This window comes from Clostridium estertheticum, assembly GCF_018861295.1.
Taxonomy (GTDB): domain Bacteria; phylum Bacillota; class Clostridia; order Clostridiales; family Clostridiaceae; genus Clostridium_AD; species Clostridium_AD estertheticum_D.
In genome coordinates this window covers 288,357-346,027 of the sequence record NZ_JAHLDM010000002.1, presented here as the reverse complement: position 1 = coordinate 346,027, position 57,671 = coordinate 288,357, and the positions used below count along the sequence as shown (strand labels likewise).

At 32.0% G+C, this 57,671-nt stretch carries 64 protein-coding genes and 1 pseudogene (2 of these 65 cut by a window edge); 63 read left to right on the top strand and 2 right to left on the bottom strand.

From position 1 onward, the window contains the following. The 23 genes and pseudogenes from KPL54_RS04095 to KPL54_RS03990 all read left to right on the top strand — a co-directional run. Window positions 1–1,052 carry the 3' portion of a protein-glutamate methylesterase/protein-glutamine glutaminase gene (locus tag KPL54_RS04095; RefSeq protein WP_216104993.1) on the top strand. Its footprint begins 19 nt before the window's first position, so 1,052 of the gene's 1,071 nt are visible here — the last part of the coding sequence; the start codon falls outside the window, past its left edge; the stop codon is at window positions 1,050–1,052. A gap of 10 nt (window positions 1,053–1,062) precedes the next feature. Then, complete coding sequence (locus tag KPL54_RS04090; protein ID WP_216104991.1) at window positions 1,063–1,827, top strand: CheR family methyltransferase; 765 nt, start codon at window positions 1,063–1,065, stop codon at window positions 1,825–1,827. A gap of 35 nt (window positions 1,828–1,862) precedes the next feature. Continuing rightward, entirely contained in the window at window positions 1,863–3,905 is a 2,043-nt protein-coding gene (locus KPL54_RS04085; protein ID WP_216104989.1) for a chemotaxis protein CheA, read from the top strand. Between the two features lie 12 nt (window positions 3,906–3,917). After that, the gene (locus KPL54_RS04080; protein WP_216104986.1) at window positions 3,918–4,517 is read left to right on the top strand and encodes a chemotaxis protein CheC; all 600 of its coding nucleotides are present in this window, start codon (window positions 3,918–3,920) and stop codon (window positions 4,515–4,517) included. Between the two features lie 16 nt (window positions 4,518–4,533). After that, complete coding sequence (locus KPL54_RS04075) at window positions 4,534–4,893, top strand: response regulator (protein WP_216104984.1); 360 nt, start codon at window positions 4,534–4,536, stop codon at window positions 4,891–4,893. Between the two features lie 12 nt (window positions 4,894–4,905). Then, a complete protein-coding gene (locus KPL54_RS04070; protein WP_216104982.1) occupies window positions 4,906–5,307 on the top strand; it encodes a chemotaxis protein CheW in 402 nt (133 codons plus the stop codon). A gap of 132 nt (window positions 5,308–5,439) precedes the next feature. Continuing rightward, entirely contained in the window at window positions 5,440–6,435 is a 996-nt protein-coding gene (gene fliM, locus KPL54_RS04065; RefSeq protein WP_216104980.1) for a flagellar motor switch protein FliM, read from the top strand. After that, the gene (gene fliY, locus KPL54_RS04060) at window positions 6,428–7,672 is read left to right on the top strand and encodes a flagellar motor switch phosphatase FliY (RefSeq protein WP_216104978.1); all 1,245 of its coding nucleotides are present in this window, start codon (window positions 6,428–6,430) and stop codon (window positions 7,670–7,672) included. The genes fliM and fliY overlap by 8 nt, the downstream gene beginning before the upstream one ends. A gap of 147 nt (window positions 7,673–7,819) precedes the next feature. Then, window positions 7,820–8,092 (top strand): flagellar biosynthesis anti-sigma factor FlgM, encoded by a 273-nt coding sequence (locus KPL54_RS04055; RefSeq protein WP_216104976.1) that lies wholly within the window; start codon window positions 7,820–7,822, stop codon window positions 8,090–8,092. Window positions 8,093–8,094: 2 nt separating this feature from the next. Further along, complete coding sequence (flgN, locus tag KPL54_RS04050) at window positions 8,095–8,505, top strand: flagellar export chaperone FlgN (protein WP_216104974.1); 411 nt, start codon at window positions 8,095–8,097, stop codon at window positions 8,503–8,505. Between the two features lie 14 nt (window positions 8,506–8,519). After that, complete coding sequence (flgK, locus tag KPL54_RS04045; RefSeq protein WP_216104972.1) at window positions 8,520–10,292, top strand: flagellar hook-associated protein FlgK; 1,773 nt, start codon at window positions 8,520–8,522, stop codon at window positions 10,290–10,292. Between the two features lie 36 nt (window positions 10,293–10,328). Continuing rightward, the gene (gene flgL, locus KPL54_RS04040) at window positions 10,329–11,267 is read left to right on the top strand and encodes a flagellar hook-associated protein FlgL (protein ID WP_216104970.1); all 939 of its coding nucleotides are present in this window, start codon (window positions 10,329–10,331) and stop codon (window positions 11,265–11,267) included. Between the two features lie 87 nt (window positions 11,268–11,354). Further along, window positions 11,355–11,789 (top strand): flagellar assembly protein FliW, encoded by a 435-nt coding sequence (gene fliW / locus KPL54_RS04035; RefSeq protein WP_216104968.1) that lies wholly within the window; start codon window positions 11,355–11,357, stop codon window positions 11,787–11,789. A 42-nt stretch (window positions 11,790–11,831) separates the two neighbouring features. Continuing rightward, window positions 11,832–12,047 (top strand): annotated as a pseudogene (csrA, locus tag KPL54_RS25955) (carbon storage regulator CsrA); the annotation flags it as partial. After that, window positions 12,048–12,407 (top strand): flagellar protein FlaG, encoded by a 360-nt coding sequence (locus tag KPL54_RS25950; RefSeq protein ID WP_309245356.1) that lies wholly within the window; start codon window positions 12,048–12,050, stop codon window positions 12,405–12,407. Window positions 12,408–12,458: 51 nt separating this feature from the next. Further along, window positions 12,459–12,749, top strand: coding sequence for a hypothetical protein (locus tag KPL54_RS04025; protein WP_216104964.1), 291 nt, complete (start codon window positions 12,459–12,461; stop codon window positions 12,747–12,749). 12 nt (window positions 12,750–12,761) lie between these two features. Beyond that, a complete protein-coding gene (fliS, locus tag KPL54_RS04020) occupies window positions 12,762–13,157 on the top strand; it encodes a flagellar export chaperone FliS (protein ID WP_216104962.1) in 396 nt (131 codons plus the stop codon). Between the two features lie 44 nt (window positions 13,158–13,201). Next, complete coding sequence (gene fliD / locus KPL54_RS04015; protein WP_216104960.1) at window positions 13,202–15,277, top strand: flagellar filament capping protein FliD; 2,076 nt, start codon at window positions 13,202–13,204, stop codon at window positions 15,275–15,277. A gap of 76 nt (window positions 15,278–15,353) precedes the next feature. After that, on the top strand, window positions 15,354–15,689 hold the full coding sequence (locus KPL54_RS04010; RefSeq protein ID WP_216104958.1) for a hypothetical protein: 336 nt from the start codon (window positions 15,354–15,356) through the stop codon (window positions 15,687–15,689). Between the two features lie 337 nt (window positions 15,690–16,026). Next, on the top strand, window positions 16,027–17,412 hold the full coding sequence (locus tag KPL54_RS04005; protein WP_216104956.1) for a flagellin N-terminal helical domain-containing protein: 1,386 nt from the start codon (window positions 16,027–16,029) through the stop codon (window positions 17,410–17,412). Window positions 17,413–17,506: 94 nt separating this feature from the next. Beyond that, complete coding sequence (fliB, locus tag KPL54_RS04000) at window positions 17,507–18,748, top strand: flagellin lysine-N-methylase (RefSeq protein WP_216104954.1); 1,242 nt, start codon at window positions 17,507–17,509, stop codon at window positions 18,746–18,748. A 245-nt stretch (window positions 18,749–18,993) separates the two neighbouring features. Next, on the top strand, window positions 18,994–19,434 hold the full coding sequence (locus tag KPL54_RS03995; protein ID WP_216104952.1) for a YjfB family protein: 441 nt from the start codon (window positions 18,994–18,996) through the stop codon (window positions 19,432–19,434). A 364-nt stretch (window positions 19,435–19,798) separates the two neighbouring features. Beyond that, window positions 19,799–20,620 carry a flagellin gene (locus KPL54_RS03990; RefSeq protein ID WP_216104950.1) on the top strand — a complete coding sequence of 274 codons (822 nt, stop codon included), beginning with the start codon at window positions 19,799–19,801 and terminating at the stop codon, window positions 20,618–20,620. A 454-nt stretch (window positions 20,621–21,074) separates the two neighbouring features. On the opposite strand, the gene KPL54_RS03985 is transcribed toward KPL54_RS03990, so the two are convergent. Continuing rightward, on the bottom strand, window positions 21,075–21,887 hold the full coding sequence (locus KPL54_RS03985) for a flagellin N-terminal helical domain-containing protein (RefSeq protein ID WP_216104948.1): 813 nt from the start codon (window positions 21,885–21,887) through the stop codon (window positions 21,075–21,077). 202 nt (window positions 21,888–22,089) lie between these two features. On the opposite strand from KPL54_RS03985, the gene KPL54_RS26430 reads away from it, so the two are divergent. The 39 genes from KPL54_RS26430 to KPL54_RS03800 all read left to right on the top strand — a co-directional run bounded on the left by KPL54_RS26430 (window position 22,090) and on the right by KPL54_RS03800 (window position 54,691). Then, window positions 22,090–22,212, top strand: a complete 123-nt coding sequence (locus KPL54_RS26430) for a hypothetical protein (RefSeq protein WP_268037634.1) — start codon at window positions 22,090–22,092, stop codon at window positions 22,210–22,212. A 295-nt stretch (window positions 22,213–22,507) separates the two neighbouring features. Further along, window positions 22,508–22,849, top strand: a complete 342-nt coding sequence (locus KPL54_RS03980) for a hypothetical protein (protein WP_216104946.1) — start codon at window positions 22,508–22,510, stop codon at window positions 22,847–22,849. A gap of 151 nt (window positions 22,850–23,000) precedes the next feature. Next, complete coding sequence (locus KPL54_RS03975; RefSeq protein WP_216104944.1) at window positions 23,001–23,864, top strand: flagellin N-terminal helical domain-containing protein; 864 nt, start codon at window positions 23,001–23,003, stop codon at window positions 23,862–23,864. 170 nt (window positions 23,865–24,034) lie between these two features. Continuing rightward, entirely contained in the window at window positions 24,035–26,116 is a 2,082-nt protein-coding gene (locus tag KPL54_RS03970; protein ID WP_216104943.1) for a hypothetical protein, read from the top strand. A 109-nt stretch (window positions 26,117–26,225) separates the two neighbouring features. After that, window positions 26,226–26,507 carry a hypothetical protein gene (locus KPL54_RS03965; RefSeq protein WP_216104941.1) on the top strand — a complete coding sequence of 94 codons (282 nt, stop codon included), beginning with the start codon at window positions 26,226–26,228 and terminating at the stop codon, window positions 26,505–26,507. A gap of 509 nt (window positions 26,508–27,016) precedes the next feature. Continuing rightward, entirely contained in the window at window positions 27,017–27,274 is a 258-nt protein-coding gene (locus KPL54_RS03960) for a hypothetical protein (RefSeq protein ID WP_216104939.1), read from the top strand. Further along, entirely contained in the window at window positions 27,249–27,449 is a 201-nt protein-coding gene (locus KPL54_RS03955; protein WP_216104937.1) for a hypothetical protein, read from the top strand. The genes KPL54_RS03960 and KPL54_RS03955 overlap by 26 nt, the downstream gene beginning before the upstream one ends. Before the next feature lie 181 nt (window positions 27,450–27,630). After that, window positions 27,631–28,506, top strand: a complete 876-nt coding sequence (locus KPL54_RS03950; RefSeq protein ID WP_216104935.1) for an Rpn family recombination-promoting nuclease/putative transposase — start codon at window positions 27,631–27,633, stop codon at window positions 28,504–28,506. 229 nt (window positions 28,507–28,735) lie between these two features. Beyond that, window positions 28,736–29,281, top strand: coding sequence for a transposase (locus KPL54_RS03945; RefSeq protein ID WP_216104933.1), 546 nt, complete (start codon window positions 28,736–28,738; stop codon window positions 29,279–29,281). Window positions 29,282–29,897: 616 nt separating this feature from the next. Then, a complete protein-coding gene (flgB, locus tag KPL54_RS03940; protein ID WP_375372977.1) occupies window positions 29,898–30,302 on the top strand; it encodes a flagellar basal body rod protein FlgB in 405 nt (134 codons plus the stop codon). A 4-nt stretch (window positions 30,303–30,306) separates the two neighbouring features. After that, window positions 30,307–30,741: a flagellar basal body rod protein FlgC gene (flgC, locus tag KPL54_RS03935; RefSeq protein WP_216104931.1), complete on the top strand. Its 435-nt coding sequence runs from the start codon at window positions 30,307–30,309 to the stop codon at window positions 30,739–30,741. 12 nt (window positions 30,742–30,753) lie between these two features. Continuing rightward, window positions 30,754–31,059: a flagellar hook-basal body complex protein FliE gene (fliE, locus tag KPL54_RS03930; RefSeq protein ID WP_171296798.1), complete on the top strand. Its 306-nt coding sequence runs from the start codon at window positions 30,754–30,756 to the stop codon at window positions 31,057–31,059. 15 nt (window positions 31,060–31,074) lie between these two features. Next, entirely contained in the window at window positions 31,075–32,631 is a 1,557-nt protein-coding gene (gene fliF, locus KPL54_RS03925; RefSeq protein ID WP_216104929.1) for a flagellar basal-body MS-ring/collar protein FliF, read from the top strand. 6 nt (window positions 32,632–32,637) lie between these two features. Further along, window positions 32,638–33,651 carry a flagellar motor switch protein FliG gene (gene fliG, locus KPL54_RS03920; protein ID WP_216104927.1) on the top strand — a complete coding sequence of 338 codons (1,014 nt, stop codon included), beginning with the start codon at window positions 32,638–32,640 and terminating at the stop codon, window positions 33,649–33,651. Beyond that, complete coding sequence (locus KPL54_RS03915; protein WP_216104925.1) at window positions 33,641–34,387, top strand: FliH/SctL family protein; 747 nt, start codon at window positions 33,641–33,643, stop codon at window positions 34,385–34,387. Before fliG ends, KPL54_RS03915 begins: the two co-directional genes overlap by 11 nt. 17 nt (window positions 34,388–34,404) lie before the next feature. Further along, window positions 34,405–35,712 carry a flagellar protein export ATPase FliI gene (fliI, locus tag KPL54_RS03910; protein WP_216104923.1) on the top strand — a complete coding sequence of 436 codons (1,308 nt, stop codon included), beginning with the start codon at window positions 34,405–34,407 and terminating at the stop codon, window positions 35,710–35,712. 49 nt (window positions 35,713–35,761) lie between these two features. Further along, window positions 35,762–36,214, top strand: coding sequence for a flagellar export protein FliJ (fliJ, locus tag KPL54_RS03905; protein ID WP_216104921.1), 453 nt, complete (start codon window positions 35,762–35,764; stop codon window positions 36,212–36,214). A gap of 56 nt (window positions 36,215–36,270) precedes the next feature. After that, window positions 36,271–38,067, top strand: a complete 1,797-nt coding sequence (locus tag KPL54_RS26705; RefSeq protein ID WP_216104918.1) for a flagellar hook-length control protein FliK — start codon at window positions 36,271–36,273, stop codon at window positions 38,065–38,067. Window positions 38,068–38,108: 41 nt separating this feature from the next. Further along, the gene (locus KPL54_RS03895) at window positions 38,109–38,795 is read left to right on the top strand and encodes a flagellar hook capping FlgD N-terminal domain-containing protein (RefSeq protein WP_216104916.1); all 687 of its coding nucleotides are present in this window, start codon (window positions 38,109–38,111) and stop codon (window positions 38,793–38,795) included. A 33-nt stretch (window positions 38,796–38,828) separates the two neighbouring features. Next, window positions 38,829–39,251: a TIGR02530 family flagellar biosynthesis protein gene (locus KPL54_RS03890; RefSeq protein WP_216104914.1), complete on the top strand. Its 423-nt coding sequence runs from the start codon at window positions 38,829–38,831 to the stop codon at window positions 39,249–39,251. 75 nt (window positions 39,252–39,326) lie between these two features. Further along, window positions 39,327–40,328 (top strand): flagellar hook-basal body complex protein, encoded by a 1,002-nt coding sequence (locus KPL54_RS03885; RefSeq protein WP_216104912.1) that lies wholly within the window; start codon window positions 39,327–39,329, stop codon window positions 40,326–40,328. A 27-nt stretch (window positions 40,329–40,355) separates the two neighbouring features. Further along, window positions 40,356–40,547, top strand: coding sequence for a flagellar FlbD family protein (locus tag KPL54_RS03880; RefSeq protein ID WP_216104905.1), 192 nt, complete (start codon window positions 40,356–40,358; stop codon window positions 40,545–40,547). Window positions 40,548–40,558: 11 nt separating this feature from the next. Further along, a complete protein-coding gene (locus KPL54_RS03875) occupies window positions 40,559–41,371 on the top strand; it encodes a motility protein A (RefSeq protein ID WP_216104903.1) in 813 nt (270 codons plus the stop codon). Next, complete coding sequence (locus KPL54_RS03870; protein ID WP_216104901.1) at window positions 41,364–42,098, top strand: flagellar motor protein MotB; 735 nt, start codon at window positions 41,364–41,366, stop codon at window positions 42,096–42,098. Before KPL54_RS03875 ends, KPL54_RS03870 begins: the two co-directional genes overlap by 8 nt. Beyond that, window positions 42,095–42,556 carry a flagellar basal body-associated FliL family protein gene (locus KPL54_RS03865; RefSeq protein WP_216104899.1) on the top strand — a complete coding sequence of 154 codons (462 nt, stop codon included), beginning with the start codon at window positions 42,095–42,097 and terminating at the stop codon, window positions 42,554–42,556. Before KPL54_RS03870 ends, KPL54_RS03865 begins: the two co-directional genes overlap by 4 nt. 8 nt (window positions 42,557–42,564) lie before the next feature. Next, window positions 42,565–42,945 carry a flagellar biosynthetic protein FliO gene (locus KPL54_RS03860; protein ID WP_216104897.1) on the top strand — a complete coding sequence of 127 codons (381 nt, stop codon included), beginning with the start codon at window positions 42,565–42,567 and terminating at the stop codon, window positions 42,943–42,945. Continuing rightward, the gene (gene fliP / locus KPL54_RS03855) at window positions 42,929–43,753 is read left to right on the top strand and encodes a flagellar type III secretion system pore protein FliP (protein ID WP_216104895.1); all 825 of its coding nucleotides are present in this window, start codon (window positions 42,929–42,931) and stop codon (window positions 43,751–43,753) included. The genes KPL54_RS03860 and fliP overlap by 17 nt, the downstream gene beginning before the upstream one ends. A gap of 10 nt (window positions 43,754–43,763) precedes the next feature. Continuing rightward, window positions 43,764–44,033 (top strand): flagellar biosynthesis protein FliQ, encoded by a 270-nt coding sequence (gene fliQ, locus KPL54_RS03850; RefSeq protein ID WP_171296813.1) that lies wholly within the window; start codon window positions 43,764–43,766, stop codon window positions 44,031–44,033. 11 nt (window positions 44,034–44,044) lie between these two features. After that, entirely contained in the window at window positions 44,045–45,880 is a 1,836-nt protein-coding gene (locus KPL54_RS03845) for a fused FliR family export protein/FlhB family type III secretion system protein (RefSeq protein WP_375372976.1), read from the top strand. A 15-nt stretch (window positions 45,881–45,895) separates the two neighbouring features. Further along, window positions 45,896–47,962: a flagellar biosynthesis protein FlhA gene (gene flhA / locus KPL54_RS03840; RefSeq protein WP_375372975.1), complete on the top strand. Its 2,067-nt coding sequence runs from the start codon at window positions 45,896–45,898 to the stop codon at window positions 47,960–47,962. After that, on the top strand, window positions 47,959–49,197 hold the full coding sequence (gene flhF, locus KPL54_RS03835; protein ID WP_216104891.1) for a flagellar biosynthesis protein FlhF: 1,239 nt from the start codon (window positions 47,959–47,961) through the stop codon (window positions 49,195–49,197). Before flhA ends, flhF begins: the two co-directional genes overlap by 4 nt. Beyond that, complete coding sequence (locus tag KPL54_RS03830) at window positions 49,191–50,051, top strand: MinD/ParA family protein (RefSeq protein ID WP_216104889.1); 861 nt, start codon at window positions 49,191–49,193, stop codon at window positions 50,049–50,051. Before flhF ends, KPL54_RS03830 begins: the two co-directional genes overlap by 7 nt. 13 nt (window positions 50,052–50,064) lie before the next feature. Further along, a complete protein-coding gene (locus KPL54_RS03825; protein ID WP_216104886.1) occupies window positions 50,065–50,709 on the top strand; it encodes a flagellar brake protein in 645 nt (214 codons plus the stop codon). Window positions 50,710–50,721: 12 nt separating this feature from the next. After that, window positions 50,722–51,450, top strand: a complete 729-nt coding sequence (locus KPL54_RS03820; protein WP_071613424.1) for a FliA/WhiG family RNA polymerase sigma factor — start codon at window positions 50,722–50,724, stop codon at window positions 51,448–51,450. A gap of 51 nt (window positions 51,451–51,501) precedes the next feature. Further along, window positions 51,502–51,996 (top strand): DUF6115 domain-containing protein, encoded by a 495-nt coding sequence (locus tag KPL54_RS03815; protein ID WP_216104884.1) that lies wholly within the window; start codon window positions 51,502–51,504, stop codon window positions 51,994–51,996. 62 nt (window positions 51,997–52,058) lie between these two features. Continuing rightward, window positions 52,059–52,193 carry a hypothetical protein gene (locus tag KPL54_RS26425; RefSeq protein ID WP_264174848.1) on the top strand — a complete coding sequence of 45 codons (135 nt, stop codon included), beginning with the start codon at window positions 52,059–52,061 and terminating at the stop codon, window positions 52,191–52,193. Next, the gene (locus tag KPL54_RS03810; protein ID WP_216104882.1) at window positions 52,190–52,972 is read left to right on the top strand and encodes a flagellar hook-basal body complex protein; all 783 of its coding nucleotides are present in this window, start codon (window positions 52,190–52,192) and stop codon (window positions 52,970–52,972) included. Before KPL54_RS26425 ends, KPL54_RS03810 begins: the two co-directional genes overlap by 4 nt. A gap of 28 nt (window positions 52,973–53,000) precedes the next feature. Further along, complete coding sequence (locus KPL54_RS03805; RefSeq protein ID WP_216104880.1) at window positions 53,001–53,786, top strand: flagellar hook-basal body complex protein; 786 nt, start codon at window positions 53,001–53,003, stop codon at window positions 53,784–53,786. Between the two features lie 143 nt (window positions 53,787–53,929). Further along, window positions 53,930–54,691, top strand: a complete 762-nt coding sequence (locus KPL54_RS03800) for a hypothetical protein (RefSeq protein WP_216104878.1) — start codon at window positions 53,930–53,932, stop codon at window positions 54,689–54,691. A 73-nt stretch (window positions 54,692–54,764) separates the two neighbouring features. Here KPL54_RS03800 and KPL54_RS03795 read toward each other — a convergent pair whose 3' ends face one another. After that, window positions 54,765–56,408, bottom strand: a complete 1,644-nt coding sequence (locus KPL54_RS03795) for a putative manganese-dependent inorganic diphosphatase (RefSeq protein ID WP_216104877.1) — start codon at window positions 56,406–56,408, stop codon at window positions 54,765–54,767. Window positions 56,409–56,698: 290 nt separating this feature from the next. On the opposite strand from KPL54_RS03795, the gene KPL54_RS03790 reads away from it, so the two are divergent. Next, window positions 56,699–57,671, top strand: the 5' end (the start) of a protein-coding gene (locus tag KPL54_RS03790) for a calcium-translocating P-type ATPase, SERCA-type (protein ID WP_216105027.1). The gene runs 1,622 nt beyond the window's last position; the window shows 973 of its 2,595 coding nt (coding positions 1–973); its start codon is at window positions 56,699–56,701; its stop codon lies off the right edge, out of view.

Sequence of the window (57,671 nt, the reverse complement as noted above, 5' to 3'; positions counted from 1 at the left end):
TTTTTGTAGTAGATGATTCAGCATTAATGAGAAAAATAATTTCAGATATGATTAATGCTGAAACAGAAATGGAAGTTATAGGCACAGCAAGAAATGGCGAAGAAATATTATCAAAAATAGAACGCTTGGTACCTGACGTAATAACTTTGGATATTGAAATGCCTCATATGGATGGTATAACGACGCTGAAGAAATTAAAAATAGCTAACAGGAATGTACAAGCTATAATGCTTAGCAGTAGCTCTGAGGCTAGTACAGAGTTAACTATGCAGTGCCTTGCACTAGGCGCCTTTGATTTTATTGCAAAACCCTCTGGGGCAATATCATTAGATATAAATAAAGTTAAAGATGAATTGGTTCAAAAAATAAAATTAGCTTATATGCAAAGTGAAAGCAGAACTACTATGGCCTTTGAAAAAAAAAATAATATAAATAAAGTAGTATCTAAGAATACTATAGAGAGACCGTTAAAGGTAGCAGCTGCAAGTATTGAGGCTGTAGTTATTGGAGCATCTACTGGTGGTCCCAAAGCATTATATAAAGTAATAACAGTATTGCCCGATAATATAGGAGTACCAGTTTTAGTAGTGCAACATATGCCAACTGGTTTTACAAAGGCTTTTGCACAGAGGCTTAATTTAAATAGTAAATTAAAAGTTGTTGAAGCCTCTGATGGTGATTTAATCCAAAAAAATGTAGTTTATATTGCGCCTGGTGGATATCATATGGAGGTAGGCCGTGATAAGAAAATACATTTAAATACTGAACCAACTATCTGGGGGGTTAGGCCTGCGGTAGATAAGCTCTTTATATCAGCAACAGCAGTCTATGGTTCTCGGCTTTTAAGCGTTATACTTACTGGGATGGGACGTGATGGTGCAAAAGGTACCGCAGCTATTAAAGACAATGGCGGAATTACTATGGCAGAACATGAATCTACCTGCACCATATATGGCATGCCAAAGGCTGCTTTTGAGACTGGTAAAGTCGATGAAGTCGTACCGCTAGAAAATATTGCGCAGGAAATAAATAAGGTTGTAATGGGGAGATGAGCAAACGCTAATGGATTTAATAGATTTTCAACATTGGGTCTTAAAAGAATATAGTATAGATTTGTCAGCGTATAAATCTAATCAATTGCACAGACGAATTTTGAGCTTAATGTCAAGAGTGGGAGTTAATTCTGTAGAGGAGTATATTGGTTTACTTAAAAAAGATCCTGCTCAAAAACAGAAGTTTTTAGATTTTATAACAATAAATGTAACAGAATTTTTTAGAAATCCTGAAATATTTGATGAACTTTCCAAAAAAATTAAGTCAGAACTCCCATATAACTCAGGACTTAAAATTTGGAGCGCAGCATGTTCTATTGGAGCTGAGCCTTATTCATTAGCTATGATTGTAGATAATTTAAATTCTAGCGGAAATCATAAAATTATAGCTACAGACATTGATAGTACAATACTTCAAAAAGCGAAAAATGGAGAGTATGTTTATTCAGAAGTTAAAAATGTTCCCAAACAATTTATGGACAAATATTTTGTAGTTAATGGGGACAAATACATAATTAGTCCTCAAATTAAAAAAATGGTTGAATTTAAGAAACATGATCTTATTTTAGATAGTTTCGATAAAAATTTTGATTTAGTAGTGTGCAGAAATGTAGTTATTTATTTTAATCAAGATGTTAAGGATAAAATATATAAAAAAATAAGTGATTCATTAAAAAAAGGTGGTTTATTATTTGTAGGTGCCACTGAAAGTATATATAATTATAAAGAGTATGGATTTGAAAAAGCATCCACATTTATCTATAAAAAATTATAGGTGGACAAGCATTAAGAAATAATGAGGGGGATAAAATGGATACATCACAATATATGTCAATGTTCTTAGAAGAGTCTATGGAAAATTTACAAACATTGAATGAGTCGCTTCTTGAGCTCGAACAAAATCCAGAAGATATAGATAAGTTAAATGAAATATTTAGGGTAGCTCATACTATAAAGGGAATGGCAGCAACCATGGGTTTTAGTCAAATGGCTGAATTAACCCACAATATGGAGAATATTTTATCAGAATTTCGTGAGGGTAAACTTAAAGTAACAGAAAAAGTTGTAACTGTTCTATTTAGGTGCCTAGACACTTTAGAAAAAATGGTGAATAATATTTCGGAAGATGTTTCAGAGGAGATTTCAATAGATGAGATATTAAAGGATCTACTTGAAATGGCTGAGATTGGTGAAAATCCAAAAGTCGATGAAAAGAAAATTGAAAATACGCCACAAAGTATTAGTGACGATGATAAAAGCGAGAGAGTAAGTCTTAATGAATATGATATTGATGTTATAAAACAAGCAAAAGAAAAAATGTATAACGCATTTGACGTAAAGATTATAATAAGTGAAAACACTTTACTAAAAGCAGCTAGGGCATTTCTCATTTTTAAGAGCTTAGAAGAATACGGAGAGATAATAAAATCTGTACCAGGCGCTGAGGATTTAGAAGATGAGAATTTTGAATTTGAAATAAATTTAATTTATCTAACTACTAAAGAAAAAGCTGAAGTTACTGATATTTTACTGAATATATCTGAAGTAGAAAAAGCAAATGTGGAAGATGTTGATATTGACAGTACTGCAGCTACTCTATCTGATAAATTAGTGGAAGTTAAAGGGATTGAAAAAGCTCCTGAAGCTAAAACAGAAGTTGTCAAAAGCAAGCCTATGGTAGATGGTAAAAACAAAGACAAGAAGGAAGTTGTAGCTCATAAAAAAGCGCATCAATCTGTTAGAGTTGAACTGGATAGGCTAGATAAATTTATGAATATGGTATCAGAACTTGTAATTCATAGGACAAGACTAGAACAAATAAGTAGCGTTCATAAACTAACTGATTTAAATGAAACTTTAGAACAAGTAGCTAGAGCTACGTCTGAGCTTCAAGATTTGGTAATGAAGATTAGAATGTTGCCACTAGAAGTAGTATTTAATAGATTCCCAAGGATGATTCGCGATATATCAAAAAACCTTAATAAAGATATGGAACTTGTAATTCAAGGACAGGAGACAGAACTTGATAGAACCGTTATTGATGAAATAGGAGAACCATTACTTCATTTGCTTCGTAATGCAGCAGATCACGGTGTTGAGCCTAGTAGCGTGCGAATTGCTAAAGGAAAAAGTCCGGTTGGCACAATTAAGCTTATAGCTTATGCTGAAGGAACTAAAGCAATTATAAAGGTTGAAGACGATGGTGCAGGCCTGGATGTAGAGAGAATAAAGGTAAAAGCAAATGAATCTGGTATAAATACTGAAGGTATGACAGATGCTGATGTAAAAAATTTAATTTTTGCACAAGGGTTTAGTACTAATGACAAAGTAACAGATATATCCGGGCGTGGAGTGGGCATGGATGTTGTTAAAACTAAAATTGCTGCACTAGGTGGAACTGTAGATGCTATAAGTGAGATTGACAAAGGTACATCTTTTATTATAAGATTACCATTGACACTACAAATAATTCAGGCATTACTAGTAAAAGTTGGTAATGAAACTATGGCTATCTCTCTTGGATATATTGATAGAGTAATAGATTATAAAGTAGAGTTAATTAAGAAGACTAATAATAAAGAAGTTATTGTATACAATGATATTGTAATTCCACTTGTAAGAGTAAATGAAAAAATGGAAATAAAGAATATTGAAATTGCAAAGAGGTATATTGTTATTGTAAAAGTTGGAGAAAAAACAGTGGGCCTTTTAGTGGATTCACTTCTAGGACAACAAGAAATTGTAATAAAGCCATTAGGGCAAACATTACACGGATTAAAAGAATATATAGGAGCAACAATTTTAGGAGATGGACTTGTTACATTGATACTTGATGTTGCTGCTTTAGTCTAAGGAGGGCATAATATGGATTATTCTGAGCTTACTACTATGCAGCTTGATGTTCTACAAGAAGTGGGAAATATTGGCGCAGGGAATGCAGCTACTGCTTTATCAGAGTTACTGAATGAAAAAGTAGATATGAGTGTGCCAGCAGTAAACATTATTCCATTTGATGATATCTTTTCAAGTATAGACGTGGAAGTAGTGGTAATTGGTGTTGTTGTGCGAGTACTCGGAGATATACCGGGTAATATATTGTTTACTTTGGAAAAGGATGTTGCTCTAAAAATCATATCAAAACTTGTAGGGGAAGAGCAACAGCAAATAACAGAGCTTGGAAACTCAGCACTCTGTGAGATTGGAAATATTATTTCAAGTTCTTTCATGAATGCAATAGCAGAACTTACAAAACTTGAGGTTAGGCCTTCTGTTCCAGCAGTAGCGCTAGATATGATGGCAGCAATACTCTCAACAACCTTTATTGAATCGGGTCAATTTGACGAGTATATACTTGATTTAGAAACAAACTTTTTACAGGAAAATGAAAAAATAAGAGGGCATTTTTATTATATACCAATGCCCGGATCACTTGAAAAAATATTAAATTCACTAGGTGTAAACTAATTGGAGGTATTATAAAATGGCTAGAGTATTAATTGTTGATGACGCTGCGTTTATGAGAATGATGATAAAAGATATATTGGAAAAAAACGGATTTGAAATTGTAGGAGAAGCAAGTAATGGATTAAAGGGTGTAGAATTATATAAGACAGAAAAACCAGATATTGTTACTATGGATATTACTATGCCTGAAATGGATGGAATAGAGGCCGTTAAAGCGATTAAGGCATTTGATCCAGCAGCAAAAGTAATTATGTGTAGTGCAATGGGCCAACAGACTATGGTTATGGATGCAATAAGAGCTGGTGCAAGAGATTTTATAGTTAAACCATTCCAATCAGATAGAGTACTTGAGGCAATAAAAAAAGTTTTGGGTTAAAGGGGGAGAGTTATGCAAGTAGTTGTATTTAAAGTTAATGAGGAACAGTTTGCAGTTGAAGCATCAAGTGTTCAAAGCATTAATGATATGATGGAAATCACAAATGTGCCTAAATCTGCAGCCTACATAAAGGGACTAATTAATCTAAGAGGTAATATAATTTCCCTTTTAGATATTAATCTCCTTTTAGATATTGAAAAGGGCAGCGTAGACCAAGAAAATATTATTATTTTAAATCTAAAAGAAGAGTCTGTTGGAGTAACTGTAGACCAAGTTGATGAAGTATTAGAAATTGAAGCAAATTTAATTGAGAAAATTGAAACTGATAAAGATAAAGCCTATATTAAAGGAATAATAAACTTTAAGGATAGAATAGTCACATTAATTGATATTGGTAAACTTATCGAAGGATAAGACTTTACAAGGAAATAAGACTTATCGTAAGATAAGTCTTATCTTGAGAAGATTTTACTGAAAATTAAAATGGTAAGGTATTAAGAGTAAGTTAAATATTACAATTATATTACAGGGGAATGAGGTAGAATTATGGCAGAGGTATTATCACAAAGTGAAATAGATTCACTTCTATCTGCCCTATCTTCTGGGGAAATAGAGCCAGATCAGATTCCAAATGAAGAAGAAAAGCATAAAGTTAAATTATATGATTTTAAGAGTCCTCAAAAGTTCTCAAAAGATCACTTGAGAACGCTTGAGTTAATTCATGATAATTATGGAAGAATAATATCAAGTTATTTATCTGCACAGCTAAGAAATAATGTAAAGATTCAAATTCAAAGCATTCAGCAAATAACCTATGAGGAATTTATTCATTCAATTCCTAACCCTACTATTTTAACTGTATTTAAGATGCCACCTTTAAGTGGCTCTATATTATTTGAAACTAATCCTCAGTTTTCTTTTCAAGTAATTGATATACTCTTAGGGGGAATGGGGAATAGGAAGGTTGCAAATAAAGAATTTTCTGATATAGATAAAAACATATTACGAAATGTTAATGCAGGACTTATAGCTAACTTGAAACTTGCTTGGGAAGATGTTTTGGACGTAGAACCAGAGATTGAGGCATTAGAAACTAATCCATCACTTAATCAAACACTAGCACCAAATGAACCAGTTGCTTTAATTACTTTTTCGGTAGAAATGGGTAAAAATACTACATTTATAAATATGTGTATACCTTATTTAAGTATTGAAAAGGTACTTGATAAACTAGTTGTTCAATATTGGTTTAGAGAAAATGATGAAGATGTTGTGAATGAATCTAGAAATAGATTGAAAAGTAGACTAAATATAGTAAGTGTTCCAATAACTGGAGTACTAGGTAGTACTAATATTACAGTAGATGAGTTTCTTCAATTAACTGAAGGTGATGTAATAACTCTGGATAATTCAAGTGATAGCCAAGTTAATCTATTTGTTGAAGATCATTTATGTTATACTGGCAAACCTGGTACTATAGGCAAAAACAGGGGAATTGAGATAATAGATATAATAGATAAGGATGTGGAAAATTATGAGTAACGGCTTTCTTTCACAAGAAGAAATCGACGCTCTCTTAAATGGAGACGGTGCGGATAAAGCTCCAACTACAGACTCTGCAAAAGAAGAAGCTGCATTAGCAGCGAACTCGGCTGAGGTAGCAGATACTAAGGACATAAGTGCGGACAAAGATATAAAGACTGAATCTATAGAATCATTTGAATTGACAGATAGTGAGAAAGATTTGTTAGGTGAGGTTGGAAATATTTCTATGGGCTCAGCATCTACTGCTTTGTCAACTATTGTAGGCCAAGCAGTTAACATTGCAACGCCAGTAGTTACGGTAAGCACACTCAAACAACTAAGAGGTACATTTGAGATACCCAATATTGCTTTAGACGTTAAATTTACAAGTGGTATTGCGGGGGGGAACCTTTTAGTAATTAAGAATACTGATGCAGCAGTTATAGCTAGTTTGATGATGGGTGGAGATGGCAACATAGAAGGTAAACCAGAGCTATCAGAAATTGAACTTAGCGCTGTATCAGAAGCTATGAATCAGATGATTGGATCTGCTGCGACATCTATGGCAACAATGTTTGCAAGAGAAGTTAATATCTCACCTCCACAATCTAAGATATGGGATGAGAGTACTTCACCATTAAATGATGAGATAGGTGAAGATGAGCAGGTCGTTCAGGTAGCTTTTAAAATGACTATAGGTACATTGGTTGATAGTGTTATAATGCAAGTACTTCCTATAGAAACTGCTAAAAAAATAGTCTCTATTATGATGGGTACTGAAGTTAGTGAAGAGCCAGCGAAAGTAGTTGAACCTCAAATTGAAACAAAAATACCAGAAGTACATGTAGAGGAACCACAATATGAACAAAGGAGTGCACAAGAAGCTCCACAACAAGAATATTATGCGAAACCAATTGAAAGACAAGAGCCACAAGTAGAGGTTCGCAAAGCAGCTTTTCAGCCTCTAAAAAAAGCACCACTTTATAATAATCCTAGAAACATTGATTTAATATTAGATGTTCAATTAGAAATTTCTGTAGTGCTTGGTAAAACTAAAAAGAATATAAGAGATATTTTAAATCTTGGTACTGGATCTTTAATTGAGCTTGATAAATTGGCAGAAGAGCCAGTAGATATATTAGTAAATGGCAAAAAAGTAGCATACGGCGAAGTTGTAGTAGTAGACGAGAATTTTGGAGTTAGAATTACTAGTATAATTAGTGGAGAAGAAAGAGTTAAAACTCTAACAGAATAGATCTGAAATTACATACTATATAAAAAGGAATAAAGAAAATTTATTCCTTTTTTTGTTTATCGTATAAACTTTACAGAATTCTATACGATAATAGAAGTAGATAAGAAATTAGAGGCTCAAAGATATAAAAAGCTAGGAGTGAAAAAAATGAAAATAGATGGAGTAAAACCTAATGTAATTAACTTTTACAAAAAAAATACTGTTAAAGCAGAGGTGAAGGCTACTGCAATACCAAAAGATACCATAGAGTTGTCAGCAGCAGGAAAAAATTTAAGTGCTTTAGCATTAGATGGTAAATCAGTTAATTCTAATGAGAAAATAGTAGATATCAAAAACAAATTAAATAATGGTACCTACAACGTGGATTCAAAATTAGTAGCTAAAAGAATTATTGATAACATGAAGGGGAGAGATATTTAGTTATGATGCAAAAACTAAATGATGTTATGATAAACGAAACGCAGGCGCTTAATGTTCTTTTATTGGAACTTGAAAACCAACATAAAAACATAGTTACTAATGATGTATTTGGAATGGAAGCTTGCGTAAATAAAATTAAAGAAGCAAACAAAAACATAGCTCACATGGAAGTGCTACGAAGGAAAATTACCGAGAATAAAGCTATGGGACCAATAATTGAAGCGGCGAAAGATATTGAACTTGAAAAGAATTTCCATGCAATTAAATTGTTATTACAAGCTGTAGTATTACAAAAGGACACAAACGAGTTACTTATAAGACAAGGACTTAGTTTTACAAATCGAATGTTAAATGTATTAAATCCAGTACGCGAATCAAAAACTTATAATGGATACGGTAAAGTAAAAAGATAGTAGGAGGTGAGATTATGTCAGGATTATTTTCAACGTTAAACGTAGGAGTAAGAGGTTTGACCGCTCAACAAGGAGCAATAGATGTAACAAGTCATAATATAGCTAATGCTAACACAGATGGGTACTCAAGGCAAAGGGTTACTATGGAGACTACGAGGCCAAGTAATACAAGTCCAGGACAACTAGGCACTGGTGTACAGATTTCGTCTATATCAAGAATTAGAGACACCTATTTAGATTATCAGGTAAGAGCGGAAAATGGTACCATGGGATTAAATGAGGGAAAAGAGAATGTTTTATCACAGGTTGAAACAGTTTTTAATGGACTTAGTGATACTGGTGTATCAACTTTAATAGATAAGGTTTATGCCTCTTGGCAAACACTCTCAACAAGTCCACAACTTTCCAATACAAGAACTGTGGTCGCACAGCAATCTAAAGCATTAACTGATCAACTAAATAGTATCTATAATCAGTTGAAAACAGTAAAGGATGACTGTAAAGCGGTTATAAAACAAGATGTAGTGGATATAAACAGTATGTTAAATCAAATAGATAACTTAAATCAACAAATCAAAGCAGTAAAGATTGGTGGAGATGAGCCGAATGATTTAATGGACAAAAGGGACTTACTTGAAGATAAGCTGAGTGCAAAATTTGGTATTACAATTGACAAAAAAACATATGGGGGAGAAGATTTAAAGGCTACTGATGGTGCCACTGGCGATCTAACTCTTGTAAAATCTGATTCAACTGATAATGTTAAGAGATTTTCTTATGTTAGTAGTATTACACCGTCAAAGGATGCAGCTGGAGCTGTTACGACCGATGGAACATATGATGTAACTTATTATAAAAATGGCGATATGTCGTCAGACAATAATAAGGTAACTATGACAATGAAGTTAAGTGATAGTGCATATGCAAGTTTAGATCAAGGCAGAGTGCTTGTGGCGGATAAGGATGGTTATGCAGTAGACAAAGATGGTGCTAGAATTGATGGAAAGGAATTTATTGGTGGAGATATCGTTGGCACAAAGGTTCCATCAGCTACCGGAACAGCTTATCAACTATTTAACCCAACAACAGGAGAATTAAAAGGGTACATGTCTGTGCAAGAAGATATAGATACGTACGTGAATCAATTAAATAATTTAGCTAAGGGGATTGCTTTTTCTGTAAATGCGGTTCATAGCGGTTCAAGTACTGCTAGTGGTGATACAGCCACAAATGTTCTTAATTTTTTTGTTAATAGTGCTAAACCTACAGCTGACGGAGAAGCAGAAATTACAGCAGGAAATATTACGGTTAATTCACTAATTGTTAACGATCCTATGCTTATTAAGGTTGGAACAGGTAACTCTCCAGGATCAATTGATGGAACTAGGGCAGCAGCCATTGCGAAACTTAAAGATGTGAAGTTGAAAATTCAAGGTATAACCCCTACGTCAACAAGAAGTGATTTCCTTAGTGGAGTTAGTGCCGAAGGAGATAGTGCAAAATTGTTGACTATTAGTTCAGCCGCAGATGGTATGACTACCGGTAGTTATTTTACAACTATCGTGAATGGTTTAGCTATAAAAGTCCAAGATGCAAGACAAAATGTTACAAACCATACATTACAACTTTCAAAGCTAGAGGAATCAAGAACGTCTATATCAGGTGTATCCTTGGATGAGGAAATGGCTAATTTAGTTCAATATCAACATGCTTACGCAGCAAATGCGAAGATTATTTCAACGGTTGATGAACTTCTAGATTTAATTGTTAATGGTTTAAAGAAGTAAATAATAGTAGAAGTCTATTACATAAGGGGTGAAGATATGAGAATAACCAATAAAATGCTTTCAAATAATTTTTTAAGGGATATGAAAACAAATTTAAATAGTTTAAGCACATTGCAAACTCAAATGGCTACAGGTAAACAAATACGAAAGGCCTCGGATGACCCAACTAAAGCATCTAAGATAATGCAAATAAATTCAGATATAGCTTCAAATATACAATACAATAAAAACATCAAAGACACATCAACTTGGCTTGACATGACAGATACGGCACTGGGTCAAATAGGAAATGTAGCTACTAGAATTCAAGAACTTTTAGTATCAGCTGGTGATGCTGGCCATGGAGTAGATGAAAGAGGTGCTATTAAGGATGAAATTAATGAAAAGGTTGGAGAACTTTCTCAAATTCTAAATACAACGTTTGATGGTAAATATATATTTGGTGGAACAAGAGGAACTGATAAGCCTACGGATTCAACTAAAGATGCTGCTAATAATACGCAATTGAATTTACCAACAGATCTTGTTAAATTAAGTCAGATAGGTTCCAAATTATCAGTTGAAGTGTCACAAGGGGTAACTATGGATTATAATGTAACAGCAACAGACGTTATAAACAATGGAGGTGCAACAAAGCTTAGTGATTTACTAAATAATATTACAAGTCATCTTGGGTCTACAGTTGCTACTGATATTGCAGATCTGAATGGAGCAGATTTAACTGGTATTCAAGCTGTAATGACAAATGTATTAAAATTGCGTTCAGAGGTTGGTGCTAAGCAAAATGGAATGGAAAGTGCTTTAGCTAGAAATGAAGATCAAAATGCTAATATGACAAAAGTTCTTACTAGCACAGAGGATATAGATATTACAGAAAAAGCAATGGAATATGCTACCATGCAAACAATATATACAGCATCGCTTCAAACTAGTGCTAAGGTACTTCAACCTTCATTACTTGACTATCTCAGATAGAGGAATGCTTAAGAATATAATTAAGAAATGAGATGAAAAAGCTAAAATTAATGGAATATGATTTGGGCTAAAGGAGGTAGGTTTATTATGGAGTTAGTCACTAAGTATCATGGAGTTAGAGAATATAGTAATGAAGAGATTATAGTATTTAAAAAGGGGCTACCAGGATTTAAAGAATTAAAAAATTTTATAGTTTTCCCATTAGAAAAAAACAAAGTTTTTAGTATATTACACTCAATTGAAAATGTTGAGGTTGGTTTAGTTCTGGTATCTCCATTTACAATTGTAAATGATTATGAATTTAAAATACCAGATAGTTATATAAAAGAGCTCCAAATAGGTAAGCCAGAAGACGTATTAGTATTAACTACAGTAACTTTAAATTCGAATATTAAAAATATGACGACTAATTTAAAAGCTCCTATTATTATTAATATAAAAGAAAAATTAGGAGAACAGTTAATATTAGATAACGATAAATACAAAATAAAGGAACCTCTATTTAAAGTAGAAATCAATTAATGGTTGTAATCTACTCTGGAAAGAAATAAAGGGGATGAATAAATGTTAGTAATAGGTAGAAAAAAAGGGGAATCCCTACTTATAGGTGAAAACGTTGAAATAACTATAGTTAAGATTGAAAATAGTTTTGTTAAAATTGCTATTAATGCACCAAGAGAAATTACAATTCTAAGGAAAGAACTTTACACGGAAGTTATGGATGAAAACCAAAGAGCTATGATTTTTGATGTAACTGGTTTAGAAAAGTTAAATAATAAAATGGGGGAGAATATGGATATTGGGGGTAACATTAAAAATGATTTTATAGATTTAAATAGTTTTCACAAAAATCAAGAAAGCATTAAAGTTTCAAAACCTGTTGAAATAAGTATTCAGCCTAGCGATAAAGAAAATAGTGAAAAAGAGGTCAAGAATGCAGTAATTAAAATAAATAAATTTTTAGAGGGCGAAGGTACTCATCTTCAATATGAAAAACATGATGTGCTTAATCAAATGATTATAAAGGTCATTGATAACAATACTAATCAGGTATTAAGTGAAATACCTTCAAAAAAAATATTAGATATGGTAGCAAAAATGTGTGAGATGGCTGGTATTTTAGTAGATAAAAAGGCATAACTTAAATGTAGAAAAGAATTAACCCACTCGAATAAAGCTGGGAGGATTATTATGGAATTTAAATTAAACAAAATAGATGTTGAAATAAGGAGAAGAGTAAAAGATACAACAAGATCAGGAGTAGTGCATAGAAAAGGTGAGATAGCAGTAAATAAAGATAGGAATCCTAGAGGAAATTCAGATACTTACGAAGAATTTAAGAGCAAAATTACAAAATATAATAAGCAACATAAAATATCTGTAGAGGCATTTAAAAACAATCAATATAACGTAGAGGTTTTTAAAGAAACTTTAGAAAAAGAGCAAAAAATCATAGGAAACTTTATAGATACTAAAAAGTAGAGGTGAAGGAATATGGCAACGAACGCTTATGGAAATGCATTCAATACTTATAAAAGCAATAGTGTAAATTTCGCATCAAAGGACCAATTGCTTTTAATGTTAGTGGAGGGGGCTACAAAATTCTCTAAAATAGGAAGACAGGCCATAATAGACAAAGATATTAATAAGGCCCATGAAAATATTGTGAAAACTCAAAATATATTTTACGAGTTAATGACAACCTTGGACGTGGCAAAAGGTGGAGAATGGGCCGAAAGCTTAATGAAGGTATATGAATTTATAACAAGAAGACTTCTAGATGCTAATATAAAAAAAAGTGAAGATATCATGAATGAAATAATTCCACTTATTGAAGATGTTCGTGATACTTGGAATGAAGCTTATAAAAGATCTAAAGCAAGCAAGTAAAAGTTATAATGAATTTACAAAAAAATTTAAAGGGGTGATTATGCATGACAAGTATTTATGCAAGTTCTACTAATGCAACTAACAGCACTTCAAGCGCTAATTTGTTAAGAATATCCGGTATGGCATCTGGTATTGACACAGATGCAGTAGTTAAATCTATGGTTTCGAACTATCAAGCAAAAATTGACAAAGCCAATCAAGCTAAGCAAACATTGCAGTGGCAGCAAGAAGGGTATAGAGATATTATCAAAGGCATAAAAGGATTGCAGGATTATTTTGATCCACTTTCAACTAAGTATATGATGTCTGGAAATTCTTTAAATACTAATACAGCTGCAAGCGATGATGCGGCTGTAGTTTCAGCAACGTCAGGGTCAACTGCGAAGGCTGGAACATATAAAGTGAATGTAAGTCAGTTAGCAAAGCAGGCTAAAATTGAAGGGAATCCTAAAGATTCAATGATAGCTGTAACGCAGTTATCAGATTGGAATGGTGTTTTAAACTTTAATGATACGACGACAGGTAAAGCACCAATCAAAACTACTCCAAGCATAACATTATCTGGTATAGCAGCTAGTACTCCAACCGATGCTAATATGTCTAACTTAGCAGTAGATATAAATAAACAGATTGCAGCTAGTACACTGAATGGTAAAATTTCCGCATCATACGTAAAGGATGGGGGTATTAGTTATATTAAGTTTACGGAATCGGCATCTACAACAGATAATATTGGATTGAGTAAATCTTCTCCAACTACGGCTACTGCGATAACTAGTTTAGCTAGCGATTTAACAATAAATAGTGGGATATCGTCAAGTTCATTATTAAGTACTTTAGGTTTTCCTACCGGAGCTAATAGTTTTAATCTAACAAATGGAACTGCTTCTTCACCTGTTTCATTTACTGTGGGTACCTCAACTACTGTACAAAATTTAATGGATCAAGTTAATAGTGCAACTAGCGGTGCAGTAACAATGAATATAGATGATACTACTGGCAAAATTTCATTTCAATCAAAAAATTACGGATCTTCTTCAAATGTCGGAATAACTGGTGCAAGTGCTAGTGTGCTAAAAAGTCTAGGTATGGCAACAACTACTAATGCTACTACTGTTGATATTGGCACAGGAGCAGATGCGGTAGTAGCTATTACTGCTCCAGGACAATCTACAGCTACAACTACTCAAAGTTCTAATAAATTCACAGTAAATGGTGTTACCTATAATCTAACAGGTGTTAATACAGGAACTGAAACTTCAAATGTAACTGTAACATCAAATTCAGATACTGTTGTTAGTAATGTGAAAAAATTTATTGAGGATTATAATACTATAATATCAACAATTAATACTAAATTAACAGAAAAAAAAGATAAAAACTATGCTCCATTAACAGATGCACAAAGAACAAGTATGAGTGATACTCAGATTACAACATGGGAGGCCAAAGCTAAGGTTGGAATACTTAGAAAGGATGATAATTTAAGTAGCTTATTAACTCAACTTAGAGGAACTCTTTATTCTCCTGTATATAGTACTTCTGATAGTGCAGATGCAAGTACTGGAAAAATAGCATTAAATTTTGGAGGTTATGGTAGTGGTGCGGTAGGTATAGAAACTTCAGCTGATACTACAGATGGGGGTAAACTAGTAATTAAGGCTGGAAATGAGGCAAAATTAAAAAGTGTTATTGAAAATAACATGGAAGATTTTAAAAAATTGTTTATTGGATCTTCAAGTAGCACTTTAAGCACTAATGAAGCTTATGCAGGTTCGAAAAAATATAAGGAAGATGGCATATTTAAGAGAATGGACAATATATTGAGAGACTATGTAGCATCGCCTGGACTAGGTAAAGATGGTGGTTATACATTAAGTGGATCTATGAATATATTTGTAAATAAACAATATGATTTCAGCCTTTCTGGTACTGCTGGTAAAAATACGTTACCTGACCAAGTGTATAGTAAAACACAAAGTGTTAGTAAATATCAAACTCAACTTGAGGCTGCTCAAACTAGGTATTATGCAAAATTCACTGCTTTAGAAAAAGCAATGAATGCTTTAAATTCACAACAAAGTTCGCTTAGTTCTATGCTTGGAACAAGCTCATCATAGATGCAATTGGTAGTTTGCAGTAACTACTGTGAACTGCTAATTGTAAATTTTTATTTAATATAAAGCAGGTGAAAAATTGAACTTAGAAGAAAATTTTATTGAATATAAAGATATTACTTTGAATATTATTGAAATAGTCAAAACAGAGGAATATGAAAAGCTAGATGAAATATTTCAAAAAAGGCAACTGATTTTAGATGATATAAGTGTGATTAAGTGTTCCAAAGAAGAACTTAATAAGTTGTATATGCAATATGAACTTAAAAGTTTAGATGCAAAGTTAGCTTTTGAAATTAAAGTTCGAGAAAAAGAATTATTGAAAAAAATAGAGGGAAACAAGAAAAAACAAGCAGGATTAGCGGGTTACAATAATATTTCATCCAAGGCTGTATTCTTGAGTAAAACAATTTAAAAATATATTTTTAAAAAAGTATAAAGTTATTATTTTGTTTAACGATATAAATAGTAGAAGCAAAAACAAATAAGTATTCTTTAATAAATAGGTATTCTTTAATAAATAATTAAATGAGGTTAGAAGGTAACCTAACTTGCTGAAAATCAACTTGATGTTTACAATGCTCTGAAAGCCTTGATATCGCAAGATGATGAAGTTCAACAAAGAAGTAACATGATGACAAGCTAAAAGTAATAGTTCAACAATCTAGTTAGTATAGCTCAGAGCGAGCTTAACTATAAATAACCAATAGAGGACAAGGATGTCCTACTAAAAATTCAAGGAGGAATTTATTATGATAATCAATCACAACTTAGGTGGAATGAACGCTACAAGAAACATGGGGATAAACTCAAGTAATGCTTCAAAATCAATGGAAAAACTTTCATCAGGTCTTAGAATTAACAAAGCAGGAGACGATGCAGCAGGTCTTGCTATATCTGAGAAAATGAGAGGACAAATCAGAGGATTAGATCAAGCTTCATCTAATGCTCAAGATGGTATTTCAATGATAGGAACTGGAGAAGGTGCATTAAATGAAACTACTTCAATTCTTCAAAGAATGAGAGAACTTGCAGTTCAAGGTTCTAATGATACTAATACAACTGAGGATAGAACACAAATCCAAAAGGAAATGAATCAGTTGACTTCAGAAGTAACTAGAATTGGTGCTAACACTGAATTCAATGGTCAAAAATTGCTTAATGGTACTGCTGGTGTAACAAAGGCAGGCGTAACAACAACTACTTCAGCAATAACAGCAGTAACAGCAGTAGATGCAGTAGTCGGAGTGACAGGAGTGGCAGCAGTTGCAGGCGTTACTACAGCAGCAGCAGTTGGAACTACCGATATTGTTGTTGATGGAGTTACTTTAACTTATAATGCAACTGGTGGTGGCGTTACAAATTTTAAAGATGCTACTGAATTATTAACTTTAATTAATACAAACACACCAGCATTAAGCGGAAAGTATACTGCTACTACTAGTGGTACAGACTTAGTATTAACACAAAAGGCAACTAAAGAATCTCCAACGGCTCCAGTTATTACAGGTGCTGGAGCGGTTACTACAGGCACAGCTGGAGTAACTGCAGTAACTGCAGTAACTGCTGCAGCAGCAGTAGTTGGAGTTGATGGAGCATTAGCAGGTACAGCTACAACTGGAGCAACATCATCATTTACATTCCAGATTGGTGCAAATCAATCTCAACAGTTTACTGCTACTATTAGCGATATGCGTTCTGCTTCTTTAGGAATAGCAGGAACTGCAGGAGCTACAGCAGCAGGAGTTGCAAGTACAGCAGTTGCTGGTGCATCATTCGTAGCTACTGGAGATGTATCTAATAACTTATCAGATACTACAACTACAACTGAGCATGCACTTGATATATCCACATCTTCAAAAGCTACAGCTGCAATTAAAGTTCTTGATGCAGCTACAGCATCAGTATCAGGTGAGAGAGCAAAACTTGGTGCTTATTCAAATAGATTAGAGCATACAATAGCTAATCTTGGAACATCAAGCGAAAACTTGACATCAGCTGAATCAAGAATTAGAGACGTAGATATGGCTAAAGAAATGTCTACATTCTCAAAGAACAATATTCTTAATCAGGCTGCTCAAGCAATGCTTGTTCAAGCTAATCAACAACCACAACAAGTTCTTGCATTATTAAGATAATTGAAGAATTTGTAATAGTAACATTAAGGAGTCAGGGTGAAAACTCTGGCTCCTTAAATAATTAGTAAAAAATTTTCTGCAAGGGGGCTTTCTAGTGAAAAAAAGAGTATTTTTAAATCCGCAATATGTTAAATATTTTCAGTGTATAAGTCATGAATGTGAAGATAACTGCTGTTATGGTTGGAGGGTAAGTATTGATGAGAACACATATAAGAAGTATAGAAAGGTTTCAGATAAAATATTCAAACCATTGCTTGATAAAAATGTAACTAGGAACCGTTCTAATCATTCATGTGAATATTATGCAAAAATAAATATGGGTGAGAACGGCTATTGTCCCTTTTTCGAGGAAGATAAACTATGTGGTATTCATAAAAAACTAGGAGCAGAATTTCTATCCAATGTGTGTATGGTATACCCAAGGGTTACAAATGTAGTTAATGGGGTATATGAAAAGTCAGTAACCCTTTCCTGTCCAGAAGGAGCAAGATTAGTTTTATTAAATCCTAATATCATGGAGTTTGACGAAATTAAAGAATTTACAGAGGAACAGCACAATATAGCTTATAGAATAGACACTGAAAGTATTCAAATTTCTAATAATTTAAAGAAATATTTTTGGTTACTTAGAATTTTTAGCATAACTCTCCTTCAAAATAGAAAATATTCACTTGCAGATAGAATGATTATTTTAGGACTATGTATGAAAAAGGTACAGGAATATTCGGACAATAATAGAGTTCATGAAATACCTGCACTTATTGAAGAATATAATCAGATAATTGAAAACGAAAACTTAAAAGAATCTCTCGGAAATATCTCTGCAAATTTAACAATCCAGATGGAACTTATGAAAGAATTTAATGACCAAAGGTTTTCAATAGCATATCCTCAAAACAGTAAGTCTTATGTAGACTGTGTTGCTGAATGTTTAAAAGGAATAGAATATACTGCTGAAGCTAAAGTAGAAGAGGTAGGAGAAAGATATAAAGAGGCGTATTTAAAATATTATGAGCCTTTTGTGAGTGATCACGAATATATTTTTGAAAATTTTCTCGTAAATAATGTGTTTAAAAAAATGTTTCCGATATCATCAAAAGATGGAGTCTTTGATGACTATATAAAGTTGGTGATACATTACTCACTCATTAAAACGCTTCTAATTGGCATGTCTGCTTATAATAAAAAGTTGGATGAAGAATTAATTGTCAGACTTGTCTATTCCTTTTCAAGGGCTATAGAACATAATATAATATTTTTTGATGATACATTTAAGATGTTTAAAGAAAACGGATATAATACAATGGCATATATGACAATTTTAATAAGGAATTAACAAATAGTGATATTTTTTATTAACAGTCAGATATTTTTGTTTACTATATCCTATAAAACTGAGTATGGATGGTGATTACCATGCATGTAGGTGAACCATCAATTGTAATAAGTAAGATAAAGTACACCAAACATATGGAATATCAGTAATGAAAATTGATCTGGATGCTTGAAGAACAAATAAATAGGTTTATCCAACTAGAGATAACTGTGACCTGAGAAAAATAGTAGATAGGAGGTAAACGTATGGATATAGGGGCATTATCAATGATAACAAGTCAATCAAAGTTACTACAAGGTGCTGGTTTAGCAGTAATGGAGACAGCTATGGATACAGGGAAAGAAAATGGTAATCGCAAAATTGATACAGTACATAATGCTGCAATAGACCCGAATATCGGACAGAATTTAGATGTAGTTGCAGGTGTGCAAAAAGATAAGAATGAAGCAGCAAATAAACAGCTGCAACAGGAACTGAAATGGGCTAAGGACAAACAAAAGATGCTTAACGTCAAAGAAGTAAAGCTTCTACAGATGAGAGAAATAGCGGAACAAGGTAAGCAGCTTACTAGTCTTAACCCAAAAGAACAAAACAGACTAAATGATAGGCTAGACACTTTAGCAGCACAGATTAGCGCAATTGATAGCGATAGCAAAAGAACTAAAGATGGAAGAAAATTAGAATGAGCATCAGTGGCTATATAATTAGCTGCTGATGCTTATTTTGTTGTAACGGATAGTTCTTCAACTACAACGATTGACTATTCTACATGAATGAATATATGAATTGCTTAGAAAAGTATTTTTTGTATTTTTTATAGATAGTTTATCTGACTTTTATAAGTTTCATGGATTTTAAGAAAACTAGGTTAGAATATATTTTATATTTAGTAAAGTTATGGGAAAAGTAATCGATAAATAATTGAATACATAATTAGTTTTATATGTTTTGAGTAAAGGGAAGCAAAATTACCTATTGCGTAGTTTGATAATGCTCACATAGTAGAAATCAATATACGTATATTCGATAATTACGATAGGAGGTTATTTCATGAGAGTACAGGGTTATAATATTACAAGTTCTTTAAATTCACTATCTAAGAACATAAAAAATTCATCAGAGTCAATTGGAAAAGTTTCTACAGGAAAAAGCATGAATAAGGCTGCTGATAATGCAGCTGGATTATGTATCTCTGAAAGCTTTAAAGCTCAAGTTAGGGGGCTATCACAAGCTGAAAGAAATATCCAGGATGGTGTCTCCATGCTTCAAGTTGCAGATGGAGCTATGGGTGAAATAACAGATTGTTTACATAGGATGAAAGAGATATCTGTGAAGGCATCCAATGAAACATTAACAAATAAAGATAAGGAAATGGTGGATTCAGAATTTCAACAGTTAAAAAAGGGTATAGATGATATTGCGAGTAATACTGAATTTAATACCATTAAGCTATTAAAGGACAATAAAGGTGTAGCTATACAAACAAAAGATAGGCCGTACACAACTTATATGATTAATTTATTTGATGTAAGTACAAGTAGCATTGGCATATCAGATGCTTCGGTTTCGAATCATGAAAATGCACAGGATTCTATATCTAAGATTGATAATGCATTAGAAAAGATTACATCATATAGGGTATCAGTAGGTGCGGATTCCAATGGTCTTCAACATGCTTATAATGATACAAGCAATTCAAATGACAACTTAACAGTTTCCTTATCTAGAATAGAAGATATAGATATGGCAACTTCTTTTATGAAGCTTACAAAGAATAATGTTATTACTCAATATAGTGAGATGATTGCTACATCATTAAGACAAAATGCAGAAAGCGCAAATTCATTATTAAATAAATGGTTAAACGCATAACTTATATTCATAAAATACTTTTTGAGGGTGAGTAAACTTATGGATATAAATGTCTTCTTGGTAACATTCTCTTCATGTGACACTTGCATTGAACTTTTTAAATAAGATAAACGTTCATCATTTTGCAATAGACATTGGTGTAGGACAGCATTTGGATGTTTGGGCATAGCAACTTGATGGATGAGAAGGAATAACTTGAATTAATTTCCAATTATAAAGAGGATTTGATTCAAAAGGTTAAACCCACTGAAAGTATTGATGTACATTATTTTAGTGGGTTTTATTTATACCTAATATCTGGTGGTTTATGTCGAAAGAGAAAGAGAAAGATAAAATATTTTTACTATTTAAAAATGATTATATCAATACTAAAAGTATATAATTTTGATTCTTGCTTTATCTATATTTAGGGTTACATAAAAAAGAAGTACTAAACATACAATATTAATTAAACTCATTTCAATAATTGTAATACGCTTTGTGCCTGTTGATTAGCTTGTGATAACATAGCCTCAGCTACTTGAAATAAAATACTGTTTTTTGCATATTCCATCATTTCCTTTGCAATATCTGTATCTCTTATTCTAGATTCTGCAGACTGTAGATTTTCAGCAGCAATATCATTTATTGATATTACATGTTCTAATCTATTTGCATATGCGCCTAAGCTTCCTCTAAAAGAAGAAGTCTTTTTAACTGCTTCCTGTAACCGTTCTATTGATTTAGAAGCGTTTTCCCGCGTTGATATATTAATATCATCTAAATTTAATGCACTTCCAGTCATAGATTCTAATTTTATAGTCATTGTCTGGCCTGTATTAGCACCTATTTGTAGTATAATTTCATTATCATCTTTACCAAGTAATGGTTTAGTATTAAATTCGGTTTGGTTTGCACTTCTTGAAATTTCTTCTTTTAATTGCTCAAACTCTTTATTTGTTTGAAATCTATCATCATCAGAGAGGGTACCATTAGCTGCTTGAACAGCTAATTCGCTCATTCTTTGAAGCATAGAGTGTGTTTCATTTAGTGCTCCTTCAGCTGTTTGAAGTAATGAAATGCCATCCTCAGCATTTCTAGAGGCCTGCCCTAAACCTCTGATTTGACTTCTCATCTTTTCAGAAATAGCAAGACCAGCGGGATCATCTGCCGCTCTATTTATTCTTAAACCTGAAGATAATCTTTCCATAGACCTACCCATTTTATGTTGAAGAATAGACATTTGTCTACAGGCAAACATTGCATTAATATTATGGCCAATTATCATAATAAATACCTCCTTGGAATTTTTATAATGTTGGCGGGACGCCTATGATTATTATCCTTTCACAATAAATATATCGTTACATATATTTAAAACTTTATACTCGAAATAACATTAAAGTAAAATTTAGCAAGTTAACACAGGGTACGCCAAGAAAGTAGGCACTAGGCCACAAGAGAATGCTGAAACTAATAGCCACGAAAATTTGAAGCATGAAGTTTTCGAAATTAAAGGTGAAGTTAAGAGTATAAGAAAAGACATGAGTAGTGTGGAAATTATTACAGTAAATAACTGGTCAGATATTGCAAAACTAAAGGCTATAAAATAATATGTATAAGTTAAGCAATGGTTTTTAATTTTAGGGCAAAGAATATTTATAGAAATTTATATAAAGTTATTAACTCTTTAAACGAAGTATTAAGTGAAACACTAAACAAATTAAAAAATTTTTTTATAACATTATTATTTAATATATGCATAATTTATCATAGATGATTAATAAAACTATCCAATTTTATACGGAATTAAGAAGATAGGTTTTTTAATCACCTATTTCTATTAACTGGCTAGGAAACGAAAGGTTATAGAAAATAAATACTTTAAAACGAGAGAGGTGATGCTATGTGAGTATCGATAATCAAGTTTCAATTGGAGTAGAATCAATACAAAAAATTATTAAAGAACTAGATGAAATAAGTGTACTTTGTTCTGAGCCGTATTTAAAAATTAAAATTGACGAACTTCAGAATTTTGTATCTAGTTTTATTATTTTAGAGAGCAAATCTTCTGTTGAAGATAAAATATTTGAAAAAATGGTAGAAGTTAAGAACTCTAGTCCAGAGCTTCATTTGAAGTTGTATATGTTATATAGGAATCTTGTGTGTGGTAGAATATCAAAAGAAGATGCTTTAATTTCTTTTGAAAGTTCTTTAAGCTTGTTTCCACCAGATGTGATGGTATATTAGTCTTATATAAATTACAATGAAAACCAAACAATATAATAATGAAAATAGTTTAATAATAAAATAGTAGTGTAATAAAATTTCTAAAGTAAAATATAGTTTCTCCGATATATTAAATAGATAGTAATTAAAAAACTTTAATGGAGTTGATTTTATGAGAATAAATAAGAATATAGCATCTTTAAATATATATAGAGAATACAGTAAAAATCTTATTAAACAGAATTCATCATTAGGACGAATATCATCTGGTGTTAAAATAAATAGTGCAAAAGAAGACCCGAATGGACTTGCTCAAAGTGAGAGATTTAGAATGCAGATAAGAGGACTACAAATGGCAGCGAATAATACTCAAGATGGTGTTAGTATGCTTCAAACAGCAGAAGGTGGTCTTGAAGGTATTACTAGCAGTCTACAGAGAGTTAGAGAATTATTATTACAAGCTGGAGGGACTACAACTGATTCAGATAAAGCGAATATTCAAAGTGAAATTAACCAAATGGTGGATGGAGCAAATGACATGGCGAATAATACTGAGTTTAATGGAGTTAAGCTTTTAAATGTTGCTGACCCAGATAATCCAGGTCACGTTGATCCAGTTGTTATTGGAAAGACAACTGGTAATATAGAAATGGTTACTGGTGTCAATGTAGGAGAAAAAATTAAAATACCAAAATATGATTTAACTAAAGATGGACTAGGTCTTAAAAATATAAATGCGTCTAATACGGATGAATCATTAAAATCTATAGACAATGCGCTTAAGGTTATTGTTGATGCAAGAAGTAAATTTGGAGCCCTAGAGAATAGATTTCAAAGTAGTTATGATTCTATAACAGAGATAACAGATAAAACACAAGAAGCTGAAAGTGGTATAAGAGATACGGATATGGCTACAGAAATAATGGAATATTCTAAGTATAATATTCTTGCAGAAGCTGGGAATGCAATGATGGTTCAATCAAATCAATTACCACAAAATGCATTGAAGATATTGGAGAATGTTAGAAGTAGGTAACGAAATCAGTTGAGAAATTTATGAAAGTTTACTTCGGAGGTTAGCAATGATATAGATGAAAGGATGACCTCTTGGTGGTCCTTTATTTTTGTTTAATACTTTGAAAATGTCTTAGATATGTAGAATATTTATGAGTTAATTTTAAATAGTGGGAAGAGGGGATAAATGTGATGAAGAAATTATTATCAAAAGTACTAAGCGTAATAGTATTTCTATCAGTGGTTTTACCATCATCAAGTATAGCTTTTGCAGCAAAATTGTCTAATCCACTTGTTGATACAAATATAACTATAACAAATAATGCAGGAGCCCCCGATATTTTAAATGTAACGGGCCTAGCAAAAGGTGATATTGTAAATGTATATTCAGCTACTACAGATAAAAAATCTATAGGGACAGGAACAGCAAAGGTTACTGGGGATGTGAAAATAAGTATAAAACAACTTGGAAGTTCGGCCGGAAATGTTTACGTATCTGTTAAAAGTACAGGATTTCTCGAGAGCAATAAAATTAATAAATCATATGATGCAGAAGTAAAATCAATACCACTAGATCCAAGGGGGATAGTAGTAACAAATAATGCAGCTGGAACAAAAGATACAGTAGTGGTTCCAGGTTTAGCTATAGGGGATATAATAAAAGTATATTCAACATCAACGGCTGAAGTTCTACTTGGAACAGCAACTGCAAAAATAGATGGAGATTTAACAGTAAGTATTGATCAAATTGGAGCAGAAGCCGGAAAGGTATATGTATCTGTTACAAGTAAAACATTACTGGAAAGTGATACAACATCATTTGTAGCATATCCCGCAGAAGTAAAATCAATACCATTAGATCCAAAGAGTATAGTAGTAACAAACAATGCAGCTGGAACAAAAGATACAGTAGTGGTTCCAAGTTTAGCTATAGGAGATATAATAAAAGTATATTCAACATCAACGGATGGAGTTTTACTTGGAACAGCAACTGCAAAAGCAGATGGAGATTTAACAGTTAGTATTCCACAAATTGGATCAGAAGCTGGAAATGTATACGTAACAGTGACAAGTAAAACATTGACTGAAAGTGATAGAACAACAGCTGTAGCATACGATGCAGAAGAAAAATCAACACCACTTGATCCAGCAGCTATAGTAGTAACAAATAATGCAGTTGGAACATCAGACACAGTAGTGGTTAAAAAATTAGCTATAGGGGATATAGTAAATGTATATTCCACTTTAGTAGCCGGAGATATTCTTGGAACTGCAACTGCAAAAGTAGCTGGAGATTTAACGGTAAATATCGAACAAATTGGAGCAGAGAGCGGAAATGTATATGTAACAGTAACAAGTAAAGCATTGCTTGAAAGTGATAGAACAAAAGCAATAGCATATGCTGCAGAAGCGAAATCGACACCATTAGATCAAACTCAAATAGTAGTAACAAATAATGCAGTTGGAACACCAGATACTGTGGTGGTTCAAAACTTATATATAGGGGATATAGTAAAAGTATATTCAGCAGCAATTGGTGGAGTCATAATAGGAACCTCAACTGCAACAGCGTCGGGATTAACAGTAAGTATAAAACAAATTGGAGTAGCCAGCGGAAATGTATATGTATCAGTAATAAGAAAAGCATTTCTTGAAAGTGATAGAACATCAGCAGCATATACTGCAGAAGCAAAATCAATACCATTATATCAAAGTGATATAGTAGTATCAAACAATGCAGCTGGAACAGCAGATACTGTAGTGGTTAGAGATTTAGCTATAGGAGATATAGTAAAAGTATATTCATCAGCAACAAGTGGAATCGTAATAGGAACGGCAACTGAAAAAGCAGTAGGAGATTTAACAATAAGTATAAAACAAATTGGAGCAACTGGTGGGAATATATATGTATCAGTAACAAGAGAATCATTACTTGAAAGTGATAGGACATCAGGGGTATCTTATGATTCAGAAGCAAAGTCAGCACCACTATATGATAGAAATATAGTAGCAATAAATAATTCAGATGGAGTATTAGACAGGGTACTTATCCAAAACTTAGCTATAGGGGATATAGTAAAAGTATATTCAACTGAAAAAGGTGGAGTTTTAATAGGAACAGGAACAGCAATAAAAGCAAAGACAACAACAGTTAGAGTAGATTTAATTGTAAGCATAACACAAACTAAAGCAGCGAGTAGGGATATATATGTATCGGTTACAAGGAAGAAATTTCTAGAAAGCGATAGAACATTAGCAATAAAATCTATTTAGTAAACCCCAGGGGTGTATTTAACAAAATGATTCGATAAAACACTATTTATGATTTTAACCTTAGCTTTAATATGATATAATAATAGCAAAAGATTTAGGTGGTGAATTTATGGAGAAGGAAATATTAGATATTCTAAAAGAAATGCAAAGTGATATGAAATCAATGCAAGATGATGTGAAATCAATTAAGATGGCACAGGAAGAGCATACTCAAATATTGAGAGCTTTAGAGCACAAAACGGATGTTATATCAGCAGAGCAGGAAAATTTAAAGCATGAAGTTTTCGAAATTAAAGGTGAAGTTAAGAGCATGAGGAAAGACATGAGTAGTGTGGAAATTATAACGGCAAATAATTGGGCAGATATTGCAAAACTAAAGGCTGTAAAATAGTAGGATTAGGAATGTCAATTCTGGAAATGTAAAATTAAAAGGATAATAAGTAAACATCAATGGCTAGTTAATTAGCTAATGGTGTTTTTTGCTTTAGTCAAACCCCTGGGGTGTAAAATTTGGAATTGATTTAATTAAACTTGAAGTAGAAGCGTTAGCTTCCGCTGTAGCAAAAAAATTTGCATTAATAACAGAAAAGTTAGGGTAAATTCTTTAACGACATACACTAACAAATAGAAAACTCCAGTGGGAGAATAACAATTGAGAATTGTTATCTATTCCAGAGAACTGCAAAGGGGTAAATCTCCTTCAGAAGTTGTCAATGCATCTTCTTCGAAGCTGTTGCAGCTACGCAGGAGATAATTTAATGATGAGCTCTTCTCGTAAAAAAGTTAGCAGGATTGAATTAGTGTATTCTGTGAACTATAGGTTTATTAAAGACCTGAATGAATATGATAACTCACTTATTCCGGAAGAGTGTCTAACATATCTTGAGAAAGGCAATAAAAATGAAATACGTTTTATCTATTGATCATTTTAATGAAAGTTGTTCTATCCGTTCATTAGTAAATGCGATTAAAAGTGATGATAAATCACAATTATTAGAATTGTTGTATATGTTTGATAGTAATATCGTTGGCATTGAAATGTTACCGGGTAAAGGCATGGCATTATTGCTAGAAGACTCTCAGGAAATAAAGCTTTTAAAGTTATTATTGAAAATGATGGTGACTTACGCTAATGGAAAATTATCTATTCATTGTTGAAGGAGTACAAGATATTGCTTTCTTGGGGAAAATGCTTAATTTGCAAGAACCCCAGGGTGTAAATTTAGTGCTATCAGTGGCTATAGAATTAGCTACTGGTGCTTATTTTGTTAGAAATATAATTATATTGGACATCTATATAATAATTATTATAAGTCAACAAGTGATTAGATAAATAGTGCATAAGGCAATAAAAGAGGATATAATAGAAGAAGAAGTTATGTATGTTTGATGTATTAAATGAGTCCATCATCTAAAGAAATAATAAATAAATTAAATAACTAATAAGATAAATGAGTTTAAAAATAAATTGTTAGATACACTATAATAAATAATAGTATAGAGGATGTGATAAAATGATTAGGGGAAAAGGAAAATTAATAGAAGATAATTTCATAATGTCTCCAAAATATGATTTTGTGTTTAAGTATATTTTTGGAAATGAAAAACATAAAGACCTTCTAATAGCACTGTTAAGTGATGTGTTAGGTGTTCCAGAAGAAAATTTTGATGGAATAGAAATAATAAATAGTGAATTAATAAAAGAATTCAAGGAAGATAAAAAAGGGATATTAGATGTAAGGGTAAGAACAAAGGAAGGAAAGCAAATAGATGTTGAAATACAAATATTGCCTACTGATTACATGGCAGAGCGTACCATTTTTTACTGGAGCAAGATGTATACAAGTCAAATAAAACCAGGAGATACTTATGATAAGTTAAAAAAATGTGTTACTATAAATATTGTAGACTTTAAGTGTACTCCGTTAAAGAAACTCTATTCTAGCTATCACTTGACAGAAGATAAAACAGGGTATAGATTAACAGATATAATTGAGGTGCATTTTTTAGAAATACCAAAATTATTTGATGAAGATATTGAGAAAGATGAAAACGATCCAATAGTTCAGTGGATGGAATTCTTAGATGCAAAATCGAAGGGAGCGATGGAAATGTTAGCTGAGAAAAATAAAGACATAAAGAAAGCCTATGGATTATTGCAAACAATAAGTAAGGATAAAAAGGCAAGAATGTTATATGAATCAAGGCAAGCAGAAATTAGCGACCAACTTACTAGGATAAAGTCAGCAGAAGAAAAAGGGGAAAGTAGAAAAGCATTAGAAGATGCCATTAATTTTCTTAAACTTGGAATAAGTGAAGAAATAGTAGCCAAGGGAACAGGCATACCAATAGAGAAAATAATTGAAATAAAAAAGAATATCTTGCAGTGAAAGTTTAAATTAAGTAAATAAAAAATATGTTGAGCAAAAAGCATAGGAAAAGACATGAGTAGTGTAAAAATATTAGAATGAGCATCAGTAGCTAAAGTAGTAGCTATTGGTGTTCTTTATGTTTAAAAGTGAGAGGTGGGGAAGAAAAAAGATTTGATATACCCCCTGGGGTGTAAATATTTGTGAATTTGGCAATAATTAATAATACTCAAATAAGTGGAGGTTAATTATGCCAACTATAAAAAGAAAATGGTATCCGGGTGCAAGCTATCATGTTACTGCAAGAGGCAATCATAGAAATGATATTTTTAAAGATAAAGAGGATTTTTTGCATTACTTAACATTGACGAAAGAAACGTTGGATTACTATATGTATGACAAATATGAGGTAATAAGTTATTGTTTAATGGATAATCATGTGCATATATTAATTAGAACTGAAGAAAAGCCTTTAGGACAATTTATAGGAAGAATACATAGTAAATATGCGAAGTACTATAATAAAAAATATAACTATATTGGGCATTTATTTCAAGATAGATATTACTCTGAACTTATAGAAACAGATGCTCAAATGCTTGAAGCAAGTAGATATGTACATTTAAACCCAGTGAGAGCTAAAATGGTTAAAAAGCCTGAGAGCTATGAATGGAGCAGCTATTTTAGCTATATGAGTGATGGAAAAGAAGAGTTTGTTTGTAGCGATAGGATATTATCTTGCTTTAAAGACAATAACAGAGAATTATATAAAAATTATGTGGAGTCTGGAACTTAGCACCCCAGGGGTGAAAAAGAAAAAAAGATGGCAATATGCAAAATTACGGTTCACTAAGGGCTGTAATTTTTTTTGCGTTTTTCAAGTACCCCAGGGGTGTAACTTTTACCATTCAGACCAGAGGGGTGTAACTCTTAAAAATTTATTTCACAATTTTGCAACTTAAACTCGAAAAATGCGTATTTAGTATTGAGTATTAATTTATATTAAGGATGAAGATTATATTTTTAACATAAAAGCATAAATATGACAATAAAAGCACCAATATCATATTTATTTATTAATTATACTAATTAATACATACACAAATTACAACAATAATGTATAATATAATAATAATATGTAATCAAATTATAATTTAGAAAAACATACCAAGTGATAATTATAAACCTTAAAATAAGTATTTAGACAGTAAAATGAAGTAGCTTAGAATTTAAAATTAATTTTGGTAAAATTAATTTTAAAAAAATATTCACTAAAATGAGCAAATAGTATATAATAATACTTGAGAAGTGGAATATATTATCTTTAAAAACATATTACGACAATTTATGCGGTACATTAAATTGAAATTACATATTTTATATCTAAATCTAAATTAAGGGGGATGATGATTTTGAATATAATTGGAAGTTCTACAAATGGAGATACATATAGTTTACTTAAAAAAAGTATGGATGCCTCCGCGTTAAGAAGTAAAGTAAGTGCAAATAACATTGCAAATATTAATACAAAAAACTACAAAGGGCTTTACGTTACATTTGAGGAAACATTAAAGGATAATATGGCTGCAGATACAATGAAAACCGATAATAGTAAAGATATTCAAGCAGGTAATAGTAATGGAGAAATTAAAGTAAACAGAGATGAGAGTACTAGCGCGAGGCAGGATGGTAATAACGTAGATATAGATCTTGAGATGACTAATCAAGCAGCGAATACTTTAATGTATGCTGCTCTTGTTAGTCAAGTTAACAGTAAGATTTCACTTACCAGTTATGTTATAGGAGGAGGCAAATAGTATTATGAATGACGCATTTATGGGGATGAGGATAAGTTCTAGTGGACTTGTAGCGGAAAGATTAAGGATGGATACAATATCATCTAATGTTGCGAATGCAACTACTACTAGAGGCGAAAACGGAAAGCCGTACATAAGAAAGATGGCTGTGTTTCAAGAAAACTTACAACAAGAATTAGATAAAGCTACGGGTACATATAAAACAAGCTTTAAAGGGGTTAAGGCTGTGGGCATAGAAAATGATCCGTCTGCTTTAAGACGTGTCTATGACCCATCACATCCAGATGCTGATAAAGACGGGTATGTGAGTATGCCTAACGTAAATATTTTGAATGAAATGGCAGATATGATTGCATCTACAAGAGCATATGAGGCAAATGTAAGTTCTATAACTGCTCAGAAAAGTATGTTTTCTAAAGCGTTAGAAATAGGTAAATAGGAGAGTGTTTTTATGAACATTAATGCAAGTGCAAATGTAAGCAATACAGCGGTTCTTAATGATGTTAAAACGGATGCTGTAAATACTGAAAATTCTGGTACTAGTTTCTTGGATACATTAAAAGAAAAATTAGATGGAGTTAACGATAAACAAATTGAATCTGATGATCTTACTCAAAAGTTTATAAAGGGTGATGAAACAGATGTACAGAAGGTAATGTTATCTACAGCAGAAGCTAAACTGTCTTTAGAAACCGCTGTACAAATTAGAAATAAACTTGTAGATGCCTATGATGTATTTAATAGGATGCAGATATAGGAAGGGAGCTAGAATATGAGCAAGCTACTTGAAGTGAGAAATAAGTTCTCGCAAAGTTGGGGTAACTTAAGCAGAAATAAAAAAATAGCTTATAGCATACTTGTGGGAGTAATATTAATAGCAATTATCTCTTTTATAGTAGCATCATCGCAAACTAAATATGCTGTGTTATATTCAAATTTGTCAACAGAAGATTCGGGGACAATTGTTACACAGTTAAAAACTGATAAAGTTAGCTATAAGGTAAGTGGAACTAGTATATTAGTACCTAAAGATCAGATTGATAGCCTTAGGATGACGCTTGCGTCAGAGGTTAAACTTACGGATGGAAGTAAGGGATTTGAGCTTTTTGATACGAGTAAAATGGCACCTACAGATACAGAAACTAAAATTATGTATCAAAGGGCATTATCTGGTGAGATTGAAAGAGCTATAAAGTCTTTCCCAGAAGTAGAAGGAGCTAAGGTTAATTTGGTTATGCCAGAAAGCACTGCTTTTGTTAAAGAAACCGATCCTGCTACAGCATCGGTTGTATTAAAACTTAAATCAGGAACTAAACTTACTAATGAACAGGTAAAAGCAATAGTTTCATTATTAACGGGAGCTGTGCAGAATCTTCCAAAGGAAAATGTGAGCATAGTCTCCGATGACTTTAAACTTCTAACTGAAGGGTTATACGACAAGGAAAAGAAGTCGTTAACCAACTCTACAGATGATCAACAAGCCTTACAGGCACAAATTGAGAAGAATATGGAAGAGAAGATAATGAAGGTACTTGAGCCTGTATATAAAGATGGAGTGAAGGTATCTGTTAATTCAGAGCTCGATTTTGATGCGCTTACAAGAAAATCCACAACATATGGTAAAACGGGAACAGTCGTAAGTTCACATGATACGGAGACATGGAACGGAGGCACTAGTACTGGTTTATCAACTAGTCCAGTGGATAATGCGACGCAAAATACATCGCCAACGACTAATAAAGATGGAAACATTGTAAACAAAGATGGTACAAAAAATTATGATGTGTCACAAACAGTTGACAATGTAGTAAAGTCACCTGGTGCAATTAAGAAACTTACTACTTCGGTAGTACTTGATGGCAATTTGGATGCAGCTACTAAGACTTCTGTAAACAATTTAGTTGCACAAGCTATTGGATACTCTGGAGCTAGAGGAGACACTATAAGTATAGAAGGTTTGTACTTTAATACAGCTGCTAAAAAAGCTGCTCAGCAAGCACTGCTTGATATAGCAAATGCAGATAAGGCGGCAGCGTCTAAAATATTATATACTCGTATTGCAATAGGAGCTTTAGCTATTCTGATATTAGTTATAGTGATATTTGTAATTCGTAGGTCAAGAAAGAAGGAAGAAATAACTACAGAGAGTATTGACATGATGATTGGAGATGAAATTCCTCCAAAGCAGGAAGAAATTTTTCCACCTATTGAATTTGAATCTAAGGATAAAAAATCTAGTATGGAGAATCAAGTTAAAAAATATGCTGCAGATAAACCAGAACAAGTTGCAGATATAATTAAGTCTTGGCTGACAGAAGATGAGAGGTGATAAGTAGTGGCTAAAGGTGAAAAACTTTCGGGAATTCAAAAAGCAGCTATATTATTTATAACTTTAGGGCCGGACGCATCATCGGGTATAATAAAAAAATTGCCAGAAAAAGATATACAAAAAATAACTTATGAGATTGCAAATATTACTTCAGTTAAATCAGAACTTAGGAAGTCAATTTTAGAGGAATTTATGGAAATGAATAAAGCTAAGGATTTTCTTTTAGAAGGTGGAATTGAATATGCAAAGAATTTGTTATCAAAGGCATTGGGTTCGCAAAGAGCAAAGGAAATTTTAGACAAAGTTATGGAAGAAACTCAACAATATAGACCATTTGCCATAGCAAGGAAGGCAGATGCTCATCAACTTCTAAATGTTATAGCAAATGAGCATCCCCAAACAATAGCACTTATTATGTGTTATATGCAGTCGGATAAGGCTGCTCAGATAATGGCAGAGTTACCACTTGATTTACAAAGTGAAGTATCTTATAGAATTGCAACTATGAGTAGTATTTCGCCTATGGTTATAAAAGAAATTGAAAAAGTTTTAAATGGTAAACTATCTTCTGTAATTAGAACAGATAGTGCTGTAATTGGTGGAATAGAATCTCTAGTTGAAATTCTAAACCAAGTTGATAGAACTACAGAAAAGAATATCACAGAGGGTCTTGAGAGAGAAGATGCAGAACTTGCAGAAAAGATTAAAGAATCTATGTTTGTATTTGAGGATATTATTACATTGGATGATGTTTCAATACAAAGAACATTAAGAGAAATAGATACTAAGGATTTATCTCTTGCATTAAAAGGATGTTCAGAAGAAGTTGCAAACACTATATTCAAGAATCAATCTAAGAGAGCAGCAGCATCTTTGAAAGAAGATATGGAATTCCTTGGACCAGTAAGACTTATGGATGTAGAGAAAGCACAACAAAAAATTGTTGGCATTTTGAGACGTTTAGATGAGGCTGGAGAAATTGTTCTTTCAAGAGGCGGTGAGGAATCGATTGTCATTTAATGTGATAAAAAATTCAAATGTCATAAAGCAGGGTGAGGAAGAAATAAGCACTCATTTAAGTGCAAAACCTTTGCCAAAAATTATGGATGAGCAGCAAGTTATAAAAAATGATAATATGGAAAGTTATGAAACACTTGCTGGCAATATATTACAAAATGCAAGACACGAAAGTGAGAAAATACTTTCAAAATCAGTCATTGATGCTGCAGAGGCGAAAATTGGAGCAGTTAAAGAAGGGCTTGAACAAGGAAATAAAGAAGGTTATGAAAATGGGTATAATGAAGCAATTAGCGGCGCAACGCAGGAGGCAAATGAAGTACGAGCACAAGCAGATGATATGTTAAAGCTTTCAAAATCTAAGTATGATGAATTCTTGATAGAGAAAGAAAAGCATATAAAAGACCTAATTGTAAGTATAGCTGAGAATATATTAAAAAAAGAAGTAAAAGAGCCAGATGCAATAAATGAGATGATTTTTAGTACTCTACAAGCTGAAAGAAATATAAAATTATATATTATAAAAACTAATAACACTCATTTTGATACTGTAAAAGGTCAAGTTGAAAATTGGAAAGGTAAACTTGCATTTCAAGGTGATATATTTGTAATAGAGGATAATTTCCTAGAGGATGGAACTGCTGTAATAGAAAAAGAAACAGGGAAAAGTATTGTGAGTATAGCTTATGGTATAGAAAAAATAGTTGAAATGTTTAAGGAAGAGCAATTACAAGTATAAAGAGGGTGAATGATTTTATGGTATCTCTAAATTTTGAGTATTTAATGAAAAAGATTCCTGATATTAACTACACTTACTGCGAGGGTGTGGTGAAAAATGTTATAGGACTTACAATTGAGGTACAGGGAATAACAGCATTTGTAGGTGAAGTATGTAATATTTATAATATATCAAACGAAGAGATACCCTGCGAAGTTGTTGGTTTTCGTGAGAAGGACGTAATACTCATGCCACTTGGGGAACTCGTAGGTATATCACCAGGATGCCGAGTAGTACCAACTGGAAGCCCACTTAGTGTTAAATGTTCAGATGAATTGTTTGGAAAGGTTCTTGATGGGCTAGGAAATCCATTAAATGGTGATGAGATTACTAAATACACAGCATATTCTTTAAATACGTCTCCTCCAGATCCTTTAAAGAGACGTAGAATAAAAGAAATTCTGCCCACTGGAGTTAGGGCAATTGATGGTTTCTTAACTTGTGGAGAAGGTCAAAGGGTTGGTATATTTGCAGGTAGTGGAGTAGGTAAAAGTACAACTCTTGGAATGCTTGCAAGAGGGGCAAAAGCAGATGTAAATGTTATTGCACTTATTGGTGAAAGAGGGCGTGAAGTTCGTGATTTCCTAGAAAAAGATTTAGGAATCGAGGGAATGAAAAAATCAATAATAGTATGTGCAACCTCTGATAAAGCAGCCCTTGTAAGATTAAAAGGTGCATTTACAGCGACTGCTATTGCAGAATACTTTAGGGATCAAGGTAAAAAAGTAATTCTAATGATGGATTCAGTAACAAGGTTTGCTATGGCGCAAAGGGAAATTGGACTAGCTATTGGGGAACCGCCAGCAAGTAAAGGATATACTCCATCAGTATTTGCAATGTTACCTAAGCTAATGGAACGCAGTGGAATGTCTGATAAAGGATCTATTACAGCTTTTTATACAGTGCTTGTAGATGGTGATGATTTTAATGAGCCAATAGCAGATGCAGTGCGTGGAATACTTGATGGTCACATAGTTTTATCAAGAGCGCTTGCTGGTAAAAATCATTACCCTGCCATTGATGTTCTAAATAGCGTTAGTAGGTTGATGTCTGAAATCACTACGCCTGAGCATAAAAAGGCCGCGTCCATTGCAAGAGATTTAATGGCAACTTATAAAGATTCTGAAGATTTAATAAATATTGGGGCTTATGTAAAGGGCAGTAGTGAAAAAATTGATAATGCAATTAAGTATAATGATAGTATAGAGGCTTTTTTAAAGCAGGATACAAATGAAAATACAGACATTAATGTTAGTTTAGGTGTACTCCAAAATATGTTTGAATAGATGTTTCAAGTGAATCTCTTGGGGATGTTTTTATGGGAGGAGTTTTTATATGAGCGGAGCGTACAAGTTCAGACTTCAAAAACTTCTCGATATTAGACAAGATTTTGAAGATAAAAGTAAACTTGAATTTAAAGAAGCGCAAAGAGAAAAAAATATGGTAGAAAAAGAGCTGAATAGTCTAAAAGAAAATTATTCGGCTCATAGGAATATTGATGCTTATGAATCAATTATACAGCAGAAAATTAAGCAGAATTATTTAAATGCTTTGAATTATTCAATAGATAAAAATACTATAATACTTGAGGATAAAGGGAAGATATTAGAGCAAAAAAGAGATAAATTGAAGTTATGTCAAGTTGAAAAAAAGACTGTTGAAATTTTGAAAGAAAAGCAGAAGATTTCATTTTTAAAAGAACAAAATTTAATAGAGCAAAAAAATAATGATGAATTTGCACTTTTTGCTTTTATTAGAAATAATAAAAAGATTCATGGAAATAAATAGACTTATATGTTAATGGTTATTTATTTCCATATGTGTTATTAAAGGAGGTGAGAAAAGTGAATGTAAATAATAATGTAATAAATTATAATAATGCTCCTACTAAAGTTGATACGCCAAAACAACCAGCTAGAAAAGAAGAATTTAAAAAAGCCTTAGATGACCAAACACTAAAATCTAAGAGCTTTTCAAATGATGATGTTAAAAAAACAAATTACAAAGAAGAAAATTTGGACGAAACAAAGATAAAAAATTCAGATGAAACAAATAACCAAAATCAGAAGGATAATGTTGAAAAGAGTCAGGTAGAAGAGACCAGTATTCCACTAAGTCAAAATGATGAAAAATCGCCAAAAGATTTAGTAGATGATGCTAGTAATAATATAAACAATGATTTAAAGAAAATTGTTGCTATATTAAAGCAAAACATTAAGAAAGCGTCAGGAGAACCTGTAAGCACAGAGATAAGTAACGCTATAGAAGAATCAATTAATGATTTGAATCAAAACATTGAGAAACTGCCAAAAGATTTGGTAAGCGAGGCTGACAATGAAACAATTAATGGTTTAAAAAAACTTGTTGATTTATTAAAACAAAACATTAAGAAGCTATCAGGCGAACCTGTTAGTACAGAGATAAATAACAGTATAGAAGAATCAATTAAAATGCTAAATCAAAATATTGAGAAACTGCCAAAAGAGTTGCTGGGTGATGGTGATAATAAAATAATAAGTGGTTTAAAAAAACTGGTGGATTTGTTAAAGCAAAATCTTAAGAAAACATCAGGAGAATCAGCAAGTACCGAAAAAACAACTGATCAAATGGCGCAAATCCAGCAGTTATTACAATCTCTAACTGTTATGATTCAAAGTACTGATAAAACTACAACTACTAAAACTTCAGGAACTGAACTTAATTCTATTAATTTAGAAGAATTAGTAGGTACAAAAAAATTGACACCTGAAACAAAGACTACGTTGAAGAACAATCTTAGTGAAATATTATCATTACTAGAAAACCCAAAAGGAAATACAAAAATGTCTTCCGAAATGCTTGGTATGCTTCAAAAGCTAACTACGCAGGTTAAGGATATAAAATCAGATTTGAATTTATTAAAAGTACCTACTCCTGAAATTGGCAACGATAATAGTGATGAAAAATCATTAAAAGACAATTTAATAAAAATGTTGAAGTCGCAAAACACAAAGTTAACTTCTGAAAATATTTCTAAAAATCAAAATCAGAGTTCAAGTGATAACAAAAAAGACAATAAATCTTCTGGTAATAGCTCTTTTGAGGAAAAATTTCTTAATAAGTTGCTAAGTGGAGATAAGGACGATGTGAAAATATCAAAAGCAGTTAATTTTATGAATCAATTTCAAACTGTGAAAACTTCAGATGCATCCAAGGTACTAAGTGCAAATTTAGTAGTTGATAAAAATAATTTTCAAGCTGATGTAATTAAATCTGTAAAATTCATGGAAATTAATAATATAAAGGATTTAACAGTGAAAATGAATCCTAGAGAACTTGGAGAAATTACAATAAAACTTACTATGGAAAGTGGAATTATGAAGGCTAGTATATTGGCTCAAAATAAGGAAACTTATAACTTGTTAAATAGTAATGCTTCGGACATTCAAGATAGATTGAAAAATATGGACATTAAAATTCAAAGCTTAGATATAAACGTATATGAGGATTCAACCTTTTTTAACAAGAACTCTAGTGGAAACAATAACAATAATAATGGAAAACAAGATAACAACTCAAAAACTAATGTGGATATAGATGATGATGTTGATATAAGTAGTAACTATGTTATAGAAGATAATCAAGTAAATAAGTTTGTTTAGTTATGCATAGATAAAAATCAATATTTAAGAGGTGATATAAAATGGCAACTGATGTTACAACAACTTCAAATGAAGCACTAAAAAATTTAAGCACAGCGCAAACAAGTTCAGCAAGGGCAACAACTCGTGGAACTGCAATTGTAAAGAAAGGCGCAGTAATGGATCAAAATTCTTTCCTTAAAATACTTTCGGCAGAACTTAGTAACCAAGATCCGACGGCTGCTAAAGATGGTACAGAATTTGTAGCTCAAATGGCACAATTTGCGGCACTAGAACAAATGTCAAATTTAAATAGCAATGTGACTTTTGCAAATCAAACTTCACTAGTGGGTAAGATGGTAGCTTTTGATAGTTATAATGATAAAGGAGTTCAATACGGGGGGACTGTTCAAGCTGTTTATAAGGAGGCAGGTAAAACTTACATGGCGGTGCAATTGACAGATGGCACTACAAAAAATTTCCCTGCTGACACTTTATCGGATGTTATAGATGTATCAAACGCTACATCAGATTATTTAAATAACAATACAGCATTTTCAGCTGCTATAAATTTAATGGGTAAACAAGTTACAACAAGAGCGATAGGTGATACTAAAGTAGCTTATACAGGAACTGTTAAAAGTGTGGCTAAAACTACAACAGGAATTAATTTAACTATTTCTTATCAAGAGAATAGTAAGGATGTCACTAAGGATATAAGTTATGATGACATTTCAAAAGTAGGATAAAAAAGTAATTAAGATAGTAAGGTGAGGTTCAATATGTCTTATAGAGTAGTAAATGGGAAACTATATTCAACAGCAGACTTTACTGGGTATTCAAATGTTGCTTTACAAAATAAAAGTACTATAGTTAACAAAAATGATAGCAGTTTAAGTAAAGATAAAAGTACATTTAATAACATTTTAGATAAACAGATAAAAAAAGAAGAATGTTTCACAATATCGTCTCATGCAGCACAAAGGCTTGATAGTAGAAATATAAACTTAGATGATGCTGATAGGAAGAAGATTAATGAAGGTATAAATATGGCAGATAGTAAAGGTTCTAAACAATCCTTAATACTATATAAAGATATGGCTTTGATTACAAGTATTAAAAATAGAACTGTAATTACAGCAATGGATAAAAATCAAAGCACAGGAAATGTAATAACAAATATAGATAGTGTAGTTATGATATAAGCTGGACCTTATAGGGAGCTTAACTTTGTGGAATGACGGAAGCAAAGTGATTACTAAAAAAATGGAGGTAATATTATGTTAAGATCATTATATGCAGGAATAAGTGGAATGAAAGCAAATCAGACTAAATTAGATATTATAGCAAATAACATAGCTAACTGTGGAACTACAGCTTTTAAAAGCTCGAGAGTTAGATTTCAAGATATGGTAAGTCAAAGTATGTCTGATGCATCTTCATCATCAACAAATACGGGTGGAGTTAATGGAAAGCAGATAGGACTAGGAGTGCAAATTGCAGGAATAGATACTATGGTAGGACAAGGCATGATGCAGCCAACTTCTAGAAATTTAGATGTTGCTATGGATGGAGAAGGTTATTTAATAGTTGCTACTGGAGCTATTGGAGGGAGTGTATCATTGGATACCGATCATAAAATTGATGCAACTAAACCTAGTGGATTTGATATTTCTTACACAAGAGATGGAGCTTTAACACTAGATGATGCAGGTCATTTATTAACATCAGATGGGCTTAGGGTTATGGGTTACTCTGTAGGTGGTAGCTTAACTAACGGAACTGATGGTAAAACTACCACAAAGTTTGTAAATGCAAATGATAAAACAACTCTACCAAAAGCAGATGAGGGTCTTATAGCATTATCAATACCAGACACAATAGGGGAAGGTGATGATGCAAAAAAGGTGAAATCTTTTTCAATAGAAAAGGATGGAACTATTAAAGCTACGTTAGAGGGTGATGGTGTAACTGTAATTGGACAGATTGCTATGGCATCCTTTAATAATCCAGCAGGATTAAGTAAGGTTGGTAAAAATTTATATACAAGTACTTCTAACTCGGGACAAGCGGTGGTTAGATCAGGATTAGCAGCTGATGCTACTAATGACAACAGCAAAGCCTACGGCAGTATGCTTTCTGGAATGCTTGAAATGTCAAATGTTGATTTAGCTGAGCAGTTTACAGATATGATTGTTGCAAGTAGAGCATTCCAGGCAATGGGTAAGACTATTACCACAGGAGATGAAATACTACAGGATATAATAGGTCTAAAGAGATAGAATAAGTAAAGTATCATAGGAGGGCCCATGATAAAACTTACAGGCTTAAATAATAAAGAATTTGTTTTAAATGCAGAGGTTATAGAAAAGATTGAAATAATGCCAGAAACATTAATAACCTTAACAAATGGAAAAAAGTATATTGTGATTGAAAGTACAGATGAGGTAATTGAAGAGGTAATAAAGTATAAGAATAGGATATTTACTGGCAAGTTTTAGGAGGCAATTGCATGAAGAAGCATGATTTTTTGACCACTATTGGAATAGTGGTAGGATTTGGGTTAACGGTATGGGGGATGGCATCTGGTGGAACTAACTTAAAAATATTTTTTGACCCAGCTTCTATAGCAATTACTGTGGGTGGATCATTTGCTGCACTGCTTATAGCTTATCCTATTTCAGCAATGAAGAGAGTTAAAAAAATTATAAGACAATCATTTAAAGAAAACACATCAGCTAGTACAGAAATCATTGATTGTTTTATAAGTTTATCTAAAAAAGCAAGACAAGGTGGACTTCTATCTCTTGAGGATGACATAGCACTATTGCCTGATAAATTTTTAAAAAAAGGGCTTCAAATGGTTGTTGATGGTCTAGACCCTGAAACAATAAAAGAAGTTATGGAGCTGGAAACGGATGAAATGGAAAGGCGCCACGAGGATGGGATTAATATGTTAAAAGCTTGGGCAGCTTATGCGCCAGCTTTTGGTATGCTTGGTACACTTATAGGACTTATTCAAATGCTATCAAGTTTAAGTGATGCCTCGGCAGTAGCTTCTGGTATGGGGAAAGCATTAATAACTACCTTTTATGGTGCATTACTTGCAAATTTAGTATTAATACCTATGGCACATAATTTAACCTATAAATCTAGTATTGAAGTAAATAATCGAGAAATGATGCTTGAGGGAATACTTTCAATACAATCTGGAGTAAATCCAAGGAGTGTTAAGGAAAGATTAACCACTTATCTATCACCTGGGGATAGAATTAAATTTATTGAAGAACAGGCGAAAGTAGTTGAGGTGAGTGGGAATGTCTAGAAAAAAGAAGATTAGACCAGAGATACGAACAGATACTTGGTTGTCTACCTTTGCAGATACAATGACACTTCTTCTAACTTTTTTCGTAGTATTATATTCTTTTTCAACAGTTGATGCAACTAAGTTTAAACAAGTTGCATCATCTTTTCAATCTGTATTAACGGGCGAAACGACAAAAAATAGTTTGAATTTTAATGTGAAAGATGGAGATGTTCCATTAGTTGGGTTACCATTACAATCTGGAGCAACAGGTAGTGATACACAAAGTATTTATAAAAAGGTTCAAGGTTTCATAAAAAACAAAAAATTAGAGTCAATAGTTGAGATAAAAACTGACAATAGGGGAGTTATAATTCAACTTCGTGAAAATATTATATTTGAGAGTGGTAATGCAGAAATTATAGATAAAAGTAAGTCAGTATTAAATGCAATAAATGCACTAATATCTACATTTCCTAATGATATTGTAATAGAGGGACATACGGATAATGAACCAATTAATAATTCTAAATATAAAAACAATTGGCAATTATCTTCAGATAGAGCGCTACAAGTACTTGAGTATTTTGTGGTGACAAAGGGTCAAGCGCGTCCAAACCGATTTAAATCTGTAGCTTGTGGTGAATATCAACCTATTGTAGCAAATAGTAGTGATGCTAATAGAGCTTTAAATAGAAGAGTAAATATATTAATTGTTGCAAATGATAAGGAGGCCATTACGAAATGAGTGAAAAACCAAAAAAAGGAAATTCGTTAAAATTAGTTATTATAGTATTACTCGGACTAATTGTAGTTGGGGGGGCAGCCTTTGGCGGTATGATGTTAGCTGGCAAAAAAGGAGCGACGACTTCTACTACTTCAACGGCTAAGGCTGTAGAGACAAAAGTGGTGACTTATTCATTAGATGAATGCTTAGTGAATTTAACAGATAGTGATGCAAAAAGGTACCTAAAGGTATTGGTTTATGTTGGGTATGGGGAAAATGAGGAATTATCTACAGAACTAAAAGAACAAAAGCCAGTTATTAGGGATTTAGTTATTAAAATTCTTAGATCTAAGAAAACAACTGATTTTAGTGATGCTGGTGTTGATCTTATAAAGAAAGAGATAATAGCTAAAATAAACCCAGTTTTAACAAAAGGCAAAGTAGATCATATATATTTTAATGATTTATTGGTACAGTAGGTGATATTATGTTAGATAAAGAATTTTGGATATTTATGTTTAAAATTATAATATTTTTACCTTTTATATTATTTATGTTATATTTATCATTAAAATATGGAGGAACCAAACTTCGTAAATTGCAAGATGGTAGGTATATGAGGATACTCGATAGAATTTCTTTATCTAAGGAAAACAGTATTGCAGTTGTAAAAATCGGTGATAAAGCCTATGCTGTATCATCAAGTTTAAATGATATTAAAATTCTATTTGAACTACCTAGCGAAGAAATTATAAAAATAGAAAAAATTAAAGAGCTACCCCAATATGAAGATATGAAGGATTTATTCAAAAAACATATTTTGAAAAAGCAAACTAAAGAGGAAGTTAGATATGAAAATAAAAAATAAAAATTTGTTTGTTTTTGCTCTGGCTCTTGCTATAACATGTATAGCTACGATAAGCATTGTACATGCAACTACAATACCAATACCTAAAATTAATATTTCAGTTGATAATGCAAGTACACCAAAGGAGTATGTTGATAATATTAAGTTATTAGTGCTTCTAACAGTACTTACCTTATTGCCATCAATTATTATAATGTCTACAAGTTTTGTAAGAATAATTATAGTCTTATCATTATTCAAAAGTGCTATAGGTATTCAAAATGCAGTACCGAAAGAGGTTATAATTGGACTTGCTCTATTTTTAACATTTTTTACTATGGCTCCCACATTTACAAAAATCAATAGTGAGGCTTTAACTCCTTATTTAAACAGTAAAATAACTCAAAAGGTTGCAATTGAAAAAGGTTCGAAACCCATGAGGGACTTTATGTTAAAACAGACAAGAGCAAAGGATTTAAAACTTTTCTTAGATGTAGGTAAATTACAAGATACAGTTAAAAATCAAGTTGATGGTAATGGAAAAGAAATACTTAAAAATGGAAAACCTGTAGTTACATATGACAAAGTACCATTATATGCTGTTGTGCCATCATTTATAATAAGTGAATTAAGGCGAGCTTTTGAAATGGGATTTTTACTGTTTATACCGTTTATTATAATAGATATAGTAACAGGTAGTATACTTATGGCTATGGGTATGATGATGTTACCACCAGTTATGATTTCTCTCCCATTTAAATTATTGTTATTTGTTATGGTTGATGGATGGAATTTGCTTGCAAAAGCGTTGATTATGAGTTTTAGTTGAGGTGAATTAAATGACAGAGAATATTGTATTATCCGTAATAAAAGATGCTATCTATACTGCGATAATGGTATCTGCTCCAATTTTAGTTGTAGCTACTGTAGTAGGGCTAATAATAAGTATATTCCAAGCTACTACTCAAATTCAAGAGCAAACATTGACTTTTGTGCCAAAACTCGTTGCAGTAGCACTAATTGGCTTATTAATGGGTAGTTGGATGCTTCATATAATGCTTGATTTTACTACTAGGATTTTTGCACTTATAGCTAATATGGGAGGTTAGGTGGAATTGTTTTGACTAATATGGCTTACTATTTAGGCTTTATCATGGTACTCCTTAGAATATCAGCATTCTTTATGAGTATACCAATTTTCTTCCCTAAATCTGCCCCTGCTTTGCTTAAGGTCGGATTTTGTGCTGTTTTCACTTTTATAATTATGCCAGGTATTAATTATCAAAATGTAAATTTAATTACTAATAATGGAACGCTCATAATATTTTCACTAGCAGAGGTTGTTACTGGTTTAATGCTTGGGTACTTAACAAAGTTTTGTTTTTACTCTGCGCAAATGGCTGGGCAACTTATGGATTTTCAAATCGGATTTTCTATGATGAGTATGTTTGATCCGATATCTAACGAGAATGTTACTGTACTTGGAAATTTGCTTTACTGGGTAAGTATGGTAATGTTTTTTGTGGTGGATGGCCACCATATGTTAATTAGAGCAATTATTGATTCATTCAACAATGTTGAAATTGGGAAATTTATATTATCGCAACAAACTGCTATGATGATGCTGAAAGTTTTCATAGAGTTTTTCACACTTGGATTAAAAATAGCAATACCGATTATTTTAATAATTATTATAACAGATTTAAGTATTGGTCTTGTTTCAAGAACAGTACCACAATTAAATGTTATGATTTTAGGTATGCCAATAAAAATAGTAATAGGACTTGCTTGTTTTTCATTAGTGCTTCCTGCTGCTATATCTTTAATAGTGAATTCTTTTTACACTATTCCAGATATAATCAAGGGGCTTTATAAAGTAATACCACTACTTGTTTTTGTCTCATCTGATAGTGGTGAAAAAACTGAAGATGCTACACCTAAGAAGAAAAGTGACTCAAAGAAAAAGGGTCAAGTTGCTAAAAGTAAGGAATTATCTTCTACCACAACACTACTCACAGTAACAATTCTGATGATTACGCTTGGGGCATATACTCTAGACAATTTAAAAGGTATAGTAATTCTTTTCTTAAACAATTATTTAACATTTACACTTACTGAGTATACTTTTAAAACTGTACTTTTGGTATCGGTTTTGAAATTTGGTATTTTAATTTTGCCGATTGTTGTCCCTATTATGATAATGGGAATAGTTGCAAGCCTTATGCAATCTGGATTTATATTTACAAGTGAACCACTTAAACCAGATCTTAAAAAACTAAATCCTATAAGTGGGTTTAAGAAAATATTTTCCATGAGATCAGTGGTGGATTTGATTAAAAATTTAACTATAGTTACTCTTATATCAGTTATAGCTTATAAATTTGTAAAAGACAACTATATGCAAATAATGAATTATGGGAGTTTGAAAATAGAGGCTATTTTGGCGGCCTTTGGAAGTCTAGTTATAGATATATTTTTTAAAATAGCAATAGTTATGCTTATAATATCTGTAATTGATTTCGCTTATCAGAAATATAAACATAATAAAGAACTAAAAATGAGTATGCAGGAAATCAAGGAAGAATATAAGCAACAAGAAGGAGATCCTTTGATTAAATCAAAAATCAGGCAGAAACAAAGAGAAATGGCGTCTGGTAGAATGATGCAAGACGTACCTGATGCAACAGTTGTCATTACAAATCCAACCCACTTAGCTATTGCAATTAAGTATGAGCAAGGAGGGGATGGAGCACCTATAGTTGTGGCTATTGGCGCAGATAATGTGGCAATAAAGATAAAAGAAATTGCAAGTGAAAATGATATCCCAATTATTGAAAATAAACCTTTAGCAAGGTTAATATACAAAGAATTAGAGATAGGCTCAGAAATACCAGCTGATATGTATCAAGCAGTAGCAGAGATATTAGCGTTGGTGTATAAACTGAAGAAAAAATAGTAAAGGATGATATTTGTGGCTGAAAAAGCAAAGTTTAAGATAAAGAATAATTTGGACGTATTAGTTGCATTTGGTGTAATCGCAATAGTTCTTATGATTATTATTCCATTACCACCCAAACTTCTTGATGTAATAATTGCATTTAATATTACACTCGCAGTTGTGATTTTATTATTAACAATGTTTACGACAGAAGTTTTGCAATTTTCAGTTTTCCCAACATTATTACTTATTACCACACTTTTAAGGTTAGCACTAAATATTTCATCTACAAGACTTGTATTAACACAGGCTTATGCAGGAGATATTATAGAAGCTTTTGGTGAGTTTGTTGTTGGTGGTAATTATGTAGTCGGAATAATTATTTTCTTAATAATAATAATTATACAGTTTGTTGTTATTACAAGCGGTGCTGGGCGTGTATCAGAAGTTTCTGCTAGATTTACGCTAGACGCTATGCCAGGTAAACAAATGAGTATAGATGCTGATTTGAATGCAGGCGTTATAACTGAAGACCAGGCAAGAGAGCGAAGAACAAAACTTCAAGATGAAGCTAGTTTCTATGGAGCTATGGATGGAGCTTCAAAATTCGTAAAAGGAGATGCAATAGCAGGTATAATTATTACTATAATTAATATCTTCGGTGGGATAATAATAGGGGTAGTAATGCTTGGTATGCCAATTGGGACAGCTGCAACTACTTATGTTAGGTTAACAGTTGGAGATGGACTTGTAAGTCAGATACCAGCTCTTTTAATATCAACTGCATCAGGTATTTTAGTTACTAGATCTGGTAGTACTGTGAATTTGGGAACCCAAATAACATCGCAACTTACTACATTCCCAAAAGTTATTGCTTTAGCATCAGTAGTGCTTGTAGTTTTGGCTTGTATTCCAGGAATGCCACATATTGTTTTTATAATACTCGCTATTGCTATGGCAACCAGTGCTTATTTCTTGAATAAGGATGAAAAAGATCAAAAGATAATAAAATCAGAAACTGAAGAACAAGAATCTTTTGAAACAGAAAATAGGGAACCGGAGGATGTAATGAACTTGATTTCTGTAGAACCTATGGAGATAGAGATTGGTTATGGATTAATACCACTTGCAGATGAAGCTACAGGCGGAGATTTGTTACAAAGAATAGCATCTGTAAGAAGGCAATGTGCACTCGAGATGGGAATTGTTGTACAACCTATCAGAATTAAAGATAATTTGCAACTAAAAACAAATGAATACGTAGTTAAGATAAGAGGTACCGTAATAATAAAAGGTGAATTAATGCCAAGCATGTTACTTTGTATTGATCCAAGTTCAGAAGATATTACTATTCAAGGCATTAATACTGTTGAACCAACCTTTGGATTACCAGCAGTATGGATAAATAATGATCAAAGAGAAGATGCTGAAATCAAGGGCTTAACAGTGGTAGATCCAACTACTGTAATGGTAACTCATTTAACCGAAACTATTAAGAATCATGCTTTCGAACTTCTAGGAAGGCAGGAAACTAAATTATTAATTGATTCGGTTAAAGAAAAATATAATACCGTAGTTGAAGAATTAATACCAGATCTTATGACCATTGGTGAAGTACAAAAGGTTCTTCAAAGTCTTCTTAAAGAAAAGGTAGCTATAAAGGATATGGTAACTATTCTAGAATCTCTAGCAGATAATTCGAGAATAACAAAGGACATAGAAGTATTAACAGAGTATGTACGTTTCTCACTTGGACGAAGCATTTGTAATGGACTAATTGACGAGAATGGTGTTATGACAATTATGACACTTTCACCTGAAATTGAGAATATTGTATCAAATAATATTCAGAAATCTCTTCAAGGTTCTTTCCCAGCAGTTGATCCAGAGACAACTTCCAAAATATTAAATTCTATTAAAGAAAATATTAATACAATTTATTTTCACAATAACCAACCAGTGATACTTGTATCTCCTAAGATAAGACCAGCATTCAGAAGGTTAATTGAAATGGTATTTCCTACAGTATCTGTGCTTTCTCTTAATGAGATACCAAATGAAGTTGAGATTAAAACTGAAGGAGTCGTGACTCTACAATGATTATAAAGCGTTATATAGTTAATACCATGAATGAGGCCATGACAAGAATAAGATATGAACTAGGAAGAGATGCAGTAATTATAAGTCAAAGGAAGATTAGAAAGCCAGGAATAAAGGGATTCTTTTCTGCAAAAAGTATTGAAGTTACCGCTGCAGTTGAAAATGAAGTAAATGAGAAAAAACAAAATACTGTAAAGGGTAATAGTGATAGTCGAAATAGTAATGAATTAAACAACATGGAACTAAATAGTATTGAACTAAACAGTATAGAAGCAATAAAAAAAGTTGTGCAGCAAGAAAATGAAAATGTAAATAACTCAAGAGTAGTCCAAAAACAAAATAGCAGTGTACATAAAGTTTCTAAGCAAAGTGATAATAATTCAGAGAATTTAATGAGTGAAATGATGGAAATGAAAACTATGATTAGTTCTCTCTCTCAAAAGAGAGAGCCAACAATTACGGGCAAGCCAATAGAAAATCAAAAGAGTGACATAGAAAAAATATTATTTGATAATGATGTAGATAGTGAAAACATTGAAAACATAATGGTGAAAATTAAGAATAATAAAACTGAAAAACCAGATCTTGAAAAATTAAAAATTGTATTAAAAGAAATGATTCATATAACCAAACCAAAACTCCAAGGTAGAATAGTGCTTGTAGGTCCAACGGGTGTAGGGAAAACTACAACTATAGCAAAACTTGCAGGTAAGCTTGCTCTAGCTGAAGGGAAAAAAGTAGGGCTGATTACTGTAGATACTTATAGAATAGGTGCAGTAGAACAGTTAAAAGCTTATGCTGATATTATGAACTTACCTTTTAAGGTTGTATATAATATGAATGATATGGACAAGGCAATAGAAAGTATGAGTGAATGTGAGGTAGTTTTAATTGATACTACAGGACGAAGTAGTAAAAATAAAATGCAAATAGCTGAACTTCGAACATTTGTAGAAAAAGCAGATACTAAAAATATCCATTTAGTTCTAAGCTCTACAACTAAAAATAGAGACATGAAATATATTATTGAAGGATATCGAATTTTGAATTATAATAGTATAATAGTAACTAAATTAGATGAAACTGCCACTTATGGATCTATACTAAACATATTAGAAACAGCTAAAATACCGCTTAGTTTTGTGTCAATTGGTCAGAACGTACCTGATGATATTAAAGAGTTATCTGCTGATTCAATTGTCAGCCTTATACTGGGAGAGGATACCATATGCTAGACCAAGCACAAAGACTCAGGCAAATGGCAAAGAAAAATGATAATAAGGTGGATTTGCAACCAAGAATTATAACTGTTACCTCTGGTAAAGGGGGAGTAGGTAAAAGCAATATAGTAGTGAATTTATCTATAGCACTTCAAAAGATGGGCAAAAAAGTTATGATTTTTGATGCGGATATTGGTATGGGTAATGATGATATTATAATGGGATGTTCATCGAAATATAGTGTATTCGATGTTATAAGTAAAGGAAAAGAAATCGAGGAAGTTGTTTTAACAGGACCATTTGGCGTAAAACTTCTTCCAGGAGGTTCAGCGCTTACAAAGGTTGAGGATTTGACAGAAGTTGAAAGAAATATGTTCTTAAGTAAGCTTACAGCTTTAACAGGACTTGATTATATAATAATGGATACAGGAGCTGGTGTAAATAAAAGCGTTTTGGGTTTTATTGCTTGCTGCGAAGATTTAGTAATTGTAACAACGCCGGAACCTACGTCGCTAACTGATGCGTATAGTTTACTCAAGGCTGTTAAACATTTTGATATTAAAAATTCTGCTAAAGTTATAATAAATAGGTCCCTGGACAATAATGAAGCTGATTTGACATTTAATAAATTTAATAATGCTGTTAATAAATTTCTTGATATGAAACTTGAATATTTAGGTAAAATCGGTGAGGATAAGAAATTATCTTATGCAGTAAGGCAACAAGAACCTGTAGTTGTAAGTTATCCAAATTCTGGAGCAGCTCAGGATATAAATAAGATTGCAAGTAAACTTGAGGGCGCGAAGGATAAAGTAAGTGGTATTGGTGTAGAGGGGCTATTTAAAAAGATTTTCAGCATTTTTTCATAAGGGGTTGGGGTAGTTGATTAAAGTTGATTTTAAGTTAAATAAGAAGCTAGAAATATTAGTTGACGAAAAATATTTTAATAGTAATGTGCAAGACGTAACAGAAGATTACATAGCAATTAGTATTCCTACGAATTCAGGAGAGTATCTTCCATTGTCAAATGGATCTATAATAGATGTAATATATTATGAAGAAGAAAATATTTATAAATTTTCATCTACAATTATAGGTCGTAAATTTGAGAATATACCCATTTTACTTCTAGCAAAACCTGAGGAAATAAAAAAGATACAAAGAAGAAGATATGTTAGAGTACCATTAATAAAAACTGCTAAATACATAAATCTTAAGAATGAGCCGAAAGTAAATCTTAGTACTATTGATGATAGTAAATATTTAAAGGCAGTACTTGTTGATTTAAGTGGGGGTGGCATGAGGGTTAAGGTGTCGGAGGAAATTAAGGATAATGATTTTCTATTGGTAGCATTAACTGTTAACGAAGAAGAGGTACTTATTGTGGGGCAAACAAAGAGGATAATGAAAGACGATGATAGTAGATTTATATGTGGTCTTAGTTTCGAATTTTTAGATAACGCAACACAAGAGCAACTTATTAAATATATATTTCAACTTATGAGAAATCAAATGAAAAAAATTTGAGGAGGTTTTTAAATGTCCATAGCTAAAGCAGATGATATAAGAGAGCAAATTGTAAAAAAACATATACCTTTAGTTAAATATATTGCATCTAGAGTAATTATTGGAAAAACTAAATATGTTGAATATGAAGACTTAATTAGTTATGGTATGTTAGGCCTTATGGATGCTTTAGGAAAATACGATGCCACTAAAGGTATGAAGTTTTCAAGTTATGCATCAATAAGAATAAAAGGTGCTATGATAGATGAGCTTAGGCGTAATAGTCCAATATCTAAAGGAGCTATGGATAAGCTTAACAGATATAACGAGGCAATTGAGAATCTTCAGAAATGCTTATATCGGGAACCAACAAACCACGAAATTGCGAGTGAACTTGGTATTACAATAAATGAAGTTGCAAGCATTGAAAACAATATAAATTATATATCGGTAGTTTCGCTTGAAGATCTGATTTTTTCTGACGATGATGACATGCCACTTAGTGGTACTATTAGAGATAATAGGAGTCCAAGCCCTGAGGGAGCCTTAGAGCAAAAAGAGCAAATTGAATATTTAGCTTTAGGACTAGATAACGTTAAAGAAAAAGATAAACTTGTTTTAACCTTATATTATTTTGAGGGTCTTACACTTAAGGAAATAGGAAATATTTTGAGCGTATCTGAATCACGAGTTTGTCAACTCCATAGCAGAGCTCTTATAAATTTAAGAAAGGCCTTAGTAAAACTTAAATATGATTTATAATATAGAACTTATATACTAATAATTTAATTTTTAAAATTTGAGGTGAATTATATGACAGGGTTATTAATTTTTATTGGGTTAATTCTTATAATTTTGAATGTGCTATCTATAAAAAAACAAAACAAGTCCTTTAATGGGGTTTTAGGAAATGCTATGGGAAATATTAAAGATGATGATATTAGAATAGGGGAACTTAGAGCAGAGTTTTCTGAAAGTATTTTAGAACTTCAAAGCGAAATAATGGAAATCAAAGAGATTATGGCAAAAAATGATAAAATACATAAAGATTATGAAGTGTATCACGATAATAAAGAGAACACAATTACTATAGATGATACTAAACAAGATAATACAAATATTACATATATATCTAAGCCGGACGAAATTGATAGTAGAGTCTTAGATAAACCTCGTAATAATAGTAATGAAAAAGTTGAGAAAATAAAAAAGCTATTTAGTGAAGGCTCATCTACTGACGAAGTTTGTGAAATATTGCATTTGGGTAAGGGGGAAGTACTATTAATAAAGGATTTATATATAAGATAAAAGGATTAATAGACTTTTTAAGTGATAGTAAAATCTTGATTGGAATAGGAATAGGCTTGATTATGGCATGTATTTTACTCTTTGGTTCAAAGATGAATTATGAAATGAGTAAAGGTAATATTGAAATTAAGGCAAGAGGCTATGGTATGCGTTTCCCAGATGAAATACCAATAATTATTAAGGATGTGAAAAAATGATTAGAGCTTTATACACAGCAGTTACAGGACTCATAACTGGAGAAGCTAAGCAAAGCACCGTAACTAATAATATAGCCAATTCGAATACAAATGGATATAAAGCTGAGAATCTTTCTATCAAATCATTTAATGATGTTTTAATACAAAATTATGATAAGATGGTAAATGGCAAAAATACAAAAAATGTTATTGGCTCGCTTAGTCAGGGAAGTAAAGTGGATGATGTAAATACAGATTTTACTCAAGGTGTTCTACAAACGACAGATAAATCTACAGATTTTGCAATTGAGGGAAAAGGCTTTTTTACAGTTCAAAGTAATAACGGAATAACTACTAAAAATTATTATACAAGAACTGGTGATTTTCATGTTGATGGAAGTGGATATTTAGTAACTGATAGCGGAGATAAGGTTTTGGGTAAAAATAGTACAACAAATGCTATAGAACCAATATTTGTAGGTGACGGTAAACTTCAATCTGATAAATACGGAAATATTAGTGTTAACGGTAAAAAACAATATAAATTTGATTTAGTTGACTTTAAAGATTATAACACTATTAAAAAAGTTGGAGATAACTTGTATGATGGAGCAAATCCTATTCAAAATGCAAATGTTACTGTAAGGCAAGGTTCTCTTGAAAAATCAAATGTTAATGTAACAAATGAAATGGTAAATATGATGGAAATCATGAGAAATTTTGAAAGTAATCAAAAGGTTATGCAAGCTATTGATACGACTTTAGGTAAAGCTGTAAATGAAGTGGGAACAGTTAGATAAAACATTACAAAAGGGGGAGTGAGTAAATATGTTAAGAATTATATGGGATAGTAAAAGCGCTATGATGGCACAACAAGAAAAGTTAGATACTATATCAAATAATATTGCAAATGTAAATACAAATGGATATAAAAAGCTTAATACAAATTTCAAAGATCTTGTTTACGAGACACTTGATAGAAAAGGATATCCAGTAAGTACGGCTTCCAAAACTACCCTTCAGAATGGTACAGGTGTTAGAGTCGGGGAATGGAAAAGAGACAATACACAAGGGGCACTTACTCAGACAGGTTTATCAACTGATTTAGCTATAGACGGTGCTGGTTATTTTGAAGTAATTCAGCCAGACAATACCAAGGCTTATACAAGGGCTGGTAATTTTCTTTCAGATGCAAGTGAAACTATAGTTGATGAGAAGGGAAACAGATTAAGTATAGTTGATGCCAGTGGTAAAAATATTAATATAGTAAATGGACGTTATAAATTTACTGCTAATAATTTTAAGGTTGATGAAAGTGGCAATGTATCTATAAAAGGTGTAAATGGTACTGTAGGAAAAATAAAAATTTCAACTGTTGTAGGGGATAATTCAATGATTTCAATAGGTGATAATTTATTTCAGCCAAAACCTGGCACAAAAGTAGTAGATAGTAAAGATTACTCTATTAATCAAGGGTACTTAGAAGGATCAAATGTTGATATTGCTACTGAGATGACTGATATGCTTATGACTCAAAGAGCTTTCCAGCTTAGCTCAAGTACTTTAAAAACGGCTGATGAAATGTGGCAAATGGCTAATAATTTACGGGGCTAATTAATCTATAACTGTTTTGACATGCTTTTTGAAGTATGTCTTTTTTTGGTTATAATAAATAATATAAAAAATAGGTTTAATTGGAGAGAATTCCTCATATATTATTAGTAAAGTACATAATAATATGATTTAGGAGGGTGATCATGGGGATCGGATATATAATTGGTTGTTTATTTAGCATATTACTGTGGAGATTGGATAGACAAAGGATATTTAATTTTATTAATGTAAAATCAAAGGATAAAATTAAAAATATATATGTGGTACAATTTTTATATCTAGTTCTTATATTTATTATATATTTGGCGCTTGTTTTTATAAAAAATAACCAAGTATATAATGCTATTACAGCTTTTATAGTAATAGATATTAGTAATACAGAGAGAAAAAATTTAAAAAATGATGCAAAAAAACATTTTTATGACACAATATCTACTATATCTAGAGCACTTATATGTGGATTTATAACACCGTTATTTCTCATTATAATGTTTGGTAACGGCTTAGCAATTGTCTTTACAATATTATATAATTTAAGTGCTGATGAGGATCTGAATATATTAGGTTTTATTGTGTCTATAGCTAATATAATACCATCAATAATGGCAGAAGTTTTTTTATATATAATTTATGTATTTAGAAATCGAAATTTAAAGATAAAATTTAAAGGAGATTACATTAGTAATCTTTTTATAGTACCTCTCCTTAATGTTGATATTTTAGCTGCCTTTATAGAATCAGTTAATTTTTATTCTTACCATAATGGTAACAATATGCATTATCTAAAATCTTATGGTGATTACAACAATAAAATTGATAACGTATGCATTAAGGATTATTTGAGCATAAGTTATTCTATATGTTTCCTAGTTTTTATAGCTTTTCTTGTTATACAGTTGATATAGAAGTGTTTATAAATTATAAAAAACAAAGCAAATATTTTTTAATAAATACTTTGCTTTGTTTTTTATTAAAAACTTATTTTATTTTACTTAGGGCAACTGTGATAGGTGGTATAACTTGTTTTTTTCTTGAAACTAGACCAGGTATGTATACACCGCTATCTGTTAAATTAACATTAAAAGCTTTTGAAACAATGTCTTTGTATTCCCCAGAAGCTATTAATACTGAACCGCCATTTAATATATCCGTTAGCATTAATATAATCAAGTTGAAACCATTTTCGGTTGCTTTTTTATTCATTAATTCTATCATGTCATCTTTAATTGTATCGAAACCTTCAATATACATTGTACCAACTTGTGATACTCCTACTTTAGAACCACTAAGAGTAAAAATTTTAAAATCCTGGTAGAAAATTTCCTCAGCTGTTTTACCTTCAAGTGAAGTACCAGCTTTAAACATTTCTTTAGCAAACTCTTCTATATTTAAGTCGGCAATCTGAGCTAATCTTTTTAAAGTTAGTTCGTCAACTATCGTAGATGTAGGTGATTTTAGTAATAATGTATCAGAAATAATTGCTGCACATAAAATTCCAGCAACACTTTTTGATGGTCTAATTCCATTTTCAAAGAATATGGTTGCTACGATTGTTGAAGTGCTTCCCACAGGTTCATTTCTGAAATATATAGGTTGACCAGTTTGAACATCCGCAATTCTATGATGATCTATTATTTCTAATATTTCAGCATCTTCAAGTCCTAGTACCGATTGGGTTTTTTCATTATGATCTACAAGTATAACCTTTTTTTTATTTTCTGATATTAAATGAAATCTTGAAATACTTCCAACCACTTTATTATTTTCATCAAGAACTGGATAACTTCTATATCTAGTTTCAATCATAGTGTATTTTATTTCATCAATAAAATCTTCTGTATTAAAAGTAACAAGATTTTTTCTAGTCATAACATAATCTATAGGAATACTTTGAGTTATAAGTCTAGAAGCTGTAAATGTGTCATATGGTGTTAATACAATTGTACATTCGTTAGCTTTTGCAAGTTCCATAACTTCAGCTGTTGGTGCATGGTCACCTGTAATAATTACAAGCGATGCTTTTGACTTAATAAGTAAGCACTGTGAATCATCTCTATCGCCACATATGCCAATATCCCCAGCTTCAATTACTGTTTTTGTGCTATCAGGATGCATAGCAGCTACGATAATTTTACCAGTTATCTTAAAGGGGGTCTCTGGTTTGTATAAACATTTAGCGGATAGTGTATCTAAAATATTTTCAAGGGGTGTATTACTCTTTGCAAGAATAGAATTGTCCCAAATATCTAAATAGTTTGAAGCAAGATTTGAAACTGAAGCTACACCAGCTAGTTGATCATTTTCGTCTATTACAGGTAGGGTCTTAACATTCTTTTTCTTCATAATAGACCAAGCCATTTTTAGAGAAATATCCGGTGAAATTGGAGCTACAACATCAATGTCTAAATCAGAAATTTGTGTTTTAACTGTAGTTATAAGTTCAGGCTCAGCTACAGAAAAATATTTAAGGATAAATTTTGTTTCGGAATTTGTTTCACCGAGCCTTATAGGCACTGCAGTAAGTTTACCAGTTTTATTTTTAAATTCTGAGTAGGCAATAGCAGAACAAATAGAATCAGTATCTGGATTTTTGTGACCAGTAATATAAACAATGTTTTTCATGTATGTCCTCCTTGTCTTCTCCTAGGACAGATAATAATTATTACCTGCGTGTCGTTTTAACTAATAATTGTTGATAACATTATTTTATATTCAAACTTACATATTGTAAAGAAAAAACCAAATATTCTTTTCATATGTAGGAAAGTAACCACATATATTAGTAAAGAATATAGAATATAGCAATGTAGTTATCTAAAAATAATAAGATGATTAAGTAGGAAAGATAACAATTAGAAAATGTTATCTATTTTAAAGAGGTGTAAGGGGGAATATAAGTGTTTAATGAACGAATGTCAAATAACAATGCTAAGGATAAAAATAAGTCAAGTGGACTTGGTTATGATAGTATTACCTCATCAAAGGGGTTAACAAATGCAGATGCCGAGAGTAGGCTTAAAAAATATGGGTTTAATAAATTAGAAAGTAAAAAAAAGATATCAGCTCTTCAAATATTTGTTTCTCAATTCAATGATTTTATTACTTGGATATTAATTGTAGCAACTGTGCTTTCAGGTCTTATGGGTGAAAAAGCGGATGCAATAACTATATTTATAATAGTTATAATGAATGGAATACTAGGATTTATTCAAGAGTTTAAAACTGAAAAGTCATTAGAGGCACTTGGTAAGCTTGCAGCACCAACAGCTAAAGTAGTTAGAAATGGAGGAATTTCAGTAATAAATGCAATATATTTAGTGCCTGGAGACCTCGTAATTTTAGAAAGCGGAGATAGAATCCCTGCAGATTGCATTTTGACTGAGTGTAATAACATCATGCTAGATGAATCCTTACTTACTGGAGAATCCGCTGGAGTATCTAAAAGTGCAAGTTCTAAGGAAAATACCATTTATATGGGAACAATAATTCTTACTGGAAAAGCTAAAGCCAAAGTTATTGCAACAGGAATGAGTACGGAAATGGGGAAAATAGCAGATATGCTTCATAGTATAGATAATGAGAGGTCACCATTAAAAGAACGATTGGCGCATCTTGGAAAAATATTAGTTATACTTTGTATAATAATTTGTTTTGTTGTAACGTTTATGGGAATTTGGCGTGGTCAAGATAAGTACGAAATGTTTTTACTAGGAGTAAGTCTTGCAGTAGCTGCAATCCCTGAAGGTTTAACTGCTATAGTTACAGTCGCTTTGGCACTTGGTGTATCTAGAATGCTTAAAAGAAACGCTCTAGTTAGAAAATTACCAGCCGTTGAAACTCTGGGGTGTACTTCTGTAATATGCACTGATAAAACAGGAACCTTAA

What these genes read in the sequence shown, in the direction of transcription:
- KPL54_RS04090 (WP_216104991.1), top strand. Translation starts at nt 1,063, where the DNA reads ATGGATTTAATAGATTTTCAACATTGGGTCTTAAAAGAATATAGTATA.
- KPL54_RS04085 (WP_216104989.1), top strand. Translation starts at nt 1,863, where the DNA reads ATGGATACATCACAATATATGTCAATGTTCTTAGAAGAGTCTATGGAA.
- KPL54_RS04080 (WP_216104986.1), top strand. Translation starts at nt 3,918, where the DNA reads ATGGATTATTCTGAGCTTACTACTATGCAGCTTGATGTTCTACAAGAA.
- KPL54_RS04075 (WP_216104984.1), top strand. Translation starts at nt 4,534, where the DNA reads ATGGCTAGAGTATTAATTGTTGATGACGCTGCGTTTATGAGAATGATG.
- KPL54_RS04070 (WP_216104982.1), top strand. Translation starts at nt 4,906, where the DNA reads ATGCAAGTAGTTGTATTTAAAGTTAATGAGGAACAGTTTGCAGTTGAA.
- fliM (WP_216104980.1), top strand. Translation starts at nt 5,440, where the DNA reads ATGGCAGAGGTATTATCACAAAGTGAAATAGATTCACTTCTATCTGCC.
- fliY (WP_216104978.1), top strand. Translation starts at nt 6,428, where the DNA reads ATGAGTAACGGCTTTCTTTCACAAGAAGAAATCGACGCTCTCTTAAAT.
- KPL54_RS04055 (WP_216104976.1), top strand. Translation starts at nt 7,820, where the DNA reads ATGAAAATAGATGGAGTAAAACCTAATGTAATTAACTTTTACAAAAAA.
- flgN (WP_216104974.1), top strand. Translation starts at nt 8,095, where the DNA reads ATGATGCAAAAACTAAATGATGTTATGATAAACGAAACGCAGGCGCTT.
- flgK (WP_216104972.1), top strand. Translation starts at nt 8,520, where the DNA reads ATGTCAGGATTATTTTCAACGTTAAACGTAGGAGTAAGAGGTTTGACC.
- flgL (WP_216104970.1), top strand. Translation starts at nt 10,329, where the DNA reads ATGAGAATAACCAATAAAATGCTTTCAAATAATTTTTTAAGGGATATG.
- fliW (WP_216104968.1), top strand. Translation starts at nt 11,355, where the DNA reads ATGGAGTTAGTCACTAAGTATCATGGAGTTAGAGAATATAGTAATGAA.
- KPL54_RS25950 (WP_309245356.1), top strand. Translation starts at nt 12,048, where the DNA reads ATGGGGGAGAATATGGATATTGGGGGTAACATTAAAAATGATTTTATA.
- KPL54_RS04025 (WP_216104964.1), top strand. Translation starts at nt 12,459, where the DNA reads ATGGAATTTAAATTAAACAAAATAGATGTTGAAATAAGGAGAAGAGTA.
- fliS (WP_216104962.1), top strand. Translation starts at nt 12,762, where the DNA reads ATGGCAACGAACGCTTATGGAAATGCATTCAATACTTATAAAAGCAAT.
- fliD (WP_216104960.1), top strand. Translation starts at nt 13,202, where the DNA reads ATGACAAGTATTTATGCAAGTTCTACTAATGCAACTAACAGCACTTCA.
- KPL54_RS04005 (WP_216104956.1), top strand. Translation starts at nt 16,027, where the DNA reads ATGATAATCAATCACAACTTAGGTGGAATGAACGCTACAAGAAACATG.
- KPL54_RS03995 (WP_216104952.1), top strand. Translation starts at nt 18,994, where the DNA reads ATGGATATAGGGGCATTATCAATGATAACAAGTCAATCAAAGTTACTA.
- KPL54_RS03990 (WP_216104950.1), top strand. Translation starts at nt 19,799, where the DNA reads ATGAGAGTACAGGGTTATAATATTACAAGTTCTTTAAATTCACTATCT.
- KPL54_RS03985 (WP_216104948.1), bottom strand. Translation starts at nt 21,887, where the DNA reads ATGATAATTGGCCATAATATTAATGCAATGTTTGCCTGTAGACAAATG.
- KPL54_RS03975 (WP_216104944.1), top strand. Translation starts at nt 23,001, where the DNA reads ATGAGAATAAATAAGAATATAGCATCTTTAAATATATATAGAGAATAC.
- KPL54_RS03970 (WP_216104943.1), top strand. Translation starts at nt 24,035, where the DNA reads ATGAAGAAATTATTATCAAAAGTACTAAGCGTAATAGTATTTCTATCA.
- KPL54_RS03965 (WP_216104941.1), top strand. Translation starts at nt 26,226, where the DNA reads ATGGAGAAGGAAATATTAGATATTCTAAAAGAAATGCAAAGTGATATG.
- KPL54_RS03960 (WP_216104939.1), top strand. Translation starts at nt 27,017, where the DNA reads ATGAAATACGTTTTATCTATTGATCATTTTAATGAAAGTTGTTCTATC.
- KPL54_RS03955 (WP_216104937.1), top strand. Translation starts at nt 27,249, where the DNA reads ATGGAAAATTATCTATTCATTGTTGAAGGAGTACAAGATATTGCTTTC.
- KPL54_RS03950 (WP_216104935.1), top strand. Translation starts at nt 27,631, where the DNA reads ATGATTAGGGGAAAAGGAAAATTAATAGAAGATAATTTCATAATGTCT.
- KPL54_RS03945 (WP_216104933.1), top strand. Translation starts at nt 28,736, where the DNA reads ATGCCAACTATAAAAAGAAAATGGTATCCGGGTGCAAGCTATCATGTT.
- flgC (WP_216104931.1), top strand. Translation starts at nt 30,307, where the DNA reads ATGAATGACGCATTTATGGGGATGAGGATAAGTTCTAGTGGACTTGTA.
- fliE (WP_171296798.1), top strand. Translation starts at nt 30,754, where the DNA reads ATGAACATTAATGCAAGTGCAAATGTAAGCAATACAGCGGTTCTTAAT.
- fliF (WP_216104929.1), top strand. Translation starts at nt 31,075, where the DNA reads ATGAGCAAGCTACTTGAAGTGAGAAATAAGTTCTCGCAAAGTTGGGGT.
- fliI (WP_216104923.1), top strand. Translation starts at nt 34,405, where the DNA reads ATGGTATCTCTAAATTTTGAGTATTTAATGAAAAAGATTCCTGATATT.
- fliJ (WP_216104921.1), top strand. Translation starts at nt 35,762, where the DNA reads ATGAGCGGAGCGTACAAGTTCAGACTTCAAAAACTTCTCGATATTAGA.
- KPL54_RS03895 (WP_216104916.1), top strand. Translation starts at nt 38,109, where the DNA reads ATGGCAACTGATGTTACAACAACTTCAAATGAAGCACTAAAAAATTTA.
- KPL54_RS03890 (WP_216104914.1), top strand. Translation starts at nt 38,829, where the DNA reads ATGTCTTATAGAGTAGTAAATGGGAAACTATATTCAACAGCAGACTTT.
- KPL54_RS03885 (WP_216104912.1), top strand. Translation starts at nt 39,327, where the DNA reads ATGTTAAGATCATTATATGCAGGAATAAGTGGAATGAAAGCAAATCAG.
- KPL54_RS03880 (WP_216104905.1), top strand. Translation starts at nt 40,356, where the DNA reads ATGATAAAACTTACAGGCTTAAATAATAAAGAATTTGTTTTAAATGCA.
- KPL54_RS03875 (WP_216104903.1), top strand. Translation starts at nt 40,559, where the DNA reads ATGAAGAAGCATGATTTTTTGACCACTATTGGAATAGTGGTAGGATTT.
- KPL54_RS03870 (WP_216104901.1), top strand. Translation starts at nt 41,364, where the DNA reads ATGTCTAGAAAAAAGAAGATTAGACCAGAGATACGAACAGATACTTGG.
- KPL54_RS03865 (WP_216104899.1), top strand. Translation starts at nt 42,095, where the DNA reads ATGAGTGAAAAACCAAAAAAAGGAAATTCGTTAAAATTAGTTATTATA.
- KPL54_RS03860 (WP_216104897.1), top strand. Translation starts at nt 42,565, where the DNA reads ATGTTAGATAAAGAATTTTGGATATTTATGTTTAAAATTATAATATTT.
- fliP (WP_216104895.1), top strand. Translation starts at nt 42,929, where the DNA reads ATGAAAATAAAAAATAAAAATTTGTTTGTTTTTGCTCTGGCTCTTGCT.
- fliQ (WP_171296813.1), top strand. Translation starts at nt 43,764, where the DNA reads ATGACAGAGAATATTGTATTATCCGTAATAAAAGATGCTATCTATACT.
- flhF (WP_216104891.1), top strand. Translation starts at nt 47,959, where the DNA reads ATGATTATAAAGCGTTATATAGTTAATACCATGAATGAGGCCATGACA.
- KPL54_RS03830 (WP_216104889.1), top strand. Translation starts at nt 49,191, where the DNA reads ATGCTAGACCAAGCACAAAGACTCAGGCAAATGGCAAAGAAAAATGAT.
- KPL54_RS03820 (WP_071613424.1), top strand. Translation starts at nt 50,722, where the DNA reads ATGTCCATAGCTAAAGCAGATGATATAAGAGAGCAAATTGTAAAAAAA.
- KPL54_RS03815 (WP_216104884.1), top strand. Translation starts at nt 51,502, where the DNA reads ATGACAGGGTTATTAATTTTTATTGGGTTAATTCTTATAATTTTGAAT.
- KPL54_RS26425 (WP_264174848.1), top strand. Translation starts at nt 52,059, where the DNA reads ATGGCATGTATTTTACTCTTTGGTTCAAAGATGAATTATGAAATGAGT.
- KPL54_RS03810 (WP_216104882.1), top strand. Translation starts at nt 52,190, where the DNA reads ATGATTAGAGCTTTATACACAGCAGTTACAGGACTCATAACTGGAGAA.
- KPL54_RS03805 (WP_216104880.1), top strand. Translation starts at nt 53,001, where the DNA reads ATGTTAAGAATTATATGGGATAGTAAAAGCGCTATGATGGCACAACAA.
- KPL54_RS03800 (WP_216104878.1), top strand. Translation starts at nt 53,930, where the DNA reads ATGGGGATCGGATATATAATTGGTTGTTTATTTAGCATATTACTGTGG.
- KPL54_RS03795 (WP_216104877.1), bottom strand. Translation starts at nt 56,408, where the DNA reads ATGAAAAACATTGTTTATATTACTGGTCACAAAAATCCAGATACTGAT.